The organism is Pseudomonas sp. NFACC16-2, from assembly GCF_900119205.1.
Classification (GTDB): Bacteria; Pseudomonadota; Gammaproteobacteria; order Pseudomonadales; family Pseudomonadaceae; genus Aquipseudomonas; species Aquipseudomonas fluorescens_Q.
Map to the genome: position 1 here is coordinate 1 of NZ_FPIX01000048.1, position 42,086 is coordinate 42,086.

The following is a 42,086-nucleotide window of genomic DNA, read 5'->3' on the forward strand; positions in this document are numbered from 1 at the left end:
AATTTAGAAAAACCTGAAGCGCCCGTAAACACTGGATCATCCCGCAAAGAGCCGTCCCGCCGCTTCAGCGTTGCGCCGATGATGGATTGGACCGATTAACCGCCGCCCACGCCGCCCTACTTGCTTAGGTGCGCTATCCCCCCCCTTTCTGTAGCAATTATTTAGCAATCGCAGCTCTAATTTCACCCAGGCAATCTGGCCGGAGACACAGGAGGCTCGCCAAAGGCCACGCTCTATAGGGATGGGTTATGAGTTTCGTTGGGCTATATCTTCATCTATGGCTTTGCCCACCGCCATCGCGAATTCGCTAAATTCGTTCGCTAAGAGGTGTGCAGCAAATTGGGCGAACTTCTCTAGAACATCAATTGGCTCTGCGCTCGGCGTGGATGGCTTTGCACCTTCAATTCGCATAGCACTGAACAACGGGTGGGTCAGGAATATTTGCACGTCCTCGGCAGTCAGCATCGCTTCCAGCCTGTGCGCCAATCGGTTCCGAACTGCATTGATCTGCCGAAGTCCAGAGACCAGGCCCCTGAGGCGATCATGGCTAGTATCCAGCAGCGACAGCTTCTGCGCGAAAGTTAGCCTAGCCTGTGAGAGGTCACCGAGGCGAGGATTGGCTTTTGCGATGTGCTCGGTTAGGTAGTACTCAACGTACAAGTGCGACCGCAGGATCCGACCGATGTTAGTGACATCCAGCTCCCAGCGGCGGGTCATATCCGTGAGTTCTGTATCGATAACCTTTTGAAATCTCTCCAGGCCTCCGAGGTGTTCGATCGTCCTTTCGACTAGCCGTTGCATGTCATTTACCTGGGGCATTGGGATTCCTTTCGATTAAATTAATTGATTGATACGACAAACACTACGCAGTCTACAAACGATTTTTCATGGTTAGCATCCGAAAATGCCAGCGGTTCGGATATTCCAGGTCTACTTGAGTCGAATCGAATTCTGACCGTTGTGACCAGCAGCAAAGGGACGAAAGCAGTCGGTCGAGAACATCCGCTTGACGACTAGAAGCCGACCTTTGTGGAAGGGTAACAACCTCCACGGATTTAAGTACCTGTTGCATCTGAGTTAGTACTCCACGGGGCCGAAATGTATATCCGACCTGAGCAACGGGTCGATAAGCTCCAGCTACCGAGGTTAGCATAGGGTCATTCGTAAAGCGGCTTGCTCCATTTGGTCTTTCAGTGCTTAAGATAAAGGAACCGGGGCAGGAAGTGTTTAACACTTCTTTATGAACCACCATGATTGATAGAGACTATCAGCCAGCAATTGAGAAACTTTCAGTTCGCCGACGCGACGCATATCACATCCCTACACGTACCGCCTCGTGGCGGTACGTAACTAGGAATTTAATCTACATTTAGACTTGGTTTACATTATCCTTTTTTGGGGGGCGGCGGCGGCGCCTTGGGTGGGACCGAAGGCCTAACATTAGTTGGTGCAGGGGGGTTCACATTCACGCCATCTTTTGTATAAACCGGCCTGCTCGGTGGGATAGGTTTGCTCATATATGCCTCCTTTATTTTCCCTTGGGCGCTGGTGGCGGCGCTTTGGGAGCGGTCGCAGGACGTACATTAGAAGGGGCTGGCGGATTAGCTCCGTGCGTCACCACGCCAGACTTATCCACTACACCTTTACCTGAATTAGACATATGACCACCCTTTAGCCAAGTATTTCAATAAAATGAACATCAGCATTACTAATTAAGAAAAACTCCCCAGGAGTTTCATCATACGCTCCATCTACTATCCAAGCTGCTTGCTCAAGTAAAAAATGCCCCTTACAAGGCTCTGTTGGCCATACCCGTGGGTATCCACATATACGTCGACCATCAAGGAGATTTAATACCAGACATCGTTTTGGATATTTCCTAAACGCCAGACACCATTCGGAGTAGGAAGCCCTAGATGTGAAACCGCACCGCCTAGCAAAGGAGTACAACGTATCATTATTGGCAGCAAACGAAAGAGAAAAACCAAGCAGTACAGCACATACAATCGACCAAAATATTGCTGAATTTTTTGTCCACTCACCAACAACAAGATAATTTTGGCCAACCCATATGAATAATTCCTCCAAAAGCAGTACTATTATACTAATCAACCCAGTTCCGATGAGAGCCTGCACAGTTCGCTCAAACTGTCCAGGCTTCGGCGACTCTGACAACCAATAAAAGATAATTGTCGTCACGAAACCAGGTATCAGCATTTGTACCAGTGGAATAATTTTTGTAGCCAAGTCTTCCATTGATCTATTCGCCTGACCTTTCCTACTGCCACTATAGCTCCGTTCAAGGACGGTGATAGAAAAGTTTGCTCCCGTGGCGATTCCGTCGTCGCTAGCTTCCGACTGTCCATAGTTGATCTAATTTCGTGGTATAGCTCTGGCTCAACATTTCTCGCATCATCCCCCAGTCTGGATTGGCAGGTACGCTGGCTGATCTCAGTGTTCCTCTGCCCCAACGCCCATTGATCTGATCTAAGACAGCCATTAATCTCGTGACGTCAGCCGGCTGCGATGTGGCAAATAGATCATCGGTGTACTCCCCTACCTGATAGAGACTCATCAACAACACCTCAGCCTTGCTGTACTTGAAGCCCGGCCGGAACACTCGGTCGAGAGCGTCCACTGCAGCCTTGGTCAGCAACCGCACATCATCGGTGGGATACGGCAGGTCAATCAGCACGCCATTGGCATACTTTGCCTCCTCGGGATTGAACATGCCGGTGCGAATGCTGACGCGGATCTTCTTACACAGGGAATTTTGCGCCCTTAGCTTTTCCGAGGCCCGCATCATGTAGGTGGCCACCGCCTCCCTGATCGGTGCCAGCTCCGTGAGCCGCTTGCCAAACATTCGGCTACAGCAGATCTCCTGCTTCGGCGGGTCCGGCTCGTCCAACTCCAGGCACGGCGTGCCGGCCAATTCACGGGCCGTCTTCTCGATCACCACACTGAACTTCTTGCGTAGCGTCCAAGGGTCGGCCTTCGCCAGATCCATCGCGGTCTTGATGCCCATGGCGTCCAGGTGAATTTTCATCTTGCGACCGACTCCCCAGACTTCGGACACGTCGGTGTTGCGCAGCACCCAGTCCCGCTTGAACGGGTCGCAGATATCGACCACGCCGCCGGTTTGCACCTGGAGCCGTTTGGCAATGTGATTCGCCAGCTTCGCCAGGGTTTTGGTGTGAGCGATCCCTACCCCAACCGGAATACCAGTGCAGCGCAGCACGTGACTGCGGATCTTGCGGCCGAGGGCGTCCCGGCCGTCGATGCCGGTGAGATCCGCGAAGGCTTCGTCGATGCTATAGACCTCGACGGCCGGCACCATCGATTCAATTAGCGTCATCACGCGCTCGCTCATGTCGCCGTAAAGCGCGTAGTTCGACGAGAACGGGACGATGCCGTGCTTCTGCAGCTTGTGCTTGATCTGGAAATACGGCTCGCCCATTTTCACGTAGGGCTTGGCGTCGTAGCTGCGAGCGATCACACAGCCGTCGTTGTTGCTCAGTACCACGATGGGCACGCGGGCCAGGTCCGGCCGGAACACTCTTTCGCAACTGGCGTAGAAGCTATTGCAATCGATCAGGGCGAAAACGGGCAGGGCTTTAGACATGGCTGCGCACGCTGCAGGTGATGACGCCCCAGATAACCAGTTCGTCGCCCTCGAGCACGTACCTCGGTGGGTACTTTGGGTTCTCCGACAGGAGAATCACCTCCTTCCCACGGATGCAAAGGCGTTTGCACACGGGTTCGTTGTTCAGCAGCGCCACGACGATGTGACCATGCGCAGGCTCCATCGCACGATCCACGACGGCCAGGTCCCCTTCAAAGATCCCAGCGCCCTGCATGCTCTCCCCGGCAATGGATACCAGGTAGACATGCGGGGCGCGAATGTTCAGAAACTCATCCAATGAGATGTGCGCTTCGATGTGGTCCGCCGCCGGAGACGGAAAGCCGGCGGGCACTCGAAACGAACACAAGGGCAGCTTCAAGCCACCCTCAGCAATAGGGCCTAGAATTGAAAAGCTCATGACGCACGATCCAGAATACTGTACGAACATACAGTTAACTTTGTACAAGGTTCGCGGTCAATTTGTATAGGAAAAATCTGACAGGCGGGACAGCTCATGTGCGGGAGATTCGTGCAGTACGAGGGAATGGCGGTGTTTATGGAGGAGCTTGGCCCTCAGATGCCATTGTTCGGCGGGTACGACGCCGAACCAATCAGCCGGTACAACGTGGCTCCGACGACCCGTGTACAGATCCTGCACAGGACAGAGGCAGGCATTCACATCACGCCAGTGAGGTGGGGATGGGCGCCCTTTTGGGCGAAGGGGAAACGTCCGGATCCAATCAATGCCAGGATCGAGACCGTTACGACGGGAAAGTTTTTTAAACAGCTTTGGCCGGCCGGGCGCGCACTGGTGCCCAGCGAGGGCTGGTATGAGTGGGTCAAAGACCCGAATGATCCAAAGAAAAAACAACCCTATTTCATCCGACTGAAGGATCAAAGGCCGATGTTCTTCGGGGCGCTCGCACAAGCCCATCCGGGTCTGGACGAGCAGGACGGTGACGGCTTCGTAATCATTACCGCATCATGCGACCTGGGTATGGTGGACATCCATGATCGCAGGCCGCTGGTGTTATCACCTGAACAAGCACGGGAATGGCTGGACCCGGACCTAAGCCCAGCGCAAGCAGAGGAAATTGCAAAAGACCGTTCCCGGCCGGAAGCCGATTTCGAATGGTATCCCGTGGGCAAAGAGGTGGGGAACGTCAAAAACCAGGGAGCACAGTTGTTGCTCCCCTGGGGCCCAGAACAAAACTAAGCCTGGCTACGTTGCTCCAGGAGGCGGGCCGCTTCTGGAAAGCCCACCCATCGTGCATTCTGGTCCAGCCCCCGCCCAGCCAGCACCACGCCGGCCCAGTGGTTGAGATCTACCTCCCCACGTGCCACCGCTGCCAGCAGTTGGGAGGGAAAGATGCTCAAGTATTTGTCGGCGGTTTCGGTTTCCATGGGCTTTGTCCTTTGTTTGTGTGACCACAGTAACGCTCCGGCGTAATCACATAGCAAGCGGATCAGATCGAGCGCGACAATCATCAAAACAGCCCTCCCAACGCCGCCGGCTCCCAGTTCATGATCACCAGTTCACCACTGACCTCAGCCTTGCCCTGACGCTGGTTCGTGTTGCTGTACCGGATGTCCAGCATCTCGAAGTGAAAGCCTTCGAACGCACGCCGGATGTCCGGATGATCGTTGATGCTGACCATTACCTTGCCCTTGCAACGGCGCATAAACTCAGCCATCCGCTCGTAATTCTCGAACGGGAAATCCACGCCATATCCAGCGGTCTGCCAGTACGGCGGATCCATGTAATGGAACGTATGAGCGCGGTCGTAGCGCTCAGCACAGTCAAGCCAAGGGAGGTTTTCGACGTAGGTGCCGGACAGTCGCTGCCATGCGGCCGAGAGGTTTTCCTCGATCCGCAGCAGGTTGATGGCCGGGCCAGTGGTCGCGGTGCCGAACGTCTGCCCGGTGACCTTGCCGGCGAAGGCATGGTGCTGCAGGTAGAAGAATCGGGCGGCGCGCTGGATGTCGGTGAGGGTTTCAGGACGGGTCATTTTCTGCCACTCGAATACCTGGCGCGAGCTAAGCGCCCATTTGAACTGGCGCACGAACTCTTCCAGGTGGTTCTGCACGACGCGATAGAGCGTCACCAGGTCGCCGTTGATGTCATTCAGGACTTCAACCGGGGCGGCCTGGGGTCGCATGAAGTAAAGCGCGGCACCGCCGGCAAAGACTTCGACATAGCATTCGTGAGGCGGAAAAAGCGGAATGAGGCGGTCGGCTAGGCGGCGCTTGCCGCCCATCCAAGGAATGATGGGTGAACTCATTGAAAGCAAGACCTTTACTGTATGGATAAACAGGTGCTAGGCTCGCCGCGCTTTGTGCACGGAGCAGAAGCCTTGGCCGGACTTGCAGGGATGTTCTGCAGGGACGGCGACCGGGTCGAATGTTGGCGCATTCGACTCGGTCGCTTCTTTCTATAACTTAATAGATTCTTTTGAAGCTTATGAAGAGAGAAAAGCAGGGAATTGATTTCAAGTATCTAGCTAAGAAAGCTCTCTCAGAGCTAGCGATAGCGACGTTACTCGGTGCACTTCCGGTAGCTATTTATGCAACGAACCCTAAAGCGTTGGACAGCATAACCGGCGGACTACTCGCCTCTGGTGAGTTAATAAACCATGCAGGCTACCTCATCTATCTGTATATGGCAGCGACTGCTATACGTTACGGCATGAGATTCACCTCCGAGACCATACAAGAAAGGTTCGTGGCCTTTCATAATCTAACAGCAGAAATTGGAACAAGCTTTATAACGATCATCAGGACTGGCCTGGGCGCTATGATAGGAGTCTTGGTTCTTGCTTTGACGACTGACATCATAATACTGGACCGAAGCGACTATGCCGGCTTGGCTGCTTACATACTAATTGTGTCAATCGTTTCCACAGGGCTAGCAGTACTTCACGAAATTTTGGCGGTAGTTTCAAAAAAGCCAAAATATGAGAACGATCTGCGATTTGATACGCGCCTAAAACGATAGACTTACTCTCTTCCTTGTAAGTTTAGACTCCTTACATAGCCTTGGCATGCCTGCAGGGCAATCACTGCCCGATCTCCCGCGTCGGTGATGCCGATAATTCGTTGAGCATGCGCCGGGTCAAGTCGGGCGCGTGTGGCTCCATAAACCACGCCGCCGGTGCCGGCGGTGGCTGGCACCGCACAGCCGTTGGCGGTATCGGTGGCGTCGAGTAGGACTGACAGCCGGACATCAGCAGTAGCGAGGCGATCACGCAAGCGATCCTGATCACGTTGGGCATCTGTTAGGGCTCGATAGTGGGTTTGGTCATTGGCGGCCAGCCGCTGTTCCAGGGCCAGGCGCTTGTCCTGCTCGGTACGCTGCAGCGCCGCCGAGGCCAGGGTGATCTGGTTGAGGGTTTCAGTGTGGAGCCGGGATTGTTTTTCCAACTGCTGACCGTATCGCCAGTCTTGAACCTTCCAGGCGATGGACGACGAAGCGGCGACCAAAGCGCACAGTAGGAGCCCGGCGACCACCACGCGGTATTGCGGCGAAATCAGCTCGACGAGACGCATAACACCGCCCTCGCCCGCTCCCACAGCAGCAGCCGGTCCTGCAGACCGTTAAGACCACCGTTGATTTTCCGAGTGATCGTTTCGAACTCATCCCGATCAGCCAGCACGTTCAACTCCCTGACCCACCAGAACCATGCAGCCGACTCTGCCGCCCATTGGGGCAGCTCCAGCAGTTCGGGCGTACGCAACAGGCGCTCGTCACCGAACAGCGCCAAGCTGCAGCGCAGGTAGTTGTTGCGCCCCGTCACCTGGATCAAGCCGCGACCGCGATAGCGCTGGCCATCTCCGTCGGGCTCGGGGGTGTTGCCGAGTTTCGAAGCCAGCGAACCGGTGTCGTATTTGCTGAGGTATTGATCGCCGCCCAGCTCCCGCACGTACTGCAGTTGGCCGGACTCATGCCCAACCTGGGCCAGGAATGCCGCCTGCCGCTTGGGCGTATCGATCTGTCGGTGGGCCATGGCGGCGTTCAGCGCCGATACAAAAACGCCCGCTTGGCGGCGGGCGTTGGGCATGATGCGTTGTAGTTGCTGCTCGGTGAGTGACATAGGGACTCCAAAAAAAGCCCGCTCGATGGCGGGTTGCGGTTGTTTTTGATGGTCACGCTGGGTACGTCTACAACTGGACTACCTTGACCGGCTTGGCTTCCTTCTTCTTTTTCTTACCCTTGGCATTGGCATTGGCCTTGCCCTTCTTGCCGCCGTTGCATTCGACGACAGTGGTCCAGCCACTGGGGGTAAACAGCTGTTCAACGGCATCCGCCAGATACTCACCGTCGAGCCCGGGCTTGATGCCCTGGACGATGATTGTTCGCTCGGCAAACACATCAGCTCGGCCGTCCATTTCCAGCCGAACGTTGGCCGTACTGCGATTGAACGCAGCCAACCGTGCCTTAGCGGCCTGTTCGGCGGCGGATTTGTTCGGGTAGATATGACGGTCGGTATGCACGGCAGGCAGCCCGTCGGGCAGATCCTCGTTGTCCAGCTCCACCACCTTAAGCGCGCCGCTTTTCTTGTCTTGATGCTTGGTGCGCACGGCCTTCTGCGCGTTGCGATCACCGAGGCTAAATTGGTACCGACTCAGGTCCGAACGATGGAGCACCACCGGGCTCAGGTTTTTGCCGCTCGCGGTTTGTCCGCCTTGGCGGGGCATCACTAGCAGTTTGCCGTCGGCCAGTTTGGCCGTGCAGTCGTACTGCTTGGCCAGGCGAGTGATGAAGTTGTAATCGGACTCATTGAGCTGATCGACACGGGGCACCTTCGTCAGCACAGGGCACACTGGCTGCCAGCCATTGCGCGCAGCCACGTCGCGCACTATCTGTTGCAACGACACGTTTTCCCACGAGCCACTACGCACGGTTTTACCGCTACCGCGCATGTCACTGGCCTTGCCCTGAATGCTCATGGTATCGGGTGGCCCGGACACCACGATCTTGTCGACCGTGTATTTTCCCAAACGCGTCAGCGCCTGCCCGACATACCCCAGGTAAACCTCAATGCGTGCACCGCGCGTAGGCAACGCGACCGCTTGACCTCGATCATCAATGCGCAACTCAAACTCGTCCGACTCCATGCCCTGCTTGTCGGATATGCGCAGGTCCAACAACCTGTCGTTAATCAGTGCGGTGATGTCCTTGCCGTCCGCGACAATGCGAAAGGTCGGCTTCATGGGTTTACTCCAGAAAAAGGAAACCCCGCACAGGGCGGGGTTTGTGAGGTGCGACGACGCTGGTTAATCCCACAACTGGATATCCTCCAGCGTCTGCGCTGGCAGATCCGGCAGCAGAATAATCACACCAGCACGAAACGGTTGAGGCTCATCGGCCAGGCCTTGATTGGCGGCAAGCACGGCCTCCACCGTGCCATTCAGATGGCCGTAGTAGTGATGACAGACGGTGTCCAACAGATCCCCGTCAGACGTTCTGCAGGTCGTCGCCATAGCTCACAAACTCCAGTGAAAAGGATTGCTTGCGCGGAATGCCACCCGCGAGCAGGTTGCTTTGTTCTTCCTCGATGTTGAGCAGGCACCAGGTGCCGAGCACTTCGCCGTAGCCGGTGGTTAGGTTCACCGGCTGCAGACGTCGCCCGATGGTGCGCAGGGTGTCCAGCTGTTTGAGCCCACCTTTGAAGCCCGGAAAAATCGCGCCCTTGAGGCTGATTTTATCCTCTCCCTGGCCGACCGCCTGCTGGGCGATGCTGCGTGTTAGACGTTCCTGGCCTGCCCATCGAAACGACGTCTGCCGACGTAGTTCCTCGAAGGCCGCCGTATCCAGGTTGAAGTAGTACGGCTGTGCGTTCGGCTCCAGGGGCTGCATGATCAGCAGATGCGGGAACGGCTTCACCGCCTCGGCCGCAGGCGTCAGCTGTGGCGCAAATGAACCTGTGGGCATGATGTTGCTCAGCGAGGGGCTCACCTGGCCGGCAATGCGATTAATCGCTGCGCCCGCCTTGCCTGCCTGTTCCTTGAGCGAACCCAGCCGCTCTTGAACTTGGCCGGCAGCTGTCACGGCTTGGTTGTACCTGGCCGCCACCTGGCCCACGGCGGACTGTGCCGCGTTGATTGCCCGCATGGTCCGTTGGACCTTGGCGCCGATGGCCGGCCCAATGAAGGGCACCCCCTCCAGCTCCGAGGCGGCGCCGGTCATATCGCTGATCGCACCGTTGAGCGGGCCCAGCATGCCATCGAGACTGGTACGGCCAGCCTCCCCCGCTGCAAGCAGTGATTTGAACACCGATTGCAGTTGCTCCATGTAGGCCATGGCACCTCCTTAAACGTGAGGGGAATCGAACAACTGACTCGACGCTTGGCGGGCGGCCACGTCCCGGGAGAATGACTCCATCAACTGGCGCAGATGCGGCTCCAGATCCCGGGCCAACTGCGCCGGGTCTTTTACATCGCCTTGCACGGTGATGGACACTTGCGGCGAAAAGCTGAAAGCCTGCTCAACCTTGGGTGGCACCGGCGGAGTTGGCTCAGCTGGTTTGGCAACTTCGGGAGGCTTGGCCTCCTCGGCCTTACCATCACTGCCAAACCAAGACTTACCCAAGAAGCCGCCAATACTCTCGCCACCCAGGCCGCCCAAAGCGGCACCAATTAAGCCCCCGATTGCAGTACCGATGACCGGCACCACCGAACCAATAGCGGCACCTGCTGCGCCGCCGGCCAGTGCGCCCGCCAAACCACCAGCGGCACCGCCATAACCCTCGGCTTTTTCGTCTTGAGTCGTGGCGTTGAGCGCGGTATCCAAGACCCCCACCCCTGCATCAAGTACGTTACCGCCGGGGATACGTTTGGTGGCTCGGGTGACGCCCCTGATCGACTGAACCGCACGGCCGAGCGAGCCACCGGACGCTGCCTCCGCAGCAGCAGCCATAGGCGCAGCAGCCAACAGCCCCACCTTTGGCATGACAGACACAGCGGCAGGGGGTGACACGGCCGGAGGACTGGGCACCCGGGCGGTTAATCGCCGACGCGGGGTGGTCCCAATACCGGTACGCCGACCTCGTCGGCCACGCTGACGCCTGCCGGAACCGCCGCCAGGATCTGCACCTGGACCAGAACCAGCCCGGCCTATTGCATCAGCGTTGACGACAAACACACGTTGCGGCTCGTTGCTGCTCCCTACTGCAGGATCGTTGCCAGCCCCCATCAGCTTTCCGAGAACTCCCAACCCCTTATCCACCGTCTTGATACCGGTTTTAGGAGCCTTGGCGACGGCATCCCCCAGGGCGCCCGCACCTCGTTCCATCGCCCGACCGCGACTGATGTTGTACAAACCCCTGCCGATCTTGACCGCACTGGCGGCGGTCTTGAGCGCTATCAGTCCGGCGGTAATGCCGGCAATGCCAAGCACCACCGGTTGCGAGCCATCCGAAAGCTTGGTCAGCCCACGCACAATGGAAGTCAGGCCCTGGGCGACCGCATCAGTCGCCGGGCGGATAGCATCCCCCACACTGCGCATGCCATCACTCACCGCCTGACCCAGCTCGTCCCACATCTGTTTCGACGTCTCGCGCCGCTCGGCCAGGTTCTTATCGAGGATCCCGCCAGAGGACTGAGAATCCTTTTTCAACTGCTCGTACAGCGACTTGTTTTGCGAGTAGGCCGTGAGCGCCGCCTTGACCTGCATGTCGGCGAACAGGTCACCGGTACGCAGGGATTTCTCCAGCGCATCGAGCGCCGCCTTGGCCTTTTCCGGATCCGTTTCCTTGCTGATCTTGGCCTGGGCCTCGGCCATCTTCGCGGCCTTCGCCGGGTCGGTGGCCTGGATGTATTTCATCGCCAGGGCGAAGCTGGATTCCAGGGTCGACATGCCCTTCTGGATGCCAGTGTTCAAGGAGGCTTGATAGTCGATACCGGCGTCCTTGTACGCCTTGACCACGTCGCCCGAACCGATTTTTTCCATCCAGTTCTTGAGGTTGTTGGCCGCTTCGTCCGAGCCCCCGGCCGTTTTCATCTGCACCTGGAGCATCGCGCCCAAGGAGCTGACCGCTTCCATGCCGGTGCTGCCGTTTTTCTCCATGCTCGCCAACAGTTGAGGGAACCACCGGGCCATGTCGCTGGCCTCGAAGCTCCCCGCCTGTCCCTGATAGGCGATGGCCTCCAGGGCCTGCTGCATCACCTTCGGGTCGTTGATCTTGGCGTTCTGCTGAAGCGCCATGATCATGCTGGCCGTGTCGACGCCGGATGCGCCCTGGCCGATGGCAAACTTCGCGGCCGTCGGTGCGTAGGCCATGGCCTGCTTAAGGTCCATACCTGCACCGACCAGCTGATTCACCAGGTCCGCCACGTCGTTACGGGCCATACCCGTATCGCGGGAGGTCTGGATCACCGTCTGGCTAAGCTGTGTTTCTTGCGGCTTGTTGACCACATCCGCCTTGATCGCGATGTCACGGATGATCGCCTGATAATCCGCGCTAACCTTGGTCGGAATCGCCGCCAGGCCTGTAGCTACAACACCCTGACCAATGCTCGACGTGAGTCCTTTCTTGCCGGCATCGAGCTGCTGGTGTCCCTTGAGCTGCAGATCGGCGGCTTTGGCTGCGCGGCCGAGGCGCTGGTACTCCTGCCCCAGCCTGCCTACCTCCACGCCCTGCTTGCGCAGGGAATCAAGGTTGCCGTTGAGTTTGCGCAACAGGCCATCGGCCGAAGCAGCGCCGCTGTCGTGCGCCCGCTTCCATTCATCGCGCAGGCGGATGGTTTCGCTGATGGTGCTCTTGAGCACCTTGGCCTTGTTGCCTTTGTCCTCCAGCTTTTTGATGTGACCTTCGACTGTTCGAAAGGCCGACCCCATCGTCGAACTGATGGCGCCGCCAATCACCAGCGATAACGCCAGCTTGTTTGCCATCGTCTATCCCTTGTTTCAGTCTGAGAGCCACCAGACCATGTCGGAGAACGGCATGGTCTGGATCTCTGCTGCGGAAAAGTTCAGCTCAGCGGCTAAACGCTTAGCGAGTTGCTTCTGCACTTTCGGGCTGAAGTTCATCTTCTCGCACCAGGCGAAAATAGCCGGCCTGTATGCGGTTGAAGTCCCTCAGCGTCAAGGCATCCAGATCCTTGGTTCCGACTTCAGCCAGAGAGGCGAACAAATTCAAATCCTGTTGTTCTTCATCATTGGGCGCTGTTTGGCGGGCGATACGAAGGTCACGCACGGTCGGTGTTCGGAGGCTCAGCGTATCGACACGCACGCCGTTGGCTTCAGAGGGCACAGTCAGTTTCACGGTGACGCGGTCAGCGGCCAGGGTCATCCAGCTTGGAATTGCGGTACTGCTCATAGAGGTGTGTCCTTAAAAAGAGGAAACGCCGCCCGGGCGACTCGCCAGGCGGGTATCAAGAAGAGTTAGAGGCCCAATGCAGAACGCTGGGCGGCCAGTTGATCAACGCCATTAATGAGGCGGCGCATGCCGATGGGGTCGATCTCGTAGACGGTTCGGCCGTCCACTTCGAGCTTGTAGTAGGTCAGCCCGACGGCATGCTTGATCTCGGCTTTATCGCCCGGCTTCCAGTCGCCCATGTCGACCTCTTTCAACGTGCCGCGCAGGGTGACGATGACCGGCGTGATTTTGCCTTTGAGCCCTTTGTAGGCCCCCCGGAACGTACCGTTAAAGGCCGTGCCGTCGGCCAAGCCGAAGAACTTCAACGACTCACGGCGTACGCCCGTGGTGGTGAAGTTCGCCTCCTGTTTTTCCATGCCCATGTCCAGCTCGACCGGCGCGTCCATGCCGCCGCCGCGATGCTCTTCCATCTTGAGCGTGAGTTTGGGGAGCGTCAGGCTTGGGACGTCGCCCTGGAAACTGACACCGTCGGCGAACAAGTTCATGTTCGCCAGGGTTTCGGGAATCATTGCCATTGAGGTCGCTCCTTAAGCGGCGGTGTCGAGGACTTCGGTCAGCCATTGGTTGGTGACCTCTACGCGGAAGTTGGGGTTTTCTGCTGGTGGAACGTCGGTGAAGCGGATGTTCCAGTACACCTTGCCCTGCTCCAGCTGGCTGGCCGTGTTCAGCTCCGGGTCGGCGAATACCTCGAAGTTGATGATTGCGCCTTGGGCTTTCAGGTCGCGCATGAAGGCTTGCAGACCTTCGGTCACGTCCTTGATGTAAGTCGCGGTGATGGAACGGTCGACCGCCCATTTGTGACCGTAGAGGATCGCGTCCATGACGATGTCCATCGTCCGAACGCGGGTAACGAACGCCCACTTCGGATCGCTCGACAGCGTGCGGTTACCCCACAGGCGGAAACCGTCATCACGGATAATCGTGGCGATGTTTGCGTTGTTGAGCAGGTTGGCCCGGCAGGTTTCGTCGCCGTCCAGAAACTCAATGGGCCGTGTGGTACCAGTGATGCCAACAAACTCCTTGTTCGAAGGCGACGCCCAGAAGCCGTATTCGCTGTCGGTCCAGGCAAACAAACCAGCGACCCAGGCAGAGCCCGGCGCGTCGACCGTGGCGTCCGCTGTCGTGTCCCAATACTGCACACCCGGATCAGCCAGGTACGCCCGCTTGGCGCCGAAGTTCTCAGCGTAGGCCATCGCCGCCTCATCGGTGGTGTTCGGACCGTCGAGGATGGCGAGCCCTCGCAACTTGTCGGCCAGCGCGACCAGTGCGGTACCGACGGCCAGTGTCGCGCTGTGCTTGGGAGTCACCAACAGCCGCGGCTGAGCATTGAACCGACTCTTGCCGTCCAGCAGCGCTTGCAGACCGGTGCGCTTACCGTTGGCCTGCACACCACCGATGATTGCCGAGGTCTGTTCAGCAGGATCGGCCAACTGGGCCACACCACAGGCAACAATCACCGCCTTGGCCCGGGTGTAGATGGCTTTGCAGGCTTTGGTCATTGCCGAGTCAGGCCCGAAGGCGGCCACCGCTTCGCGCTCGTTGGTAATCATCACCAGGTCATTGGGCTGGGCGCTGTAGGCTGGCGCGGGCACAAAAGTGTCAACCAGGCCAATGATCGAGGACGACGGCAACGCAATGACACGAGCGCCGGTATCGACGTTCGTGACGGTCACGCCATGAAAGAAGCTCATAAATTCTCCAGATACGAAAAGGCCCCGCGATGCGAGGCCTTGAGTGGGTGACGCGGAAAAAAAACGCCCCGTCAGTGCGGGGCGTTTATTGGATTTGTTCGGCGATCCAGGGCGGCGCTACGGGTCGATACTGGCTCTCTGGGAAATGCTCGGACTGAGGCCAGTCCCGAAGAGACTGCCGATACCCCTGCAGTTCGGCGAACTGCTCCGTTGTCAGCGTGGTGTCTTGAGTCAGATCCTGCTCATCGCGATGGCGAGTGACCAGCCACTCTGTGGATTGCAGCTCTGTGTTGCGCCAAACCCGCTCAGCGTCGGCCTGTTCGGACGTAGGGATGTCAGGCGGGGGAAGAAATTCACCCTCCTCTAAAGTCCAACCAGGCCGGGTATCCATAGGGCAGGCTTGCCATAGAAGGTCAGGATGGAATCGCTCAGTTGGATCAACATCAGTAATTTCGACTACCTGTGCGTTTTCGATTCTTGCCCACATACTGATCACCACTGAATGATTACATTGCCGGCGGCACCTGGGCCGCCGTTATACCCGAAGAGTGCGCCCGACCCGCCCCCACCAGGCCCCATACCCCCGTTACCAGGATATGGCCCTTGCGTGCATCGTCCACCAGGACCGCCACCTGACCCACCGACAGCTCCATAGCTGACATGCCCAACGCCAAGAGACGTGTTGAAATCCCCTCCAGTGCCGCCCCCGCCGCCACCAGGCCCACTCGCTAAACCAGCCGACGAGCTACCTAGACCGCCGATCCCGCCGGTTGCAGATAGAAAGGCCCCAAAGGACGACGTTCCACCGGTTTCACCCGCCGCTCCCTCCACGCTAGCGCCAGCGCCACCAGCGCCTACGGTCACCGTCACGCTGGAAACAGTCGAGAGATCAACGAGCCTTTGCGAGACGCCCCCGCCCCCACCGCCACCTGAGCCTATTCCGGATACCCCCGAACGCCCGCCGCCGCCTCCTCCACCAATAACGGTGACCCAAGCCTTTTTCACTCCAACAGGCACAGTCCAGGTAAACACGCCGGCAGCCTTGTAAGCCAGGGTGCCCCGGAAGGGCAAATGCCCGTCCAAGACAATGATCTGCCACTGAGACCAAACGCCGTTTGCGTTTTTGGTGCGAATGCAAGTTACGGGGTTGATGCTGTTGACCAGGGAATCCCAGAGCTGCGTTGCCATTTTGCTGCTACCACGCTCCATGTGCAGGATTGTGCCATTGGGTATCACCCCTACTCCTTGCTGCGATGGATACTCCGGCTTCGTACCTGTCGTCGCGGCACTGATCATGTACAGGCCACTTACAGCAATCGCATCGATATCTCCTGTGTAGCTAACCGCAGCCGCCCCCCACCCGAACGAACCGACAGTCAGCATCGCACCCGGGCTCACGTCCAAGGGGTCGGCTTGCTTGGGGGTATTGAGCCCGTCCCACAGCTGCGCCCAAGCGGTCCATACGCCGTTACTTAAACGAGAGCGCTTGAACGTCAGAGCAACGCCAGCGTTGACCGACTCCCATATCTGAAGCGCCGATAATGTAATATCTCGCTCCATATGAAAGAGCACGCCCCTCGGGATATCAGCACCGGTTGCGGGGTTCTTGGGGCGAGTGCCGGAAGAACCATCGCTAAAGGTGTACACCCCCGTTTCGGTAATCTGGTCGATATTGCCGTTCCACACATAGCCATAACCGGCCAGACCATAGCGGGCCAGGACGTTTCGTACAAAGGCAGTCGTAGCGACAGAGGTATCGTTGTCAGTAACGGCTGGTGTAGGCGCCGTTGGATTTCCCTGAAAGACAGGGGAATTAATCGTGGCAAACCCTTGAGTAATGTTCTGGAAAGCCAGCGACGTGGTGCCCAGGACAATTGCTCCATCCGTTACCAACTGCCAGCGGGTGTCGGCCAGCGTAGCGCCTTGCTCGACTGACAGGATCAGCGCCGAGGTCACCTCAGCACTGCTATCAGCATCCGGCGCACGCTGCCATGCCGCTACGCCGACAATGTAGATGCCGTTGTCCTTTGAGGCCGTTTGGTTCTTTACCAACACCCGGTCGCCTGCGAGCAGGCTAACGCCGTCGATGGTCTGAAGCCCAGTCAACGCAATGTTGACCGTAGTTGCTGCGCGCACCGACTGCTTGTTGTCGAGCTTGTACAGCTCTTCAAGAATCCGCCGCTCGACGTATTCCCGTGTTGCCAACACCACCGACGGGTCAATCTTCAGCGTGATGTTACCCGTGCTGCTGACAATGAAGTTCATCCGCACGACCTGGGTCCGGCCCGAGCCTTGCGACATGATGGGCTTAAAACTCGGTGGGCAGTTCGCGACTGCCACCAGGTCTCCGTCAGCGTCGTACAGGCCGATTTCACGAATCCAGTATCCACCCTCATCGGCCGGAATCACTTGCTCGGCGACAATCACCGCCGGGTTGACCGGGTCAATGAAAAGCTGATTCAGCGGTCGCCGCCGCCATTCGTTGATCAACGACGTTTGGGCCGCACTTGGAACCGGGTCGGTGTCGTTGGCGTCCCCCACGCCCATTTCAGTAATTCTCCAGGGAACGCCAAGGGCATCGGCATTCGCCTGTTTCGCCGCTCCCACGTTCGTGAGAATCGCAAAAAATTGCGAGGTCTGATCAATCATTGGTAAACGTCCAAGATGTCTATGGTGTGTTCGCGGCCTACCACGCCGAAGGATCCGGTGACTTCAATGTCACGCATGACCGGCGGGTAAACGTCGATTTCGTCGCCCTCGTACAGGACAACACCTATGTTCAAATTCCCTCGGGTTTCGAGGCTGATCGCCAATCCGGTCATGTGGCGGCTGACCGGCCTGGCGTCATCAATCAGCCAAGTCAGTTCCTGATAGGTCTCTTCACTGATGCCTTCATCGGAAACACCGATCTTCAAGGCAAACGTTCCAGGCACGCCTTTGGGCTCGGTCCGGAACCATTCGACTACCTCAATGAGATAGCCGAACGGCTCCACCACCCGGCGAAGGGCCCCGATGGTTCCCTTATGGGCGTGGACATAGAACGAAGAGCGGATCACTGAGCGCTTGACCTCCTCGGGCCAGGACTCATCCCAGCGGTCCACGGACCAGGCCCAAGCCAATTGGTAAAGCAGGTGCGCCGGGCAGGTGTCCGGGTTGTATAAGGTTCTGAGTGGTATCTCTGTTGTTTCGTCGATAGCCGCCTCAATTGCACGCTCAAGCTGGGTACTGTTGAGGGGAAGCAGACTTTTCATTTTCCACCCCGCGTTACGGTGAAGCCCGAGCACCACGCCGCTTGAGCCTTGGTTGGGCGGATGTCTACCCATCCAGGGATCTCGACCCGGGCAACGCCGCTGACGTGGACCTGTGCATCAATTGCCGAACGGGCTACCTCAACGCCTAAGCGGCGCCGGGGATTGATCCAGGCCTGTAATCGCGCGTTGCATTCGGCAAGCGCTGCCTCGTTTTCCGGGCCTGTGCCGGCCATATACACCACCGCATCGATTCGATAGGGCAGGATTTCAGCGCCCTGCACAGTCAACCGATCAGCAACAGGCCGCCGATCTTCATCGTTGAGATAAGTGTCCACTTCGGCCAACAGCTCGGGGCTAGCGGTACCGTCGCCCTCCAGGGACAGCACCGTCACGACAACCTCAGCCGGTGCCGGGCTTTCGGCCGTGGCGTCTGCCACCAGGCCCGAGGCGTTACGGGCATGCAGGATGTAACTGTTCCGAGGCCCGGCAGTGGTCAGCCCTTCGTACCTCAACTGGATACGCTCGCGCAGTGCGTCGTAGCTTTCCAGCACCGCCGCCACTGGCGGCACGGCGGTCAAGTCCTCAGCCTGAATGACCAGGCGCTCAAGGTTCACGTTGGCGGCCAGCTGCACCAGGTCGGCACCCGTGGCATGAGCCAGAAACAGTGCCTTGGCTGCGTCGTTAACCCTCGCCCGATTCTGCATGCGTCGATAAGCACCCAACTCCAGCAGCTTGGTTACCGGATCGCTTTCAAGAAAAGCGGTCCAGTTATCGCCCATGTACTCGCGGAACGTTGCCAGCTCGCCCTGATAAAGCTCTTCAAAATCCAGACTCTCCAGCACCTGTGGGGCCGGCAACGCCGAAAGGTCGACAGTGCTCATGCGTTCACCTCCAGCACTACGCCATCGCCAATGTATGAGCCCGTCAGTTGCAAGGTGATTTGTCCATCAACCACTGCAATGACCCGGACACGCTCAAGCTTCAAACGGGGCTCCCAACGCCCCAGGGCACGAGCGACCTCGGCCTGAACAGCGCTCTTCCAGCCCTCGTTAACTGGCAGGTCGACATAGCGACGCATTTGGCTGCCGTACTCTGGCCGCATGCGGCGGCTACCGACAGGCGTGCTCAGAATGTCCTCAATGGACTGCCGCAAATGCGCCTGGCCGGACAGCGGCTGCCCTGTGCGACGGTCCACTCCGATCATGGAATTACTCCGTCAGCTGTTGCATATCCGGGTGCGCCTTGAGAAAGGCATATTGATCATCGCCGCAGGCTGTGACCTGACCAGCGATGACCGGCACGGTACGGCCGTCTGGCATGATCAACGTGCGAGAGGTGTACAGGGTGTCGCGAAACACCCGCGCCGGCCCGATGGTTGCGGGCGACTCGGTATGTGCGGGCTGAAGCGGGTTCACATCGGTAGCGGCCCGGTCCGTCCCTGTTCGTGGTTTGCTCATAAGGTTCACTCCAGAAACACAAAAGCCCGCACGCGGCGGGCTGTGGATAAATGTCGGAATCAGTGTTTGTGGTTCGGCGTGTTGCCGGTGGTGTCGATGATGCTTCCGCCGCCGTGGATATCACCCGTCACCTGTAATGGGCCGTTGATCTGCACATTGCCGGTCAGGGTGATATCGCCTGCAGTGGCGTTGATCGCACTGTCGGTAACGACCACTTCGGTTCCGCCGACTTTGACGGTCACGGTACCGCTTGGCACGGTGATGGTGTAGGTGCTGGCCTGCCAGTCGTAGACCAGCGAGCCACCATCATCGAAACGCCATACCTCGACATGGTCGCGGTTGTCCGGCGGTGCCCCAGCATTGCCATACAGACCGGGAATAAATGTGCCTTGCGCCACTTCCCCGCTGGCACTGACCAGAGTTCCCTGCTCGCCCATGCTGGGCGCTCGCCAATGACGGGCTTTGCCGGCTGCGATGCTGTGCCAACGCACCCAGGCACTGACCCAGTCCCCATCCGACACACGACATGCGGGCGGCGAAGCGGTCAGATCCAGCGCAACCACATAACAATCCTTGACCAGGCCCGCCAGCATGCGGTCATGCTGCGCGCTGGGGTAGCTCATGCCATATCCTCCGGGGGCTGATAGCTGCCTTCGCTACCAGAGCCAGTGTCAGGGCTGAAGCCCCAGAGCAAGGTACCCGGGGGCTGATTCGGCCACGGCCACTCCTCTTCACCGAGGTAAATAGTTTGTGTCCATTCAACGACCCAGACCGCGTAACCATCCAACTCGGGGCGAGTCCAGTCTTGGGCGGCCCGAACAAACTCGGCGGGCTCAACCTCCAGCCCCCATGTCTGGATACGCAACAGCACGGCCATTTGTGAGGCGGCGAATGCCGCTTTCTGCTGGCACTCGGCATCCTCACCGCCAACGATGAAGCGCACCTCCAAACGCGCAACCAGCGCCGTCTCCCCTGTTCCGGGATCTCGGCCGGGCTCCAGCTCGACCAACTCGATCACCGCAGCAGGCAAGTCGATGTGATCGGCCATATAGGGCATGGTCCGCACGCAGGCCAATCCTGGGATCGCTTGATCGATGTGAGCCTCAACGGCCTGATACAAAAGCTCAAGACTGAAATCAGACACGGGCAGATCCTCGCAGATACTTCTGCAGTTCAAAGTTCAGTTCCTGCTCCAGGATCTCAAGCAGGCGCTGGTGAGCGCGATTGGTCCACGATTCGAAGTGTGGCCGCACGTCCTCCAGTGAAATCTTGGCTTTGGCCAGAGGGTAGCGGCTGCCATTCTCTGCAATCCAGCCCGAGCTAGGCCCTGTTCCGCTGGACAATTCACTGTCGGGGTAATCACTGGCCTTGAAGTGCTTGCTCGCCGTGCGAATCCAGATATCTGCTCGACCGCCGTAGACCTTTTTGAAAAACGCCCCCTGATATCGGCGTCCCGCCACCGACACACCCGACCGCGATTGCCGAGGTCGCCCCGCCCGGCTGGCCTCAATTGCGTTGATACCGAACCAGAGCTTGCCTTGACCATTGCCTGTGAGCGGGTAGGCCCGCAGGCGCTGCCGCACGGCAGAGACCGCAATGCGTTCCTGTCGGCTGACGGTGCGAGCAATGTGTGTGCGCAACCATCGCAAGGTTTTGTTGATCGCCCGACGCTGGGCTGCAATGGCAGCTTTGGGGACCAACGCCGCGAAATCGGCGAACGCCTTTAAATCAGATCGATCCGCCTGCAGCGTAATCATCCCGCTGCTGGCTGATTGCTTGAAGTAACTGCCGACGCTCATGGTGATTTCCTCAATACCAACGTCACCAGACCATCGCCTCCCGGTTCCGGCCTGACGATGATGTAATTTCCGCCACCGTCATGCACCGGCAGATCAACCACGACCTGCTGCCGCTCGCTGACGCCCTCGGCGTCGGCTACCCGAATGACCAGGTGCGGCTCGCGAAGGCCGGTGTTAATCCGGCCAAGTTTGGGTTGCAACCAAGGAGCGGAGAACATGCCCAGGACTGGTCGGCCCTCGATCAGCACCAGGTCGCCGAGGACATCGAATACCGTGTTGTCCAGGTCACCGACCAGCTCGCGAAAACTCACGATCAGAGTTCCAGCAGGATCTGCGCACGGGGCCGTGTGCACAGGTGCAGCGGGTTGGATTGCGCTTCGCCGGCCACCCCCTTGTTGAACGCCAACGGCTCCAGCTTGCTGTAGTACGGAATACCCTGGGTATTGACCGTTTCCATGTAGTCAGCCGGTGCGAACACCGAGATGTACAGGTCCGGCACGCCTTCAGGCACCAGCAGCGCCTTGTCGTCGTGGACGAAGGCCACACCGGCCACCTTGCCACGGTAGCGCTCCCAGACGATGCCACCGAACTCGAAACTCTCCCGAGCGTCACCGCGCAATGCCGCCGCTTGCTGAGTGGCGATGTAGGTTTCCTTGACCGACTTGTGAACGATCAGCTTGTTCCAGAAATTCTTGCCACAGAAGGCGCGGGAGCCGGTGCTGGTGACGCTGCCCAGCGCGTCCTCCTGCATGTCCAGCGCCTCCCCGCACTTAACGCGCAGTTCGGTGCTTGGGTCGTTCAACCCCATGGACAGTTTTTGTCGGGACACTCCGAAGGCGGCGTACAGGTCCAACAGAGGTGTCGAACCGTCGGCATCCAGAACCAAGCCGTTGAGCGCGCCCATGCGCTGGAATTCGTGTGTAGCGTCCAACTGCCGGCGTGCTTTTGCCAGTCGGGTGTTCACCACGTCCTGTACTGCTTGCAACTCAGTGCGGGTGCCGAACGCTCGAATGCCCTGAATCTCGTCGGCCTTGATGGTGAAGCGTTCAGGCAGGTGCACAGTGTTGAAAGGAATCATCTTGCGTTTGCTAGCACCGACCACCAGACCCGAAGTACCGCGCTCACCCGCAGGCACCAGGGCCAGGGTGTCGCCATCCTTCTCGATTTGCACTGTCAGGGTAGCAACGCCCTCTTCTTGAAACAGACCGAGGCTGCTGATGCGGCCCGGCAGATAGGGTTGTTCGTTGATTGCGGCGGTGAGCGCTGGTACGGCAAACGCTTCGTCGTCAAAAATGGCGATATCGGCCATGGGTACACTCCAGAAATGAAAAAACCCGCTCTGAGCGGGCTTGGAAACAAGGGGAATCGACTCAGCGGACGATCAAGAAATGCGCGGCCAGGGCTTTTTCGGCATCCGGGTCGAGGCCAGTCAGATGGATTTCGCTCACCTCCGCCAGACGCACTACGGCACGGGCTCGACGTACCACGTCGGATTCACCAAGCGGACCGAAGAGGATCGCCACGGCGGTTTGCGTGCCGTCTTCGGCTGTCGGGTCGTAAGGGGCGAACTCGCCGGTGGCAGTGATCAGCCCGAGTACTTGCCCTGGATTCAAGGCTGGGCCTGCCGCGACGTTGATCGCTTCACGCGAGATGTTCCCGGCACCCTCGGACAGGAGGAATTCACCGGCGTGCATCGGTTCCAGTTTGATGGTCATGGTCTTGCTCCTTTCGAGGTATTAGCGCTACCTGACTGCGCCGCCTGACGGGCTGCCCAGATAGAGGTGGGGTCGGGTTGTTTGGCCTGGACCTTCGGGGCCGGGTCCGCGTTGAGTGGTAGGCTGTTGTCGATCTCGAAGCCTTTGCCACTGCCCACCAACTTGTCGAACAGACGCGCTCGAACCGAGGCGGCATCCAAACCGGCCGCGACGTACTCGGCGCTGAACTCAGGCAGTCGTGCGGCAACGCAGAGATCGTTTACGGCTTTGGCACGGGCCAAGCCTGCCAGGACGATGGCCTCGCTTTCCAGCTTGGTCGAGTTGAGCAGCGGCTCAATCAGGTTGCTGATGCCATCCGCCGTACAACGCTGGGTGATCATCAGAGCCAGCTTGGCCGAGTTCGCCACAGGAGGATCCTGGGGCGGATCAGTAGGTTCAGGCTCCAGCTCGATATCCGGTTCAGGTGGCTCATCCAGTTGGGCAAGCAATTCAGCCGGGGCATGCTGGTAACGCTGCAGCACGGCGCCCTGCCCCAGACACGCTTTGACCTTCACCCCGTCGCCAACCTCATCGGCCAGCCCGAGGGCCACCGCTTCGTTGGCAGTCAGCCAGGTTTCAGCCGCCACCAGGCGCCGAAGCTCGGCTTCGTCGATGTCCGGCGCCTTGGCCTTGTAGGCCGCGATAATGGCCTCCATGGTTTGATCCAGGACGTCGGCCACTTTCCGGAAGTCTTCGGCGTCCCCTGCCGCGTAGGTCCATGGGTTGTGGATCATCAGCATCGCGTTGGAGGCGATGACCACTCGGTGCGCACCACAGACCGCAACGCTGGCCGCGCTGGCTGCCAGGGCATCGACACGGCCGGTGCAACGCTCGCCCAGGCGGGACAACGCGTTGTGCATCGCCAGACCATCGAACAAATCGCCGCCGATGCTATTGAATGCGGCAATCACCGGCGATACGCCGTCATCCATGGCGCGCAGGTCCTGCACGAACTGATTCGCCGTGATGCCCCAGGTGCCGATCTCGCCGTAGACGAACACCTCGATAACCCGCTCCTCGGCTTCGCCGCTCTCCTGCATGGCGTACCAGGTCTTGTCCTGGACTTTCACTCGCTGGCCGGCTCTGTTGTAAATGCGCGGAAGCGCTGGTTTGCTCATGATTGCTCCTTGTCGTCAGTAACCTCGACGGCTTCGTGCGTGTTGTAGTTGAGGCCCAGCGCCTGGGCTCTGGCGTTGTCGGCTGCGTTTTCTGCATCGACAGTTTCGGCGTCATAACCGGTACGGGTGACCATTTCGCTGCGTGAGGCGAAGCCGGCTTGCACTTCCATCCGGCGAGCCTGCACGTCCTGGACGGGCTGGATGTAGGCCCAGCCTTGCGGCACCCAGCGTGTGCGCAGGTATTCGCGGCGCCGTTTGGCGTAGTCGTCCAACACCAAGGCACCGGACAGGAACGCCATGTCCATCCAGGCGGCACGGATCGGGCGGCAGAGCTGATGCACATATACACCGAATTGCAGTTGTTCCAGACGGCGCCGGAACTCGTTCAACACGACTCGCAACGCCCGGTCATTCACTTCGCGCATGTCACCGGTCAGGATCTCGTATGGCGTACCAGTACCAGCTGCTGCTGCCATCAATTGCTGACGCATGAAGTCGGGATAGTTGTTCCCGGCATCCGGCGGCTTGGAGAACTCAACCTCTTCACCAGGCCCCAGCTCCTGCATGGTGCCGGGTTCCAGCGCGACCATGGGCGTAAAGCCGTCACGGTCGAAGCTCAGCGGCTCACCGGTGACGGGATCCCTAGGCACGGGGCCAGAGTCCGGTGCCGGGCGGCTGATGAATCCGGCGAACAGGTTTGCAACCTCCTGCCGGAACAGCACTGCGTCGTCATAGTTATCCAGGCTACGCAGGCGTTTCAGTACAGGAGACAGACGCGGGACGCCGCGCAATTGCCCCGGTTCCACCGGTTCGAAGATGTGCAGCACCTGCGATGCCGGCACCCGTACCAACTGGTTGTAACCAGCGCTCAGCGAGACGCCGTCGCGGGGGTGCGACAGGTACATCCAGTAGGCCACCCGCTTGCCATCCGGATTGAACTCGATGCCAGCACGAATGGCGTTGCCGGTGCGCGTGGTCTCGAATTTGTCGTGGGGCACGAACTCCGGCGCGAGAATCTGCACCTGAAGCGGCACCGCCAGCCCCTCGTCCAGGCGGCGTGGTCGTAAGCGGACAAAGCATTCACCGGAAGTCTCGACGGTGCGAGCGACCAGCGCCTGCTGCCCATAGAAGTCGGTGTGCTCATCGGCGTCCGACTCGTCCACCCAGTCATCCCATAGCAGCTGCAGCAGCTTGCGAAGCGCGTTGTCTTCGGTGTTCGGCCTGGGCGTGATGCCCGTGCCGATCAGGTTGCTGACGCGTTTGTCGATGACGTTGAAGGCATACGGGTCATTGCGCACCGCCGCCCGTGACCGGCCGCGCAGGTTGCGCAGCGCCGGTGTGTTGATGCTGTTGATTCCGTTGTCGGGCGCATCCCAGCCAGTGGATCGGCGACCCTCTCCGGCGCCTTCGTAACTGGCCTTGATGTTCGACGGCAACAAGAATCCGCTACGGCTGAGCGTCGGATAATGTCGGGCCATCAGACTCCTTTGCCTCCGTGATAAAGCCGGACCACGCGGGAGCGCGGCCCGGCCGAGTTAACCAGGGAGGTGCGGATCTCGTCGCGAGCCTTGATCAGCTCGTCGACGGTGCGGTACTCCACGGTGCGGTCGGTGTAGCGCACGACTTTCTCACCGCGAGCGATGGCCGCCTCAACCGCGTCGAGGTGCTTCTGTGTAAAGGACATATCAGCGTCTCTTCAGATAGCCGCTAGTGGAGCTGCGGCGTTGAGGGGGTGGTGCAGCGGGTCGTGGTTGAGCCGCTTGAGCGACAGGTTGTGGTGCTGGTTGTGGCATGGTCGCCGGGACAGGCTGAGTGACTCGTTCGCCCTGCACGTGCTTGATCCCCAGCGCGTCATCGAACAACCCAGACTGCGCCAGGGCCTGGCGGACCCGCTCCCAGTCGTGCTCCTTGTAGCGGTTGATGCCCAGGTAATGCGCCATGGCAAGGCAGTACACCATCAGGTCGAGGGCTTCGTTGCGCTCGGCCTTGCCCTTGACCCATTCAATGCGCTTGTGACCCCGCACATAACGGGCGACCTTACGTTCAGCCACGCACTGCGCGAAGAAGTCGTCCGGCAGGTCACTGGCAAAGTGCAACGCGCCCGGGCCGGACTCGAATGGGTAGCGGTTGTAGATCCAGTCTTTCGCCGTGTCGGTACCGACAAACCACAGTTCGGCGCCGTTGCGTTCGGTCTGGCCTTTCCAAGTCACATCCACCATGGATGGCCGCTGGGCAATCACCGGCTTGCCCGGCTTGCTCGCGCCCTTGATGGCGAACACGTTTCGCCAGCGGCGCACGCGGCAGAATTGATAGACCTCGTCGGTGTGATGACCGCCGGAGTCGACAGCCGTTGCCAGAATGCCAAGGCCAACTCCGCACGGATGCCGGTACTTGGCCTTGAGCAATTCGTCCAGCGCCGCCCAGGTGCGATCATCTGCCGGGTCGCCCGAGACGATCTGGTAGTCAATGACCCAGCGCTCCATGCCGACGCCCCACCCCATCGCCATAAACTCCAAGCGGTTGGCCTGGACGTCAACGGCGCCGGTGATCATGAGCACGCCGGCCGGCATCGAGCCGAGGGTGAAGTTTTCCAGGCGTGCCCGGTGCTTCAGGGTATCGGCCTTGGTTTGCTCCTGGGCGCTGTCCCAGACCTTCGCCAAACGGGTGTTGTAGAACACCTGCATCGGCTCAAGGTCGCCCTTGGCCTGGGCTTTTTTGGCCTTTTCGAACTGCTTGGCGAGGGACTTCCAGTCCATCCAGCCGAGCGGTGAATACAAGGCGTTGAGGGTAAACCCCACCGTCTCGCCGTCGCCCTCGGCATGGGCGCGCCACTCGCCTTTGGCGAGCATCTCGGCCTTGTGGTACTCCTCGATCAGCACGTCACAATCAGGACCTGCGCATTCGTAGTGCACAACGCTGAAGTCCCGCGAGTAATGCAGGCGTTCCCATTCCAGGGTCTGCATGTGCCCGCAGGTGGGGCACGGCACGTAGTAGTGACGTTGGTCGCTGCCCTCGAACAGGTCGGAGATCCGCGAGGCACCTTTGATGGTTGGCGAACTGGAGAAGTAGAACTTCGCATTGCGACCGAACGTACTGCCACGCGTTTCCGCCAGCTCGATGGGGTCGCCCTCCTCGCCGATGTCCACCTCCCAGCGGTCGATCTCATCGCCGTAAACGTAGCGCGCCGACAGCTCCGAAAGGTTGGCTGCCGAGCCAGCTGTGGTGACGTAGAGCGAGCCGCCTTCGAACTCCTTGGTGTCCATGGTGTTGCGCGAGTCTCGCGAGCGGCTGGAGGCCACACGTTCGCGCAGGACAGGCGTCGCCTTGATGGTCTTGCCAATCCGTGAGGAGACCCGCTTCGCCAAGCCCAGGCTCGGCAGCAACGTCAGGATGTTCGACGGCGCCATGTGGATCAGGCCGCCGATCCAGTTCAAGGCGATTTGGGTTTTCATCAACTGTGAGGCGACCATGGTCACCACGCGCTTGCAGGGATGAGCCGGTGAAAGGCATCGCATCGGCTCGCGGGCGTACGGTGTACGTGACGTGCGGTACTGGCCGGGCTCAGCGGCGCCGGTGTCACGCGGGATGCGCATGTATTCGTCGGCCCATACATCGATCCAGACATCCGGGTCGGGACGCAGCCCACGGAAATACGCCTCTCGGTACACCTCTGCACCGTCAGGGATTTCCGTGGGCATAGGCTCAACTCGGGTTCAGGGCATGTTCAAGGTCCGCCGAGGACAGGCGCTCCGCGTCCTCCAGCGTGCGGCGCAAGGCCGCCGTCAGGTGTTTTTCGATTTCCCAGGGGTCGGTCATGACCGCCAGCTCCGGCGCCAGCTGTGGCGGCATGCCAAACAGCTGATCGCGCAGGAGGCGGCCAGCGTTGTAGGCGCCCAACTTCACAGCAGGTAATGCGACCAGCGACCCCTTGGCTTTGTGCAGCTCGATTTCCGCGAGCTGGGCCAGGTTGTGCTCGCGCAGTGCGCGAGCTTTCTGGAAGTCCGGGAGCTGCCCCGCAGGGGTGTTCGCGGACGGCGGCGCAGCCGTGCAAGTCGGCTCAACCGAGGTTGAAAGCTGGCCGTACACGTCACGCTGAATCCGGTCCTGCTGGTGACGCTCGGCGACGGCGGCTTTGCTCGGGTCGGCAGTGTCGCGAATCAACGCTTCACTGGCCTGAACATCGACTTGTTTGCCGTCGGCACTGAGCACCAGCCGGTTGTTGTTTTTCAACCAGGTGATGTAGCTCGGTGCCCTGCCGATCCGGGCCGCAAAGGCGCTCTTCGACAGGTACTGTGGTTCTGTCATGAGCCCTCCTTTCAACGGCTTTTCAATGCGAACCTTTCAATTTCAACGGGTTGAATTTCAGTAAGCTGGCAACCCTGCCGCTAACGCTTTCCCGCGGGTTTGCGACCCCGTGTCCCCTGAATGTTCCCAGGGTCCCCGCCGCCAAAATCACCCCTGCCCACCGCTGGTCGGCGGTGCCTCTGCTACACCCAGCCGCTTGGCGGCCCAGCGTTCGTACAGGCCGATGGCAACATCGGCACCGGCCATCGCGGTGATGCTGCCCAGGCTCCCTGCCGTCCAGAGCGACATGCCGGCGGCGATCATCAGCATCATCGCCGACACCCCGCAGACAACGCAGGCCCCGGACCGCAGTGCCAGGCGCCTCAACAACACCCAGCCCCGCGCTCCGTCCTTGTCCGCCCGCCACATCTCCCCCGATACGCCACCGACCAAAGCCAGGAGAATCACTAACCAGATCGGCATCTCTGCCAGTGCTTGCTGCTCGTTCGTCATTACCCCGCCCCTTAAACGCAAAAACCCGGCGCAAGGGCCGGGTTTGGTGTGTGGTGCCTGCCGCTTTATGCGGTCGCACCTATCGAAGATGAGTACTTTTTACAGGTCGATTCCGGTGGCAGCAAGCCCCTTTTAATGCCACCCGGTGAATGTCTGGTGAACGCCTAGGCAATGTCGGCGAATATCTTTATTTCGGCCTCCAGCGCCTGGGGCGCTGTCCTTCCTGTCCCACTATCTCAGGTCGAAGTAGGACAGCTACAGACGCCTAGAATCGGGGCCTGCCCCACTGTCCTACTTTATTTTCTCTTCTCTCCCGTAAAGAGAAAAAGCTAAGAGCACGCGTGCGCGCCATGGGCGCGTATGCGCTCCCGCTACGCTCACACATGGGCGGGACGTGCGGGAGGGTTGGACAGTAGGACAGACCAACAACAGCGCGGCCCGCGCTTGTCCAACTGCATCCAACAGCAGTGGGACAAGGCGAGCCGGTAGGACAATCACGAACGTAGACAGGATCAAGCAGCGATCCCCATCAACAGCCCATAGATGCACAGATGCGCGTCATGCAGACGCTGGTAGTAGGTGTCGCGCCCGCAGCCGCAGTGGGCATACTTCAAGCGCATGTCCGAGTCCTGGTTGCAGTAGTGCTCTCGCACGATCTGCACATGCAGGGGGTCGAGATGCTTGGTCACAATCAGCTCGATATCTAGCGAACCCTCCAAGGGTGCCCGGAACGCACGCCGACCTCGAATCAACTGCCCATTACTCTCCATCATCATGGCGACCATGTTCCCACCGGCGAGCCCGCCGGCACTCAGGCCGCAATGCAGATCCTCGGCCCATTTGCGCAGCCGCGCATCGATCTCCTTAATCATCGAAACATGGCTCCTCGACCGGCTGCACTTTCAGGTTCGATGCCCTGCCCCAATCTTGTGGCTTCTTGTATCCCCAGGGCCGGACGCCGCTCTTAGGCAACGCGGGTAGCCGGACCTTGCGCCAACCCAACCGATGCATGATCGCTCCAACGCGCATCTGTTCAGGTTTGCCCCAATGTCCGTAGTCCAGCTTCAAAGCGCCCAGCAGAATGTCGGTGCCGGTCGCCGTCTCTCCAAGCTGATACTCCTCGAGCCAAGCCAGGATCGGGCCTTCCCACTCATCCACCACAAAGCGCTCTTCTTGCGCCTCGGCGAACAGCGGCGCTTCCTCCCGGTTAACCCACCAGACATCACCGGACTGATAGCAAAACATCGCCTCGGCCCACAGCTGGTCGCGGATCTCGCGCAGTCGCTCCAGATCCACCTTGGTACAAGCGACCGGCCAATAACGCCGGTTGCCGGTGGCGTCCTTCAGGTATTCGTCCTGGTTCGTCGTACCCACGAAAACACACTGGCGTGGCACGTCCATCGTTCTGCGGCCATAGCTCTCGCGGTAGGTGTCGGTCGAGGCCGAGAAGAACTGCTTTGCCTTGGTGGACTCGGCCTTGTTGAAGCTGTCCAGCTCCCCCAGCTCAACAATCCACTTGCCGCGAATGGCCTGAAACCCATCCTTGTCGCCCAAGGCAAAAGGGGTATCCATAAACCAGTCACCACCCAACACCGACATGGCCGTGGACTTACCGGCGCCCTGCGCGCCTTCCAGAATCATCACCGAGTCAGCCTTGCAGCCCGGCTGCATCACCCGGCCGACCGCCGACACCATCCAGCGCTTACCGACCTTCGAGCTGTAGTCCGAAGGGGCAACCCCCATGATGTCCGTCAACCAGGTATCGAGCCGTGGCACTCGGTCCCATTCCAGGCCGTCGAGGTAATTGCGTACTGGATGAAATGCGTTGTCATGTGCAACCACGCTCACCGCCTCGATCACGCTGCTGGCCTTAACCCGCAAGTTGTATTGCTGGGCGAGCCACTTCATCACCAGCATGTCGTCAATGTCAGCCCAATCGCCGACGCCGCCGCCATACGGTGCAGCACGCAGCTTGACGATCTTGGAGCTGAAGGCGCTGAAGCCAATCACACCGGACCAGCGCTCATCGTTGCTCAGGATCAGCTCGACGTTTTGCATGTGCGCAATCAACATGCCGTTTTCGGTCCGGGCCAACCAGTCTTTCCAGCCGCCCGCTGCAGGTGGCTTGACCACCGCCAGAATCTGGCGGCGCACCGCCTCCAAACCTTCGGCACAATGAAGATCGTTGAAGTCGGTCCACTTGTCCTCCCGCTCACCCGAAAAGATCGGGCCGACAACCTGACCACCCACAACCGTAGCCGCGTTATTGGCCTTCTCTTCACCTGGGTTCCAGGGATCTCCATTCGGGCGCTTGGTCTTCCAGTCATCGTCACGACAGATGATGATCGGACGCCCGGGAAAACGCTCACGCATGATCTTAGCGACAGCCAGCAAATTACCCGCATCAAAGGCCACCGCAACCGTGAGAGAGGTCGCCATATGCAGGCTTATACCAGTGGCGTACCCCTCGCACTCAAGTATCGGCTCGCCCGGCTCCGGGTGTGGACCGATCAGAAGAAAAGCCCCCTCCTTCGACATACCGTAGGGCCAATAAGACTTGTCCCGGCCGGTTTCCTCTTGCTTCTCGGGGAATATCACTTGCAGCCCGACGATCTGGTCCCGAGCGTTTTGCATGGGCACCAAAACCGCGCCGGAGCGCGGGGCATAACGAACGCCTAGGCCCACGATCTGCTTTCGATCCAGATAGGCGCTACGGCCTTTCTCAGGCATGCGTTTAAACAACCCAGCAGCGCGGTTAGCCGCTCGACGGGCAGCGTTGGCAGCCTTCTCGGCCGCCTTGCGCTTGGCTTCCTCCTGACGAGCGCGCATGACTTCACGCTCCTCAGGTGTCATCCGCCCGGGCTTTACCTTGATCTTTTGCGTTTCACCTGTACGCCAGTCGCCGAACGCACCGAAGATCAGGTCCTCTCCCTTCTCCGTGCGATGCTCATGTAGAACGTACCAGCCGTTTTTCTCTTTGCCTTTATCCAGGGTGGTCTTGCATCGAGTCAGCTTGCCGTAAATGAGCGGCTGCGCGGGCTCCAGACCGAAGTCCGCAAATTGATTGAGCACGTCATCGAGCATACCGAGCCTCCCGCAACTCATTGAAGGACTGGCACGTCACACAATGAGTGCAGCCCCGCAGAACCAGACGGCGCGCTTCGGGAATAGCACCGCCGCAGCCGTCACAGAACAACGAGGAATGGCTGGGCATCGCCGGCTTGAATGCAGCGCGAGCCGCAAGTGCCTGATCGATGCGCTCCTGCACCAAGTCATTGGCGAAATCAGCAATGTCAGCCACGGCCGTCCCCCCGCGTTGTGTGGTTGACGTACGTGGCGCGGTTGAACAATCCCAGCAGCCCCTGGATACCTCGAAACACCTGCAGGCGGATCGCGGCCAACTCGTGATCGCTGACCACCCCATCGCCAATGCTCTTGGCCCAGGTATCGGCCAGATCAGCCACCTGCCGGAAATACTCGGCGAGGCCGACGGTCAGGGTTTCCGGCATGTCAGTGGTGTACACCTCAGACAACTCATGCCAGATCGTATCGCCGACCAAGGCGTGCACTGCATCCAGGATGCGCCTGTCCTTAGTCAGTTCGAGGATCTCGCCAAACTCTTGGATATTCACCGAGTGGCTAGGGTGCGTGGGGGACAGCTTGTGCTGCAGCGTGGTGGGGTTTCGGCCGGTGGTGGCGGCGATTGCAGCGGCGCCGCCTGGGTAGTCCCGTGCGGCATGGTAAAGCGCCAGATCGAGCGGCAGGACTTCCCGCTGTGCTCGTTCGACGCAACTCAGAGCGATTCGGCTCATGGCATTAATCCTTGAAAGTTGCCAGTGCCGCGCGACATGCAGTGGTGATACATTTGCCGCGTGGCTTGAAAGGGCCCAAACGCCGGCTAGATCTTAGGGATCGATACCGGCACCGTGCCGAGGCGAGCAATCCGTTGCTCACCCCTGGCGCAACAGCTGCCCAATCTGTGGTGGAAAAGGCAGCAACACCAAGGCTTCCGGGCCTTGGGAAAGCGCGATAAGGAGAGGTGGTTAGCATGTGGTGTGCCCGCCTACCCTTATCGCGACCCGACAGCGCTGTGGTGGTGCGTGCCGGGAGGAACTGGGCGACCTTTGGGTCGCCTTTTTTCTATGCCGCCGAAGCGACTCCCGCTAATGGAGCAGGAAAGATGTCAGAAAGGTCAGGCCTTAACTCGTGCGGCAGGACGGTTCCGCCCGAGGCGCGTGAGACAGCAAGCACTCGCTCAGTGGGGACGCGACCGGCCTTGAGCCATTTCCACACATGGGGCTGTTTCACACCGCAACGGCGTGCAAGTTCCGACTGATTGTTGCCACAAACCTGTAATGCCCGATTCAGAGCATCAAGCGGCGACGGGCTGCGATCTGTGCAGACTTCCGATGGATGCGTGGTTTTCACAGTGATTCCTCCTTCATGTGAAGGCGAAATTACAACCTAGGGAATAATCTGTCAAGCACCTAGGTTGTTGGACAATCTATAACCTTGGTTTTAGCATGGCGCCATGATGAATTATCTCGATACCTCAGTGCTTCCAGAGCTGGCGGACCGCTTGGTCTACGCCATGGAGCAACGCAACATGGTGCAGGATCGACTTGCTACTGCAACAGGATGCACACAGACCACCATTCAAAAACTCACCTCAGGCAAGAGCAAGAAAAGCCGCTTTATTGCTGCCATTGCGCGAGCCCTTCAAGTGGATGTGGACTGGCTGGAACTGGGCACGCTTCCTCCATCATCGAAAGAACAATCGGAATCCAAGCAGGCAGCTGACGGAGCACCAGTCATATTGGGTGAGTTATCCACATGGGATGACACGACCCCTCTGGATGACGATGAAGTAGCATTGCCTCTCTATAAAGAAGTCGAAATGGCATCCGGCATTGGAAGGTCTGCAGTACAGATAGATGCGTACCGTAAGGTTCGCTTCTCCAGCTACACATTGAGAAAAGCTGGTATCGACCCAAAAAATGCCGCTTGCGCCACCAATAGCGGCAATTCGAACCACCCTCTCATTCTCGATAAAGCCACAATCGGCATAGATAAAGGCATGACCCGGATCATAGACGGCCAGCTCTATGCCTTGGACCATGACGGGCTGCTGCGGGTGAAGTTTGTGTATCGCTTACCTGGCGGATCTATCCGATTGCGCAGTTTCAACCGCGCCGAATACACGGACGAAGACTACTCGCTGGATCAGGTTATGGAACAACGAATCCAGATTATTGGCCGCGTCTTCTGGTGGTCGACGCTAAACCCTGCAAACTCAACATTGCTCTGACAACATCAGTACGTAAAGGATGACTTATGGAAATCAAATCGTTGAAATCATTGCTCGCTGATCATGGCGTCTCCTTTGATGCCAATACAATCATGAACGCCCTCATCAAAGCAGGGCATGCCGAGAATCATGAGTATCCGAGCACAACAGGTAACGGCGTCATGAAATCCTTCAAAAGGCTGACGGAGGCTGGCGAACGGTTCGGGGCCAACAAATCCACCATGCATCCTTTCAAGACTGAGCCTCGCTTCTATGAGGAGACCTTCACAGAGCTTCTCCAGGTCGTCGTCAGCCAGCTTCAGCACGAGGTCTCCTCCTTGAGATCTATGACCGAGTAAAAACAACCCGAAAATTAAACCCTAGGTTATTGCCACAAATTAAAACCTAGGTTATTTTTGCCTCACTCTTCCACCACAGAGCGAGGCAAAACCATGCACACCACAGCATCCCTGCACGTCCATCCGGCCGTTGCCGACCTATCCCGCATCTTCGAAGTAAGGCGCCTGGCCCGCATCTACGGCTGCACCTTCATTCCTTCTAAGCCCAAACAACATGCCCGTACCGCACCGACTTCCTTCGATCCAAACGACGGAGGCCGGGCAGCATGAGCAAATTCCTGATCGACAACCGCACACTGACATTGCTCAGCGCCCAGGTGAACCTGAGTGGGACTTTCAATCACACCCTTCGACGCCTGTATCGACGCGATGTGTTGGCGTTCCGGTTGAAAGTTGAACGCAACAAGACCGACAGCACCTTCACCGTTGAGCTGGGCTCAGAGCGCCACACGCTGACCGTGCCCAACACAAAAAAAACTCACCTGAAGCTCGCTGACTTCATTGAGGAGGTCGTCAACGGCCCTTCTGATCTGACAGGCGAACCCCAGCCGAAACCACATGCTGAACGCGAGTACGGCGCTTTCAGTAGCCAGCAGCGGGAACAGGTTTACAGACTGGTTTCCACAGGTGGGTTTATCGACCTGGACATGGGCTTTGAGCTGCCGATCCGGCTCGCCGTTCACCGGACACGTACACGCTCGGGCATCACCGTAGTCATGAGCATCGGCGTCAAAAGCCCGCGTACCAAGTGCTTCACCGTGTACGGCACCGATGCCGAGATGTACGAGCAGGTTTGCGAATCCATCAACCACCTGGCTGCGCTGGCGACACCCGCCGCGCACGCCGCTTAGGAGGTATGCCATGGAGCGCAATCTCGAAAAGACCGCCAAGCACTTCGGCCTGACCCGCCCCGCCCTGATCAAACTCATGCGTGAGAAGGGCCTGCTCACCGACCGCAACCTGCCGGCGTTCCCCGTTCGTGACCGTGAATACCTGCGGGTCAAGGACAGCAATTGGTACCACGACACGCTGGGCATGCAGTACAGCCAATCGACACGCGTCCGACAGGCCGGGATCCCCTGGCTAGCAGAGCAATTGGGCCTCGACCTCCCTGCCATCCCGGCAGACAACCGTGACGTGGCCTAGGGAATACGCCCGCCAGATCATCGCCCTACGCACCCGAGAGGAGCGCAACGCCGCGCTCCTTGAGGTGCCGGAGCATCTGCGCGAGCTGACCAAACGCCATTGCCTGAACGCCTGGAATCACCCGGCCCGAAACAAACGAATGGAGAGCCAAAGGCCTCATGACTAGCCAGCCTCAAAACCCGCTGCGCCTGATGCCAGCACCGGAGACGGCCACCGTCGAGCTGCTGTATCGCACCTTCGGCGACGTGCTTATCCCCCTCGAAAAGCTGCGCGTGCAGTACTTCCGCAACCTCAACGAGCAGTCATTTGCAGCCGAAATCACCAGCGGCCGCATTCAACTGCCCGTGACCACGCTGGACAGCAGCCGCAAGGCACCGAAGTACGCGCACATCCGCCACGTCGCGGCACTGATCGACATACAGGCCTACAAGGCCGACGAAGTCCACGCGAAGGCCCAGACCGACGCAACCGAAGAAGCCTAACCGTAACGGCTGTCACCACCAGCCACCCGAAACCACCAGGAGCACACCACATGACTGCAATTCAAATCTGCGCATTGATAGGCCTGATAGTCGGCGCCGCCCTCATCTACTGGACCGGCTACCGAGGCGGGCTCATTGACGGCCGCGTCGAAGGCATCGAAGAGGGCACGAACGACGAACGCGCCGCCAATGCGAAAACCATCCGCGAACTGGAGGCATCCCTCCAATTCATCCGTGCAGATCACAAGCACCTCGCAGCCCATGCGAAGCGGCTGAAAGAAAGCCAAGCCTTCGGCCCTCAAGAGCGCCAAACGCTTATGCAGATCGCCGAAAAACTGAGGCTGGCCTCTGACACCTTCCGCGCCATGAGTTCGAAGGCCCAGGCACAGCAGGCGCTCGACCTGCGCGAAAAAGCACTGGGCATGGCCGCTCTGCTGGATCAGGTCAAGGTGGAGGACGCAGCATGAGCCGTCATAGTCCGATGCTACGCCTCTCACCTCAAGACGCCGGCGTGCTGCACCAGCAACACGCCAAAGCCACCGCCGAACTGCGCGAAGTGACTCGATTCCGCAAAGAGTTCGACCGGCAACTGTCGCTGCTGATCGGCTACGACGCCCTGCGCAAGTTGCACAAGGACACCCAGAACGCCCTGCTGCTCGCCGACCTGGTCAAGGAGGCAGCATGACTCAGATTCTTACCGCAACCGGCAAACGTTTTGACCTGTATGAGCCGGACGTCGACATGATCGACCCACGAGGCATTGCGCATTCGCTCGCTCATTTGTGCCGCTTCAACGGCCACACCCGCGAGTTCTACAGCGTGGCCCAGCATAGTTGCTTGGTCGCGGATCTGGTGCCGGCCGAGCACAAGCTCGCCGCCCTCCTCCACGACGCGACCGAAGCCTATATCGGCGACATGGTGCGGCCGCTCAAACAGTGGATGCACGCCTACCAGGACGTCGAGACTTGGATCTGGGAACGCATTTGCACCCGCTTCAGCATCGATCAAGACCTGCCGGCATCCGTCACCCAAGCCGACCTGATCGCCCTTGCTACCGAACGCCGCGACCTGATGCCACCTGACCCGGCCACCTGGGATTGTCTTGTCGGTATCGAACCCGCGCCCGAACGCATCCGGCCGTGGTCACCCACCGAAGCCCGGCTCACCTACCACCAGCGCCTGATGGACCAACTCGCTATCGAACACCGGAGGAAAGCGGCATGAAGCAGGAGCAGAACAACACCCAACCCCAGCCCGCTTTGCTCCGCAGCGCAAGCAGGGTCGACGCGCCCGTAAAAAACAGTCTCTGCTGCGCAGCAGCAGGCATTACTGCTCCTTTCAGCAACACCGCCGAGGCGCTTATACCCCACGAAAAGCTGCGCGGGGCAGCGCACACTGAAGCAACGCTAATCGCTCAGGATCGCCCGCTCGCGCAGCCTGTCGTGGGGTATACGCATGGAGGCTGGGTATGACCGCCTTTTCCCAAACCCCAATAAGCACTGCCGTCATCACCCAATTTGGCCTCGACCTCACGGGCAAGATCCGCGTTGATCTGTTTGCCGGTGGTGGCGGCGCAACCATGGGCCAGGAAATGGCCACGGGCAAAGCCGTCGATATCGCGATCAACCACAACCCCAAAGCCATCAGCATGCACAAGCGCAACCACCCAGGCGCAGAGCATTACATCTCGGACGTCTATGAGGTGTGCCCCCGAAAGGCGACACGAGGCCGCCCCGTCGCACACCTACACGCAAGCCCCGAATGTACCCATCACAGCCTTGCCGCCGGAGGTCAACCACGCAGCAGTGCCAGCCGCTCCCTGTCGTGGGTCACCGTCAAGTGGGCCGGACAGGTCAAACCCGACCTCATCACTATGGAAAACGTCTGGCAGATCCTTCAATGGGGCCCGCTGATTGCTAAGCGATGCAAAGCCACCGGCCGGGTGATTCGCCGCGACGGCAGCGTGGCCGCACCAGGCGAGCGCGTTCCGGTGCAGGATCAATACCTGGTGCCTGATCCGAAACGTAAGGGCAAGACCTGGCGCCGCTTCCTGCAGATTCTCAAGAACATGGGCTATGACATCCTGCATGGAAAACTCAAAGCCTGCGATTATGGCGCCGCTACCACACGCGAACGCCTTTACATGGTCGCTCGATGCGATGGCAAGCCACTGTATTGGCCGGAGCCGACCCACTTCAAAGAACCCGCGAAGGGTCAAAAAGCTTGGCGTAACGCTGCCAGCATCATCGATTGGTCGATCCCCTGCCCAAGTATCTTTCTGACGAAAGAAGAAGGCCGTGCCGCTGGTGTACGCCGACCATTGGCAAGCAAAACCATGGAGCGCGTGCGCAAAGGTGCCCGCCGCTATGTGGTTGATCATGCCGACCCGTTCATCGTAAGCGTCAATCACTCGGGCAATGACATCGCTCGATGCCAGTCCGTGCAAGATCCAACCAAGACCATCACTGGCGCGCATGGCTTCGCCCTGGTGACGCCACAAATCGCGCCGTTCCTCACAGAGCACGCCAATGCGACATCCCAGCGATCCATGCCCGCTGATGCACCGCTGGGGACCATCTGCGCTCAGGTCAAGGGCGGGCACTTCGCGCTCGCCGTGGCCTACATCGCACAGCACAACGGCGGCTTCAATGAAACGCTGGGGCGGCACCCAGACCAGCCCCTGACAGCGATAACGACCACGGGCAGCCAACAACAGTTGGTGACCGCTAATCTGCTCACCCTGCGTAAGAACTGTGTGGGCAGCGCAATGGATGAGCCGATCTCAACTATCTGTGCCGGCGCAGAACATCACGCGCTGCTCGAGTACACATTGGCACCGGAAGTTGAGGAAGGCGCTCTACGCGTAGCAGCTTTCCTGATGGGGTACTACGGCACCGACAACATCTACGACCTGCGCGACCCGACCGCCACCATCACTACGCGGGACCGGCTGGCTCTGGTTACCGTGGTGATCAAGGGCATGCCATACGTCATCGTCGACATTGGCATGCGCATGCTGACGCCACGGGAACTTTACCGAGCCCAGGGCTTTCCGGACAACTACGTGATTGACCATGGCCACGACGGCCAGAAGTTCAGTAAGAAAGATCAGGTACTGATGGTAGGGAACTCTGTCTCTCCGTGGCCAATGATGGCCTTAATAAAAGCAAATATGGATGACAAAGAAGAAAAACTGATGGAGGCCGCATGAACACTCTCTTTTTGTTGATGGCTCAGTATGAAGGGCAGGCCGTTATTCCACTTGAACGTGTTTGCGAAGATTATATGCAACTCACGGTGGAAAAATTTAAACGCAAACGACTCGATGGAGAAATCGACATCCCAGTAACCCGCTTAGGCGCCAACACTCAAAAGGCTGCGCTCGGCATTCATCTTAAGGATCTAGCTGATTACATTGATCGCCAACGAGCGAAAGCTTCAAAAGAGCAAAACCTATTGATGGGAAGAGCCGCTTAGCTTAAGCCAATGACGGCAAGCACGGCTGCTTGCCGTCATTCAAAAAGGAATATTAACTGAATATTCAAAATCGCCTTTATAACGATACACTTTGAGCAAAGCTGCCTTACCGACCTCCTTACATTCTTTAGATGCATTCATCCTATTTATAACATCAACACTCAAATCAAAATCTATAGTCACAATCTCCTTCTTTTCATCCCAGAAAATAGAAACATCTTTATAACTCAGCCAGTCGCCTGCCGCCCGATAATAAGCAGAACTAAGCTTTCCAATTAGAGCAAGCCGAAGCTCCTCTACCAAAATTGAAGATTTTTTATATTTCTTATAAACATCCCTATAAAAATCTTCATATACATCTTCGAACATCGCACAGTTCTCAGAATGCAATCTCGAATAATCCTTAATTACATCGCCGAATTTTTTTGCCGTTACAAATTTTATACGCGACGTCGAATCTTTCTTTCGCAATATATACCGCGAGACATAATCCTCACTATCAACCTGCGAAGCTGCCACCTTTTCTCCGTCAAATAAAATTCGCACTAATTCACTATCCATAACTGAGAGCAAATTGAACTGATAAACACAAGGCTTACCTTTTTTTCTCTCAGCTAGAGTACTCATCTCATATGATTGAGCCTTCATCAAAGAAGTTATAGATGCAAATATATTTTTATCGTTCTGACATGCCCCCGAGACTCGGTTCATTTCCTGAAAAGCAAACACATCCACGATAGGCACTTGAAAAATAGAAGGGCACACCTTCGTCATTCTCTCGTAATATTTTTTGGCCCATTCGGGATCATCAAGATAGTAAGAAATACCCGGATGATTACACCAACCTTTGAAAGGTTCCCAATCTGAATTAGGATCTGCAAGATCTACCCCCCTACTCAACAATGCCCAGACGTTCGACTCACTCTTCTTACAACTTATTATAAGTGCCGTATAAACCGATACATGCTTAACATTTCGCACTTTATATGCCAACAAATCTATTTCACGAACGGTCTCTTCTTGATCATCTAAATAACATCTATTACTAATCAGGCTCCACCCTTCTTCTTTGAGTATTCGAGCCACTCTATACTCCAACTCAAATCCAGTTTTGCTTACCTGCCTTTCAAAATTCGATAAATCCATACAAACCCCTGTTGAAAAGCCGCAAGAAAACTCATTCAGTTAACTTTTTAAACCATTCCCAGTCTTGATACCTATTACCCCGCCCACGAAGATGAGTATAGCGTCTTAAAGAGTTCCAATCACGATGCCCCGAAACACTCGACACTCTGGGAATGTCCCAATCCATTTCAAAAAGCCGACTCACCCCCTCATGCCGCAGGTCATGAAAATGGAGATCCTCAATTCCCAAAATTGGGCAAGCCCGGGTAAATGCAGCCGAGATAGACTTACCGTTGTAGGGGAAAATTTCTTTCTTCAACTTGGGCATTGTCTGGAGGATCGCCCAGGCCTCGTCTGGCAAATGGCACCACACATCGTTACCAATCTTCTGCCCAGGATTCTTCATATCCCGCACCAAGACGGCTTGGCGTGACTCGTCCAGGTCATCCCAACATATCCGCGAGATCTCCTCCTGCCGTCTCGTCGAGAAAAGCGCAAAGGCGATGATCTTTGGCATTGGAATAGCGCTATTACCCCTGGCATCCCTTTCAAAAAAATACTCCATTAACTGGTCCAGCTCCTCCAAGGTAGGCCGACGGTTGCGCTCTTTGCTCTTGGTGACCATGCCAAGCTTGCGCAGCACCCTACGAGCGTCAGGCATGGCAAGCGGGTCAATTTCATAGCCCCAAGCCGGTCGCGCCACGGAAAGCACTGCACCCAAATGCGACAAATCGTTTCCCACCGTTTGCGCCTGGACGTAGCCACCCTCCTTACTCATCCGCCACTGAGCAAACTCGACCAGCTTCTGGCTATTCAGCGCCGAATCATCGACCTCGCCCAGCCACGTCTCCTTGATCGCCGTCAGGGTTGCTCGCTTAGTCTTCCCCAGCGGTCGAATCTTCTCGTACTCGTCCAGGTACTGATCGATCATCTTCTTGATCGTCACACCCTTCCGGTTCGCACGTTCGATAGCACCTGGCGCGGCCAGCTCCGTCTCACGTCGCTTGATCCATGCCTGAGCCACCTGCTTCCGGTCGAAGGTTTGGCTTTCCTGATAAACTGTCTTCCCGTCCCGATTGATCCGTATCTGCGCCGTGTAGGCCGTCGAATTGTCCTTGCGCTTGCGTGATGTGATCGTGCCCATACCCAGTTGCTACATTGCGGAGACCGGTTGCTACAATGTAGCAAGCGCTATGCAAAAACAAGGAAAAATGGGTAAAAACCGCTGTATAAAAGATCAGTATCAATGAATTTAGAAAAACCTGAAGCGCCCGTAAACACTGGATCATCCCGCAAAGAGCCGTCCCGCCGCTTCAGCGTTGCGCCGATGATGGATTGGACCGA

The 42,086-nt window shown here is 58.3% G+C and carries 52 protein-coding genes; 12 read left to right on the forward strand and 40 right to left on the reverse strand.

What is annotated here, in order from left to right; translation table 11 throughout:
• Positions 1-246: 246 nt before the first annotated feature.
• The 4 genes from BT116_RS26030 to BT116_RS26045 all read right to left on the reverse strand — a co-directional run bounded on the left by BT116_RS26030 (position 247) and on the right by BT116_RS26045 (position 4,040).
• Positions 247-819, reverse strand: a complete 573-nt coding sequence (locus BT116_RS26030; protein WP_072348292.1) for a hypothetical protein — start codon at positions 817-819, stop codon at positions 247-249.
• 852 nt (positions 820-1,671) lie between these two features.
• Positions 1,672-2,256: a DUF6338 family protein gene (locus BT116_RS26035; protein WP_072348295.1), complete on the reverse strand. Its 585-nt coding sequence runs from the start codon at positions 2,254-2,256 to the stop codon at positions 1,672-1,674.
• A gap of 91 nt (positions 2,257-2,347) precedes the next feature.
• Positions 2,348-3,622 (reverse strand): translesion error-prone DNA polymerase V subunit UmuC, encoded by a 1,275-nt coding sequence (gene umuC / locus BT116_RS26040; RefSeq protein ID WP_072348297.1) that lies wholly within the window; start codon positions 3,620-3,622, stop codon positions 2,348-2,350.
• The gene (locus BT116_RS26045) at positions 3,615-4,040 is read right to left on the reverse strand and encodes a LexA family protein (RefSeq protein WP_072348299.1); all 426 of its coding nucleotides are present in this window, start codon (positions 4,038-4,040) and stop codon (positions 3,615-3,617) included. The genes umuC and BT116_RS26045 overlap by 8 nt, the downstream gene beginning before the upstream one ends.
• 96 nt (positions 4,041-4,136) lie before the next feature.
• Here BT116_RS26045 and BT116_RS26050 point away from each other — a divergent pair, with 96 nt between their 5' ends.
• Positions 4,137-4,838 carry an SOS response-associated peptidase family protein gene (locus BT116_RS26050; protein WP_072348300.1) on the forward strand — a complete coding sequence of 234 codons (702 nt, stop codon included), beginning with the start codon at positions 4,137-4,139 and terminating at the stop codon, positions 4,836-4,838.
• Here the strand turns inward: BT116_RS26050 and BT116_RS26055 are convergent.
• A complete protein-coding gene (locus BT116_RS26055) occupies positions 4,835-5,026 on the reverse strand; it encodes a hypothetical protein (protein WP_072348301.1) in 192 nt (63 codons plus the stop codon). The two genes, BT116_RS26050 and BT116_RS26055, sit on opposite strands and share 4 nt — an antisense overlap.
• 83 nt (positions 5,027-5,109) lie before the next feature.
• The gene (locus BT116_RS26060; RefSeq protein WP_072348302.1) at positions 5,110-5,904 is read right to left on the reverse strand and encodes a DNA adenine methylase; all 795 of its coding nucleotides are present in this window, start codon (positions 5,902-5,904) and stop codon (positions 5,110-5,112) included.
• Between the two features lie 179 nt (positions 5,905-6,083).
• On the opposite strand from BT116_RS26060, the gene BT116_RS26065 reads away from it, so the two are divergent.
• Positions 6,084-6,617 (forward strand): hypothetical protein, encoded by a 534-nt coding sequence (locus tag BT116_RS26065; protein ID WP_072348304.1) that lies wholly within the window; start codon positions 6,084-6,086, stop codon positions 6,615-6,617.
• 2 nt (positions 6,618-6,619) lie between these two features.
• Here the strand turns inward: BT116_RS26065 and BT116_RS26070 are convergent, their stop codons facing one another.
• From BT116_RS26070 to BT116_RS26225, 32 genes are all read right to left on the reverse strand, one after another.
• On the reverse strand, positions 6,620-7,168 hold the full coding sequence (locus BT116_RS26070; protein ID WP_072348306.1) for a lysis system i-spanin subunit Rz: 549 nt from the start codon (positions 7,166-7,168) through the stop codon (positions 6,620-6,622).
• Positions 7,150-7,713, reverse strand: coding sequence for a glycoside hydrolase family 19 protein (locus BT116_RS26075; protein ID WP_072348308.1), 564 nt, complete (start codon positions 7,711-7,713; stop codon positions 7,150-7,152). The genes BT116_RS26070 and BT116_RS26075 overlap by 19 nt, the downstream gene beginning before the upstream one ends.
• Positions 7,714-7,780: 67 nt before the next feature.
• Positions 7,781-8,833 (reverse strand): phage late control D family protein, encoded by a 1,053-nt coding sequence (locus BT116_RS26080; protein ID WP_072348311.1) that lies wholly within the window; start codon positions 8,831-8,833, stop codon positions 7,781-7,783.
• Positions 8,834-8,896: 63 nt separating this feature from the next.
• Positions 8,897-9,103 (reverse strand): tail protein X, encoded by a 207-nt coding sequence (locus BT116_RS26085; protein ID WP_053124044.1) that lies wholly within the window; start codon positions 9,101-9,103, stop codon positions 8,897-8,899.
• A complete protein-coding gene (locus BT116_RS26090) occupies positions 9,078-9,923 on the reverse strand; it encodes a phage tail protein (RefSeq protein WP_072348313.1) in 846 nt (281 codons plus the stop codon). Before BT116_RS26090 ends, BT116_RS26085 begins: the two co-directional genes overlap by 26 nt.
• 9 nt (positions 9,924-9,932) lie before the next feature.
• Positions 9,933-12,512, reverse strand: a complete 2,580-nt coding sequence (locus tag BT116_RS26095) for a phage tail tape measure protein (protein WP_072348315.1) — start codon at positions 12,510-12,512, stop codon at positions 9,933-9,935.
• A 100-nt stretch (positions 12,513-12,612) separates the two neighbouring features.
• Positions 12,613-12,939 (reverse strand): phage tail assembly protein, encoded by a 327-nt coding sequence (locus BT116_RS26100; protein ID WP_072348316.1) that lies wholly within the window; start codon positions 12,937-12,939, stop codon positions 12,613-12,615.
• Between the two features lie 65 nt (positions 12,940-13,004).
• Positions 13,005-13,514 (reverse strand): phage major tail tube protein, encoded by a 510-nt coding sequence (locus BT116_RS26105; RefSeq protein WP_072348317.1) that lies wholly within the window; start codon positions 13,512-13,514, stop codon positions 13,005-13,007.
• A gap of 12 nt (positions 13,515-13,526) precedes the next feature.
• On the reverse strand, positions 13,527-14,690 hold the full coding sequence (locus tag BT116_RS26110; protein ID WP_072348318.1) for a phage tail sheath subtilisin-like domain-containing protein: 1,164 nt from the start codon (positions 14,688-14,690) through the stop codon (positions 13,527-13,529).
• Between the two features lie 85 nt (positions 14,691-14,775).
• Entirely contained in the window at positions 14,776-15,177 is a 402-nt protein-coding gene (locus BT116_RS26115) for a phage tail assembly chaperone (protein WP_072348361.1), read from the reverse strand.
• A 5-nt stretch (positions 15,178-15,182) separates the two neighbouring features.
• The gene (locus BT116_RS31545; protein WP_256572545.1) at positions 15,183-17,339 is read right to left on the reverse strand and encodes a phage tail-collar fiber domain-containing protein; all 2,157 of its coding nucleotides are present in this window, start codon (positions 17,337-17,339) and stop codon (positions 15,183-15,185) included.
• Positions 17,336-17,941 carry a phage tail protein I gene (locus BT116_RS26125; RefSeq protein WP_072348320.1) on the reverse strand — a complete coding sequence of 202 codons (606 nt, stop codon included), beginning with the start codon at positions 17,939-17,941 and terminating at the stop codon, positions 17,336-17,338. The genes BT116_RS31545 and BT116_RS26125 overlap by 4 nt, the downstream gene beginning before the upstream one ends.
• Positions 17,938-18,822, reverse strand: coding sequence for a baseplate assembly protein (locus tag BT116_RS26130; protein WP_072348322.1), 885 nt, complete (start codon positions 18,820-18,822; stop codon positions 17,938-17,940). Before BT116_RS26130 ends, BT116_RS26125 begins: the two co-directional genes overlap by 4 nt.
• Entirely contained in the window at positions 18,819-19,145 is a 327-nt protein-coding gene (locus BT116_RS26135; protein WP_069971005.1) for a GPW/gp25 family protein, read from the reverse strand. The genes BT116_RS26130 and BT116_RS26135 overlap by 4 nt, the downstream gene beginning before the upstream one ends.
• Positions 19,146-19,149: 4 nt before the next feature.
• A complete protein-coding gene (locus tag BT116_RS26140) occupies positions 19,150-19,398 on the reverse strand; it encodes a hypothetical protein (protein WP_072348324.1) in 249 nt (82 codons plus the stop codon).
• Between the two features lie 59 nt (positions 19,399-19,457).
• Complete coding sequence (locus BT116_RS26145; RefSeq protein ID WP_072348325.1) at positions 19,458-20,021, reverse strand: phage baseplate assembly protein V; 564 nt, start codon at positions 20,019-20,021, stop codon at positions 19,458-19,460.
• The gene (locus BT116_RS26150) at positions 20,018-20,548 is read right to left on the reverse strand and encodes a hypothetical protein (protein WP_072348363.1); all 531 of its coding nucleotides are present in this window, start codon (positions 20,546-20,548) and stop codon (positions 20,018-20,020) included. Before BT116_RS26150 ends, BT116_RS26145 begins: the two co-directional genes overlap by 4 nt.
• Positions 20,535-21,197: a hypothetical protein gene (locus BT116_RS26155; RefSeq protein ID WP_072348327.1), complete on the reverse strand. Its 663-nt coding sequence runs from the start codon at positions 21,195-21,197 to the stop codon at positions 20,535-20,537. Before BT116_RS26155 ends, BT116_RS26150 begins: the two co-directional genes overlap by 14 nt.
• Positions 21,194-21,508: a head-tail joining protein gene (locus tag BT116_RS26160; protein ID WP_072348329.1), complete on the reverse strand. Its 315-nt coding sequence runs from the start codon at positions 21,506-21,508 to the stop codon at positions 21,194-21,196. Before BT116_RS26160 ends, BT116_RS26155 begins: the two co-directional genes overlap by 4 nt.
• 2 nt (positions 21,509-21,510) lie before the next feature.
• Positions 21,511-22,506: a major capsid protein gene (locus tag BT116_RS26165; RefSeq protein WP_072348331.1), complete on the reverse strand. Its 996-nt coding sequence runs from the start codon at positions 22,504-22,506 to the stop codon at positions 21,511-21,513.
• Between the two features lie 61 nt (positions 22,507-22,567).
• The gene (locus tag BT116_RS26170) at positions 22,568-22,912 is read right to left on the reverse strand and encodes a head decoration protein (RefSeq protein WP_072348333.1); all 345 of its coding nucleotides are present in this window, start codon (positions 22,910-22,912) and stop codon (positions 22,568-22,570) included.
• On the reverse strand, positions 22,909-24,069 hold the full coding sequence (locus BT116_RS26175) for a head maturation protease, ClpP-related (RefSeq protein WP_072348334.1): 1,161 nt from the start codon (positions 24,067-24,069) through the stop codon (positions 22,909-22,911). Before BT116_RS26175 ends, BT116_RS26170 begins: the two co-directional genes overlap by 4 nt.
• Positions 24,066-25,547 carry a phage portal protein gene (locus BT116_RS26180; RefSeq protein ID WP_072348335.1) on the reverse strand — a complete coding sequence of 494 codons (1,482 nt, stop codon included), beginning with the start codon at positions 25,545-25,547 and terminating at the stop codon, positions 24,066-24,068. The genes BT116_RS26175 and BT116_RS26180 overlap by 4 nt, the downstream gene beginning before the upstream one ends.
• Complete coding sequence (locus BT116_RS26185; protein ID WP_014339651.1) at positions 25,547-25,753, reverse strand: phage head-tail joining protein; 207 nt, start codon at positions 25,751-25,753, stop codon at positions 25,547-25,549. Before BT116_RS26185 ends, BT116_RS26180 begins: the two co-directional genes overlap by 1 nt.
• Position 25,754: 1 nt before the next feature.
• A complete protein-coding gene (locus BT116_RS26190; protein WP_072348336.1) occupies positions 25,755-27,767 on the reverse strand; it encodes a phage terminase large subunit family protein in 2,013 nt (670 codons plus the stop codon).
• Between the two features lie 4 nt (positions 27,768-27,771).
• On the reverse strand, positions 27,772-28,374 hold the full coding sequence (locus BT116_RS26195; protein ID WP_072348337.1) for a terminase small subunit: 603 nt from the start codon (positions 28,372-28,374) through the stop codon (positions 27,772-27,774).
• 147 nt (positions 28,375-28,521) lie between these two features.
• The gene (locus tag BT116_RS26200; RefSeq protein WP_072348338.1) at positions 28,522-28,866 is read right to left on the reverse strand and encodes a phage holin family protein; all 345 of its coding nucleotides are present in this window, start codon (positions 28,864-28,866) and stop codon (positions 28,522-28,524) included.
• A gap of 512 nt (positions 28,867-29,378) precedes the next feature.
• Positions 29,379-29,738, reverse strand: coding sequence for a PA0613 family protein (locus BT116_RS26205; RefSeq protein ID WP_072348339.1), 360 nt, complete (start codon positions 29,736-29,738; stop codon positions 29,379-29,381).
• A complete protein-coding gene (locus BT116_RS26210; RefSeq protein WP_072348340.1) occupies positions 29,731-31,950 on the reverse strand; it encodes a VapE domain-containing protein in 2,220 nt (739 codons plus the stop codon). Before BT116_RS26210 ends, BT116_RS26205 begins: the two co-directional genes overlap by 8 nt.
• On the reverse strand, positions 31,940-32,167 hold the full coding sequence (locus BT116_RS26215; protein ID WP_072348341.1) for a TraR/DksA family transcriptional regulator: 228 nt from the start codon (positions 32,165-32,167) through the stop codon (positions 31,940-31,942). Before BT116_RS26215 ends, BT116_RS26210 begins: the two co-directional genes overlap by 11 nt.
• Positions 32,160-32,678, reverse strand: coding sequence for a phage regulatory CII family protein (locus BT116_RS26220; RefSeq protein ID WP_072348342.1), 519 nt, complete (start codon positions 32,676-32,678; stop codon positions 32,160-32,162). The genes BT116_RS26215 and BT116_RS26220 overlap by 8 nt, the downstream gene beginning before the upstream one ends.
• 328 nt (positions 32,679-33,006) lie before the next feature.
• The gene (locus BT116_RS26225) at positions 33,007-33,294 is read right to left on the reverse strand and encodes a transcriptional regulator (RefSeq protein WP_256572546.1); all 288 of its coding nucleotides are present in this window, start codon (positions 33,292-33,294) and stop codon (positions 33,007-33,009) included.
• A 106-nt stretch (positions 33,295-33,400) separates the two neighbouring features.
• Between BT116_RS26225 and BT116_RS26230 the strand changes: the two genes are divergently transcribed.
• The 10 genes from BT116_RS26230 to BT116_RS26285 all read left to right on the forward strand — a co-directional run bounded on the left by BT116_RS26230 (position 33,401) and on the right by BT116_RS26285 (position 39,617).
• Positions 33,401-34,174: an XRE family transcriptional regulator gene (locus BT116_RS26230; protein WP_072348343.1), complete on the forward strand. Its 774-nt coding sequence runs from the start codon at positions 33,401-33,403 to the stop codon at positions 34,172-34,174.
• 26 nt (positions 34,175-34,200) lie between these two features.
• Positions 34,201-34,512, forward strand: a complete 312-nt coding sequence (locus BT116_RS26235) for a hypothetical protein (RefSeq protein ID WP_072348344.1) — start codon at positions 34,201-34,203, stop codon at positions 34,510-34,512.
• A gap of 266 nt (positions 34,513-34,778) precedes the next feature.
• A complete protein-coding gene (locus BT116_RS26240; RefSeq protein WP_072348345.1) occupies positions 34,779-35,363 on the forward strand; it encodes a hypothetical protein in 585 nt (194 codons plus the stop codon).
• A 10-nt stretch (positions 35,364-35,373) separates the two neighbouring features.
• Positions 35,374-35,658, forward strand: coding sequence for a phage antirepressor KilAC domain-containing protein (locus BT116_RS26245; protein WP_072348346.1), 285 nt, complete (start codon positions 35,374-35,376; stop codon positions 35,656-35,658).
• A 158-nt stretch (positions 35,659-35,816) separates the two neighbouring features.
• Positions 35,817-36,140 carry a pyocin activator PrtN family protein gene (locus tag BT116_RS26255; protein ID WP_072348348.1) on the forward strand — a complete coding sequence of 108 codons (324 nt, stop codon included), beginning with the start codon at positions 35,817-35,819 and terminating at the stop codon, positions 36,138-36,140.
• Between the two features lie 50 nt (positions 36,141-36,190).
• On the forward strand, positions 36,191-36,607 hold the full coding sequence (locus tag BT116_RS26260; RefSeq protein ID WP_072348349.1) for a hypothetical protein: 417 nt from the start codon (positions 36,191-36,193) through the stop codon (positions 36,605-36,607).
• Positions 36,604-36,825 carry a hypothetical protein gene (locus BT116_RS26265; RefSeq protein WP_072348350.1) on the forward strand — a complete coding sequence of 74 codons (222 nt, stop codon included), beginning with the start codon at positions 36,604-36,606 and terminating at the stop codon, positions 36,823-36,825. The genes BT116_RS26260 and BT116_RS26265 overlap by 4 nt, the downstream gene beginning before the upstream one ends.
• Positions 36,822-37,364 carry a phosphohydrolase gene (locus BT116_RS26270; RefSeq protein WP_072348351.1) on the forward strand — a complete coding sequence of 181 codons (543 nt, stop codon included), beginning with the start codon at positions 36,822-36,824 and terminating at the stop codon, positions 37,362-37,364. Before BT116_RS26265 ends, BT116_RS26270 begins: the two co-directional genes overlap by 4 nt.
• Positions 37,365-37,608: 244 nt before the next feature.
• Positions 37,609-39,351 (forward strand): DNA cytosine methyltransferase, encoded by a 1,743-nt coding sequence (locus BT116_RS26280; protein WP_072348353.1) that lies wholly within the window; start codon positions 37,609-37,611, stop codon positions 39,349-39,351.
• Positions 39,348-39,617 carry a pyocin activator PrtN family protein gene (locus BT116_RS26285; protein ID WP_072348355.1) on the forward strand — a complete coding sequence of 90 codons (270 nt, stop codon included), beginning with the start codon at positions 39,348-39,350 and terminating at the stop codon, positions 39,615-39,617. Before BT116_RS26280 ends, BT116_RS26285 begins: the two co-directional genes overlap by 4 nt.
• A 39-nt stretch (positions 39,618-39,656) precedes the next feature.
• Here the strand turns inward: BT116_RS26285 and BT116_RS26290 are convergent, their stop codons facing one another.
• A complete protein-coding gene (locus tag BT116_RS26290; RefSeq protein WP_072348357.1) occupies positions 39,657-40,763 on the reverse strand; it encodes a hypothetical protein in 1,107 nt (368 codons plus the stop codon).
• 31 nt (positions 40,764-40,794) lie between these two features.
• On the reverse strand, positions 40,795-41,886 hold the full coding sequence (locus BT116_RS26295; RefSeq protein WP_072348359.1) for a site-specific integrase: 1,092 nt from the start codon (positions 41,884-41,886) through the stop codon (positions 40,795-40,797).
• Positions 41,887-42,086 lie beyond the last annotated feature (200 nt).

Bases quoted from the DNA above. Each gene is read 5' to 3' on its own strand.
- BT116_RS26290 (WP_072348357.1), bottom strand. From the start codon at position 40,763: ATGGATTTATCGAATTTTGAAAGGCAGGTAAGCAAAACTGGATTTGAG.
- BT116_RS26035 (WP_072348295.1), bottom strand. From the start codon at position 2,256: ATGGAAGACTTGGCTACAAAAATTATTCCACTGGTACAAATGCTGATA.
- BT116_RS26255 (WP_072348348.1), top strand. From the start codon at position 35,817: ATGACTAGCCAGCCTCAAAACCCGCTGCGCCTGATGCCAGCACCGGAG.
- BT116_RS26180 (WP_072348335.1), bottom strand. From the start codon at position 25,547: ATGGCCCGACATTATCCGACGCTCAGCCGTAGCGGATTCTTGTTGCCG.
- BT116_RS26105 (WP_072348317.1), bottom strand. From the start codon at position 13,514: ATGGCAATGATTCCCGAAACCCTGGCGAACATGAACTTGTTCGCCGAC.
- BT116_RS26245 (WP_072348346.1), top strand. From the start codon at position 35,374: ATGGAGCGCAATCTCGAAAAGACCGCCAAGCACTTCGGCCTGACCCGC.
- BT116_RS26195 (WP_072348337.1), bottom strand. From the start codon at position 28,374: ATGACAGAACCACAGTACCTGTCGAAGAGCGCCTTTGCGGCCCGGATC.
- BT116_RS26155 (WP_072348327.1), bottom strand. From the start codon at position 21,197: ATGAGCGTCGGCAGTTACTTCAAGCAATCAGCCAGCAGCGGGATGATT.
- BT116_RS26045 (WP_072348299.1), bottom strand. From the start codon at position 4,040: ATGAGCTTTTCAATTCTAGGCCCTATTGCTGAGGGTGGCTTGAAGCTG.
- BT116_RS26090 (WP_072348313.1), bottom strand. From the start codon at position 9,923: ATGGCCTACATGGAGCAACTGCAATCGGTGTTCAAATCACTGCTTGCA.
- BT116_RS26115 (WP_072348361.1), bottom strand. From the start codon at position 15,177: ATGTGGGCAAGAATCGAAAACGCACAGGTAGTCGAAATTACTGATGTT.
- BT116_RS26030 (WP_072348292.1), bottom strand. From the start codon at position 819: ATGCCCCAGGTAAATGACATGCAACGGCTAGTCGAAAGGACGATCGAA.
- BT116_RS26265 (WP_072348350.1), top strand. From the start codon at position 36,604: ATGAGCCGTCATAGTCCGATGCTACGCCTCTCACCTCAAGACGCCGGC.
- BT116_RS26260 (WP_072348349.1), top strand. From the start codon at position 36,191: ATGACTGCAATTCAAATCTGCGCATTGATAGGCCTGATAGTCGGCGCC.
- BT116_RS26280 (WP_072348353.1), top strand. From the start codon at position 37,609: ATGACCGCCTTTTCCCAAACCCCAATAAGCACTGCCGTCATCACCCAA.
- BT116_RS26100 (WP_072348316.1), bottom strand. From the start codon at position 12,939: ATGAGCAGTACCGCAATTCCAAGCTGGATGACCCTGGCCGCTGACCGC.
- BT116_RS26230 (WP_072348343.1), top strand. From the start codon at position 33,401: ATGAATTATCTCGATACCTCAGTGCTTCCAGAGCTGGCGGACCGCTTG.
- BT116_RS26220 (WP_072348342.1), bottom strand. From the start codon at position 32,678: ATGAGCCGAATCGCTCTGAGTTGCGTCGAACGAGCACAGCGGGAAGTC.
- BT116_RS26185 (WP_014339651.1), bottom strand. From the start codon at position 25,753: ATGTCCTTTACACAGAAGCACCTCGACGCGGTTGAGGCGGCCATCGCT.
- BT116_RS26210 (WP_072348340.1), bottom strand. From the start codon at position 31,950: ATGCTCGATGACGTGCTCAATCAATTTGCGGACTTCGGTCTGGAGCCC.
- BT116_RS26070 (WP_072348306.1), bottom strand. From the start codon at position 7,168: ATGCGTCTCGTCGAGCTGATTTCGCCGCAATACCGCGTGGTGGTCGCC.
- BT116_RS26270 (WP_072348351.1), top strand. From the start codon at position 36,822: ATGACTCAGATTCTTACCGCAACCGGCAAACGTTTTGACCTGTATGAG.
- BT116_RS26205 (WP_072348339.1), bottom strand. From the start codon at position 29,738: ATGATTAAGGAGATCGATGCGCGGCTGCGCAAATGGGCCGAGGATCTG.
- BT116_RS26095 (WP_072348315.1), bottom strand. From the start codon at position 12,512: ATGGCAAACAAGCTGGCGTTATCGCTGGTGATTGGCGGCGCCATCAGT.
- BT116_RS26135 (WP_069971005.1), bottom strand. From the start codon at position 19,145: ATGATCGGAGTGGACCGTCGCACAGGGCAGCCGCTGTCCGGCCAGGCG.
- BT116_RS26075 (WP_072348308.1), bottom strand. From the start codon at position 7,713: ATGTCACTCACCGAGCAGCAACTACAACGCATCATGCCCAACGCCCGC.
- BT116_RS26125 (WP_072348320.1), bottom strand. From the start codon at position 17,941: ATGAAAAGTCTGCTTCCCCTCAACAGTACCCAGCTTGAGCGTGCAATT.
- BT116_RS26165 (WP_072348331.1), bottom strand. From the start codon at position 22,506: ATGGCCGATATCGCCATTTTTGACGACGAAGCGTTTGCCGTACCAGCG.
- BT116_RS26175 (WP_072348334.1), bottom strand. From the start codon at position 24,069: ATGAGCAAACCAGCGCTTCCGCGCATTTACAACAGAGCCGGCCAGCGA.
- BT116_RS26235 (WP_072348344.1), top strand. From the start codon at position 34,201: ATGGAAATCAAATCGTTGAAATCATTGCTCGCTGATCATGGCGTCTCC.
- BT116_RS26285 (WP_072348355.1), top strand. From the start codon at position 39,348: ATGAACACTCTCTTTTTGTTGATGGCTCAGTATGAAGGGCAGGCCGTT.
- BT116_RS26110 (WP_072348318.1), bottom strand. From the start codon at position 14,690: ATGAGCTTCTTTCATGGCGTGACCGTCACGAACGTCGATACCGGCGCT.
- BT116_RS26085 (WP_053124044.1), bottom strand. From the start codon at position 9,103: ATGGCGACGACCTGCAGAACGTCTGACGGGGATCTGTTGGACACCGTC.
- BT116_RS26130 (WP_072348322.1), bottom strand. From the start codon at position 18,822: ATGAGCACTGTCGACCTTTCGGCGTTGCCGGCCCCACAGGTGCTGGAG.
- BT116_RS26145 (WP_072348325.1), bottom strand. From the start codon at position 20,021: ATGAGCTACCCCAGCGCGCAGCATGACCGCATGCTGGCGGGCCTGGTC.
- BT116_RS26060 (WP_072348302.1), bottom strand. From the start codon at position 5,904: ATGAGTTCACCCATCATTCCTTGGATGGGCGGCAAGCGCCGCCTAGCC.
- BT116_RS26140 (WP_072348324.1), bottom strand. From the start codon at position 19,398: ATGAGCAAACCACGAACAGGGACGGACCGGGCCGCTACCGATGTGAAC.
- BT116_RS26055 (WP_072348301.1), bottom strand. From the start codon at position 5,026: ATGGAAACCGAAACCGCCGACAAATACTTGAGCATCTTTCCCTCCCAA.
- BT116_RS26240 (WP_072348345.1), top strand. From the start codon at position 34,779: ATGAGCAAATTCCTGATCGACAACCGCACACTGACATTGCTCAGCGCC.
- BT116_RS26170 (WP_072348333.1), bottom strand. From the start codon at position 22,912: ATGACCATCAAACTGGAACCGATGCACGCCGGTGAATTCCTCCTGTCC.
- umuC (WP_072348297.1), bottom strand. From the start codon at position 3,622: ATGTCTAAAGCCCTGCCCGTTTTCGCCCTGATCGATTGCAATAGCTTC.
- BT116_RS26190 (WP_072348336.1), bottom strand. From the start codon at position 27,767: ATGCCCACGGAAATCCCTGACGGTGCAGAGGTGTACCGAGAGGCGTAT.
- BT116_RS26200 (WP_072348338.1), bottom strand. From the start codon at position 28,866: ATGACGAACGAGCAGCAAGCACTGGCAGAGATGCCGATCTGGTTAGTG.
- BT116_RS31545 (WP_256572545.1), bottom strand. From the start codon at position 17,339: ATGATTGATCAGACCTCGCAATTTTTTGCGATTCTCACGAACGTGGGA.
- BT116_RS26295 (WP_072348359.1), bottom strand. From the start codon at position 41,886: ATGGGCACGATCACATCACGCAAGCGCAAGGACAATTCGACGGCCTAC.
- BT116_RS26050 (WP_072348300.1), top strand. From the start codon at position 4,137: ATGTGCGGGAGATTCGTGCAGTACGAGGGAATGGCGGTGTTTATGGAG.
- BT116_RS26080 (WP_072348311.1), bottom strand. From the start codon at position 8,833: ATGAAGCCGACCTTTCGCATTGTCGCGGACGGCAAGGACATCACCGCA.
- BT116_RS26065 (WP_072348304.1), top strand. From the start codon at position 6,084: ATGAAGAGAGAAAAGCAGGGAATTGATTTCAAGTATCTAGCTAAGAAA.